At 65.8% G+C, this 55794-nt stretch carries 57 protein-coding genes (2 of these 57 only partly in view); 29 read left to right on the top strand and 28 right to left on the bottom strand.

Translation table 11 applies throughout. The annotated features are described in order from the left end of the window. A protein-coding gene (locus FR728_RS16520) for a LysR family transcriptional regulator (RefSeq protein ID WP_149893841.1) crosses the window boundary here: on the bottom strand, positions 1–907 show its 5' portion. It extends 98 nt beyond the left edge of the window; 907 of the gene's 1005 nt are visible here — the first part of the coding sequence; it begins with the start codon at positions 905–907; the stop codon falls past the left edge of the window. Between the two features lie 238 nt (positions 908–1145). Here FR728_RS16520 and chvE point away from each other — a divergent pair, with 238 nt between their 5' ends. The 9 genes from chvE (at position 1146) to FR728_RS16475 (ending at position 11497) form a co-directional block, all read left to right on the top strand. After that, positions 1146–2207, top strand: a complete 1062-nt coding sequence (gene chvE, locus FR728_RS16515; RefSeq protein WP_149893840.1) for a multiple monosaccharide ABC transporter substrate-binding protein — start codon at positions 1146–1148, stop codon at positions 2205–2207. Positions 2208–2426: 219 nt separating this feature from the next. Beyond that, on the top strand, positions 2427–3944 hold the full coding sequence (gene mmsA, locus FR728_RS16510) for a multiple monosaccharide ABC transporter ATP-binding protein (RefSeq protein ID WP_149893839.1): 1518 nt from the start codon (positions 2427–2429) through the stop codon (positions 3942–3944). Positions 3945–3955: 11 nt separating this feature from the next. Beyond that, the gene (gene mmsB, locus FR728_RS16505) at positions 3956–5200 is read left to right on the top strand and encodes a multiple monosaccharide ABC transporter permease (protein ID WP_149893838.1); all 1245 of its coding nucleotides are present in this window, start codon (positions 3956–3958) and stop codon (positions 5198–5200) included. Positions 5201–5225: 25 nt separating this feature from the next. Continuing rightward, positions 5226–6227: an AraD1 family protein gene (araD1, locus tag FR728_RS16500; protein ID WP_149893837.1), complete on the top strand. Its 1002-nt coding sequence runs from the start codon at positions 5226–5228 to the stop codon at positions 6225–6227. A 53-nt stretch (positions 6228–6280) separates the two neighbouring features. Then, positions 6281–8023 carry an L-arabinonate dehydratase gene (gene araD, locus FR728_RS16495; RefSeq protein WP_149893836.1) on the top strand — a complete coding sequence of 581 codons (1743 nt, stop codon included), beginning with the start codon at positions 6281–6283 and terminating at the stop codon, positions 8021–8023. 73 nt (positions 8024–8096) lie between these two features. Further along, entirely contained in the window at positions 8097–9035 is a 939-nt protein-coding gene (locus tag FR728_RS16490) for a Gfo/Idh/MocA family protein (RefSeq protein WP_149893835.1), read from the top strand. Positions 9036–9048: 13 nt separating this feature from the next. Continuing rightward, positions 9049–10017 carry a 2-dehydro-3-deoxygalactonokinase gene (locus FR728_RS16485; protein WP_244304693.1) on the top strand — a complete coding sequence of 323 codons (969 nt, stop codon included), beginning with the start codon at positions 9049–9051 and terminating at the stop codon, positions 10015–10017. Beyond that, on the top strand, positions 10002–10607 hold the full coding sequence (locus tag FR728_RS16480) for a 2-dehydro-3-deoxy-6-phosphogalactonate aldolase (RefSeq protein ID WP_149893834.1): 606 nt from the start codon (positions 10002–10004) through the stop codon (positions 10605–10607). Before FR728_RS16485 ends, FR728_RS16480 begins: the two co-directional genes overlap by 16 nt. A gap of 29 nt (positions 10608–10636) precedes the next feature. Next, complete coding sequence (locus FR728_RS16475; protein WP_149893833.1) at positions 10637–11497, top strand: SMP-30/gluconolactonase/LRE family protein; 861 nt, start codon at positions 10637–10639, stop codon at positions 11495–11497. Positions 11498–11528: 31 nt separating this feature from the next. Here FR728_RS16475 and FR728_RS16470 read toward each other — a convergent pair whose 3' ends face one another. After that, a complete protein-coding gene (locus FR728_RS16470) occupies positions 11529–12095 on the bottom strand; it encodes a tautomerase family protein (protein WP_149893832.1) in 567 nt (188 codons plus the stop codon). A gap of 89 nt (positions 12096–12184) precedes the next feature. Between FR728_RS16470 and FR728_RS16465 the strand changes: the two genes are divergently transcribed. The 13 genes from FR728_RS16465 (at position 12185) to FR728_RS16405 (ending at position 26228) form a co-directional block, all read left to right on the top strand. Then, positions 12185–13030: a GntR family transcriptional regulator gene (locus FR728_RS16465; RefSeq protein ID WP_149893831.1), complete on the top strand. Its 846-nt coding sequence runs from the start codon at positions 12185–12187 to the stop codon at positions 13028–13030. Between the two features lie 64 nt (positions 13031–13094). Continuing rightward, positions 13095–14330, top strand: a complete 1236-nt coding sequence (locus tag FR728_RS16460) for an ABC transporter substrate-binding protein (RefSeq protein ID WP_149893830.1) — start codon at positions 13095–13097, stop codon at positions 14328–14330. 73 nt (positions 14331–14403) lie between these two features. Then, positions 14404–15276, top strand: coding sequence for a branched-chain amino acid ABC transporter permease (locus FR728_RS16455; protein ID WP_149893829.1), 873 nt, complete (start codon positions 14404–14406; stop codon positions 15274–15276). 4 nt (positions 15277–15280) lie between these two features. Then, a complete protein-coding gene (locus FR728_RS16450; RefSeq protein ID WP_149893828.1) occupies positions 15281–16261 on the top strand; it encodes a branched-chain amino acid ABC transporter permease in 981 nt (326 codons plus the stop codon). Continuing rightward, positions 16258–17031, top strand: coding sequence for an ABC transporter ATP-binding protein (locus tag FR728_RS16445; protein WP_149893827.1), 774 nt, complete (start codon positions 16258–16260; stop codon positions 17029–17031). Before FR728_RS16450 ends, FR728_RS16445 begins: the two co-directional genes overlap by 4 nt. Beyond that, complete coding sequence (locus FR728_RS16440; RefSeq protein WP_149893826.1) at positions 17024–17728, top strand: ABC transporter ATP-binding protein; 705 nt, start codon at positions 17024–17026, stop codon at positions 17726–17728. The genes FR728_RS16445 and FR728_RS16440 overlap by 8 nt, the downstream gene beginning before the upstream one ends. Positions 17729–17732: 4 nt before the next feature. Next, a complete protein-coding gene (locus FR728_RS16435; protein ID WP_149893825.1) occupies positions 17733–19022 on the top strand; it encodes a 3-isopropylmalate dehydratase large subunit in 1290 nt (429 codons plus the stop codon). Further along, a complete protein-coding gene (locus FR728_RS16430) occupies positions 19019–19531 on the top strand; it encodes a LeuD/DmdB family oxidoreductase small subunit (RefSeq protein ID WP_149893824.1) in 513 nt (170 codons plus the stop codon). The genes FR728_RS16435 and FR728_RS16430 overlap by 4 nt, the downstream gene beginning before the upstream one ends. Beyond that, positions 19522–20388, top strand: coding sequence for an isocitrate lyase/PEP mutase family protein (locus FR728_RS16425; RefSeq protein ID WP_149893823.1), 867 nt, complete (start codon positions 19522–19524; stop codon positions 20386–20388). Before FR728_RS16430 ends, FR728_RS16425 begins: the two co-directional genes overlap by 10 nt. After that, a complete protein-coding gene (locus tag FR728_RS16420) occupies positions 20385–22124 on the top strand; it encodes a hydantoinase B/oxoprolinase family protein (RefSeq protein WP_208998879.1) in 1740 nt (579 codons plus the stop codon). Before FR728_RS16425 ends, FR728_RS16420 begins: the two co-directional genes overlap by 4 nt. Continuing rightward, entirely contained in the window at positions 22121–24172 is a 2052-nt protein-coding gene (locus tag FR728_RS16415) for a hydantoinase/oxoprolinase family protein (protein WP_149893821.1), read from the top strand. Before FR728_RS16420 ends, FR728_RS16415 begins: the two co-directional genes overlap by 4 nt. A gap of 3 nt (positions 24173–24175) precedes the next feature. Further along, the gene (locus FR728_RS16410) at positions 24176–24790 is read left to right on the top strand and encodes a cysteine hydrolase family protein (protein WP_149893820.1); all 615 of its coding nucleotides are present in this window, start codon (positions 24176–24178) and stop codon (positions 24788–24790) included. Between the two features lie 4 nt (positions 24791–24794). Continuing rightward, positions 24795–26228, top strand: coding sequence for an FAD-dependent oxidoreductase (locus FR728_RS16405; protein ID WP_149893819.1), 1434 nt, complete (start codon positions 24795–24797; stop codon positions 26226–26228). Between the two features lie 80 nt (positions 26229–26308). Here FR728_RS16405 and FR728_RS16400 read toward each other — a convergent pair whose 3' ends face one another. The 5 genes from FR728_RS16400 to FR728_RS16380 all read right to left on the bottom strand — a co-directional run bounded on the left by FR728_RS16400 (position 26309) and on the right by FR728_RS16380 (position 30976). Next, entirely contained in the window at positions 26309–27097 is a 789-nt protein-coding gene (locus FR728_RS16400; protein ID WP_149893818.1) for a response regulator transcription factor, read from the bottom strand. 359 nt (positions 27098–27456) lie between these two features. Next, positions 27457–28785, bottom strand: coding sequence for a FliI/YscN family ATPase (locus tag FR728_RS16395; RefSeq protein ID WP_149893817.1), 1329 nt, complete (start codon positions 28783–28785; stop codon positions 27457–27459). Further along, positions 28782–29462 carry a hypothetical protein gene (locus tag FR728_RS16390; RefSeq protein WP_149893816.1) on the bottom strand — a complete coding sequence of 227 codons (681 nt, stop codon included), beginning with the start codon at positions 29460–29462 and terminating at the stop codon, positions 28782–28784. Before FR728_RS16390 ends, FR728_RS16395 begins: the two co-directional genes overlap by 4 nt. Next, a complete protein-coding gene (gene flgF / locus FR728_RS16385; protein WP_149893815.1) occupies positions 29459–30184 on the bottom strand; it encodes a flagellar basal-body rod protein FlgF in 726 nt (241 codons plus the stop codon). Before flgF ends, FR728_RS16390 begins: the two co-directional genes overlap by 4 nt. Positions 30185–30187: 3 nt before the next feature. Further along, positions 30188–30976: a DUF1217 domain-containing protein gene (locus FR728_RS16380; protein WP_149893814.1), complete on the bottom strand. Its 789-nt coding sequence runs from the start codon at positions 30974–30976 to the stop codon at positions 30188–30190. A gap of 164 nt (positions 30977–31140) precedes the next feature. On the opposite strand from FR728_RS16380, the gene motA reads away from it, so the two are divergent. The 7 genes from motA to FR728_RS16345 all read left to right on the top strand — a co-directional run bounded on the left by motA (position 31141) and on the right by FR728_RS16345 (position 36711). Then, positions 31141–32040 carry a flagellar motor stator protein MotA gene (motA, locus tag FR728_RS16375; RefSeq protein WP_149893813.1) on the top strand — a complete coding sequence of 300 codons (900 nt, stop codon included), beginning with the start codon at positions 31141–31143 and terminating at the stop codon, positions 32038–32040. 4 nt (positions 32041–32044) lie between these two features. Beyond that, positions 32045–33001: a flagellar motor switch protein FliM gene (locus FR728_RS16370; RefSeq protein WP_149893812.1), complete on the top strand. Its 957-nt coding sequence runs from the start codon at positions 32045–32047 to the stop codon at positions 32999–33001. Continuing rightward, positions 32982–33554, top strand: coding sequence for a hypothetical protein (locus tag FR728_RS16365; protein WP_149893811.1), 573 nt, complete (start codon positions 32982–32984; stop codon positions 33552–33554). Before FR728_RS16370 ends, FR728_RS16365 begins: the two co-directional genes overlap by 20 nt. Further along, positions 33554–33982, top strand: a complete 429-nt coding sequence (gene fliN, locus FR728_RS16360) for a flagellar motor switch protein FliN (RefSeq protein ID WP_149893810.1) — start codon at positions 33554–33556, stop codon at positions 33980–33982. The genes FR728_RS16365 and fliN overlap by 1 nt, the downstream gene beginning before the upstream one ends. A gap of 34 nt (positions 33983–34016) precedes the next feature. Next, entirely contained in the window at positions 34017–35051 is a 1035-nt protein-coding gene (locus FR728_RS16355; RefSeq protein ID WP_149893809.1) for a flagellar motor switch protein FliG, read from the top strand. A 68-nt stretch (positions 35052–35119) separates the two neighbouring features. Then, positions 35120–36196: a flagellar biosynthesis protein FlhB gene (flhB, locus tag FR728_RS16350; protein WP_149893808.1), complete on the top strand. Its 1077-nt coding sequence runs from the start codon at positions 35120–35122 to the stop codon at positions 36194–36196. Positions 36197–36222: 26 nt separating this feature from the next. Further along, a complete protein-coding gene (locus FR728_RS16345; protein WP_149893807.1) occupies positions 36223–36711 on the top strand; it encodes a hypothetical protein in 489 nt (162 codons plus the stop codon). Between the two features lie 233 nt (positions 36712–36944). Here the strand turns inward: FR728_RS16345 and FR728_RS16340 are convergent, their stop codons facing one another. The 21 genes from FR728_RS16340 to fliP form a co-directional block, all read right to left on the bottom strand. Then, positions 36945–37415 carry a hypothetical protein gene (locus tag FR728_RS16340; protein WP_149893806.1) on the bottom strand — a complete coding sequence of 157 codons (471 nt, stop codon included), beginning with the start codon at positions 37413–37415 and terminating at the stop codon, positions 36945–36947. Beyond that, the gene (locus FR728_RS16335; RefSeq protein ID WP_149893805.1) at positions 37408–37866 is read right to left on the bottom strand and encodes a hypothetical protein; all 459 of its coding nucleotides are present in this window, start codon (positions 37864–37866) and stop codon (positions 37408–37410) included. The genes FR728_RS16340 and FR728_RS16335 overlap by 8 nt, the downstream gene beginning before the upstream one ends. Next, positions 37863–38342, bottom strand: coding sequence for a rod-binding protein (locus FR728_RS16330; protein ID WP_149893804.1), 480 nt, complete (start codon positions 38340–38342; stop codon positions 37863–37865). The genes FR728_RS16335 and FR728_RS16330 overlap by 4 nt, the downstream gene beginning before the upstream one ends. A 65-nt stretch (positions 38343–38407) precedes the next feature. Continuing rightward, entirely contained in the window at positions 38408–38824 is a 417-nt protein-coding gene (locus tag FR728_RS16325; protein ID WP_149893803.1) for a flagellar biosynthesis protein R, read from the bottom strand. Positions 38825–38827: 3 nt separating this feature from the next. Beyond that, positions 38828–39604, bottom strand: a complete 777-nt coding sequence (gene fliR, locus FR728_RS16320) for a flagellar biosynthesis protein FliR (protein ID WP_149893802.1) — start codon at positions 39602–39604, stop codon at positions 38828–38830. After that, a complete protein-coding gene (gene flhA, locus FR728_RS16315; protein WP_149893801.1) occupies positions 39601–41691 on the bottom strand; it encodes a flagellar biosynthesis protein FlhA in 2091 nt (696 codons plus the stop codon). Before flhA ends, fliR begins: the two co-directional genes overlap by 4 nt. Before the next feature lie 119 nt (positions 41692–41810). Then, on the bottom strand, positions 41811–42077 hold the full coding sequence (gene fliQ, locus FR728_RS16310) for a flagellar biosynthesis protein FliQ (RefSeq protein ID WP_149893800.1): 267 nt from the start codon (positions 42075–42077) through the stop codon (positions 41811–41813). Positions 42078–42094: 17 nt separating this feature from the next. After that, positions 42095–42493: a flagellar hook assembly protein FlgD gene (gene flgD, locus FR728_RS16305; protein ID WP_149893799.1), complete on the bottom strand. Its 399-nt coding sequence runs from the start codon at positions 42491–42493 to the stop codon at positions 42095–42097. A 13-nt stretch (positions 42494–42506) separates the two neighbouring features. Further along, positions 42507–42983 carry a flagellar biosynthesis repressor FlbT gene (locus FR728_RS16300; RefSeq protein WP_149893798.1) on the bottom strand — a complete coding sequence of 159 codons (477 nt, stop codon included), beginning with the start codon at positions 42981–42983 and terminating at the stop codon, positions 42507–42509. After that, on the bottom strand, positions 42980–43339 hold the full coding sequence (flaF, locus tag FR728_RS16295) for a flagellar biosynthesis regulator FlaF (RefSeq protein ID WP_149893797.1): 360 nt from the start codon (positions 43337–43339) through the stop codon (positions 42980–42982). The genes FR728_RS16300 and flaF overlap by 4 nt, the downstream gene beginning before the upstream one ends. 61 nt (positions 43340–43400) lie before the next feature. Continuing rightward, on the bottom strand, positions 43401–44447 hold the full coding sequence (locus tag FR728_RS16290; protein WP_149893796.1) for a flagellar hook-associated family protein: 1047 nt from the start codon (positions 44445–44447) through the stop codon (positions 43401–43403). A 6-nt stretch (positions 44448–44453) separates the two neighbouring features. Next, positions 44454–45941: a flagellar hook-associated protein FlgK gene (gene flgK / locus FR728_RS16285; RefSeq protein ID WP_149893795.1), complete on the bottom strand. Its 1488-nt coding sequence runs from the start codon at positions 45939–45941 to the stop codon at positions 44454–44456. 34 nt (positions 45942–45975) lie between these two features. Beyond that, entirely contained in the window at positions 45976–47253 is a 1278-nt protein-coding gene (locus FR728_RS16280; RefSeq protein WP_149893794.1) for a flagellar hook protein FlgE, read from the bottom strand. A gap of 153 nt (positions 47254–47406) precedes the next feature. Then, a complete protein-coding gene (locus FR728_RS16275) occupies positions 47407–47973 on the bottom strand; it encodes a transglycosylase SLT domain-containing protein (protein WP_208998873.1) in 567 nt (188 codons plus the stop codon). After that, a complete protein-coding gene (locus FR728_RS16270) occupies positions 47930–49288 on the bottom strand; it encodes a flagellar hook-length control protein FliK (RefSeq protein ID WP_149893793.1) in 1359 nt (452 codons plus the stop codon). Before FR728_RS16270 ends, FR728_RS16275 begins: the two co-directional genes overlap by 44 nt. Before the next feature lie 2 nt (positions 49289–49290). Beyond that, positions 49291–50475, bottom strand: a complete 1185-nt coding sequence (locus FR728_RS16265; RefSeq protein WP_149893792.1) for a chemotaxis protein — start codon at positions 50473–50475, stop codon at positions 49291–49293. Further along, entirely contained in the window at positions 50475–51935 is a 1461-nt protein-coding gene (locus tag FR728_RS16260) for a MotB family protein (RefSeq protein ID WP_208998872.1), read from the bottom strand. The genes FR728_RS16265 and FR728_RS16260 overlap by 1 nt, the downstream gene beginning before the upstream one ends. Then, complete coding sequence (locus FR728_RS16255; RefSeq protein WP_149893791.1) at positions 51932–52558, bottom strand: SPX domain-containing protein; 627 nt, start codon at positions 52556–52558, stop codon at positions 51932–51934. Before FR728_RS16255 ends, FR728_RS16260 begins: the two co-directional genes overlap by 4 nt. Further along, complete coding sequence (fliF, locus tag FR728_RS16250; protein ID WP_149893790.1) at positions 52555–54207, bottom strand: flagellar basal-body MS-ring/collar protein FliF; 1653 nt, start codon at positions 54205–54207, stop codon at positions 52555–52557. The genes FR728_RS16255 and fliF overlap by 4 nt, the downstream gene beginning before the upstream one ends. Before the next feature lie 180 nt (positions 54208–54387). Then, positions 54388–55296: a flagellin N-terminal helical domain-containing protein gene (locus FR728_RS16245; protein WP_149893789.1), complete on the bottom strand. Its 909-nt coding sequence runs from the start codon at positions 55294–55296 to the stop codon at positions 54388–54390. Between the two features lie 169 nt (positions 55297–55465). After that, positions 55466–55794, bottom strand: partial view of a flagellar type III secretion system pore protein FliP gene (gene fliP / locus FR728_RS16240; RefSeq protein WP_188318934.1) — the final stretch only. It continues 427 nt past the right edge of the window; the window shows 329 of its 756 coding nt (coding positions 428–756); the start codon falls outside the window, past its right edge — the gene reads right to left on this strand; its stop codon occupies positions 55466–55468.

The raw sequence follows: 55794 nt of genomic DNA, 5'->3' as shown, positions 1-55794 counted from the left end.
CCACCGAATAGGGTGCGAGCGCGATCTCGTGCTCCACCTTCAGCGGCACCAGTGCGCCGCCCGGGCCCGAGCGCGCAGCCCCGGCAAGGGCGGGGTTCGCAACGAGGAATTCAGCCACGGGCCGCGCCACCGCCGTCACCGCATTGCTCTGGCTCACCGCTACCAGCATCAGCAGCACCGAGCTGGTGCTGAGCACCTTGGCCGGATAGGCAATGCCCCTGCGGCGCATGTACCCCTCCACCGCGACCCGCAGCATCGACCCTTCCGGCTGCATCACCCAGTCGAAGGCTGTGCAATCCTCCAGGGTCACGCTGTCGCGGCGGGTCAGCGGATGCTCCGCCCTCGCCACCAGCGCAATGGGCTCCTCATCCAGATACTCCGCATCATAGGCCCTCGGGTTCACGGTGTCGGGCACACGCCCGATGAAGAAGTCGATGCGCCCCGCATCGAGCGCCTGCGTCAGCTGGTCGCTCGTGTTGACCTCCACATGCACCTGAACGCCCGGATGGGTCACCCGTGTCTGCCGGATCGCGGGCAGCACGTATTCCAGGGCAGCCCCCGTCACCGCCCCCACCGCGACACTGCCCGTAAGGCCGGTCTTGAGGTTCTCGATCTCCCGCGCGGCCTCGTCCAGCTCACGCAGCACCATCTGCGCGCGATCGGCCAGGCTCTCCCCGAAGAGGGTCAGCATCATGCCGCGACCGGACCGTTCCGCCAGTTTCACGCCCGTGATCTGTTCCGCCTCCGACAGGAGACGGGAGGCGGCGGGCTGCGATGTCGCCAGAATGTCGGCGGCGCGGCTCAGGGAACCGCTCTGCCGCAGCACCTGCAACAGGCGCAGATGATTGAGCCGGAGGCCCCGCTTCAGATAGCGGCCCTCGATTTCCCGTTCCCAGCTGGCCGGCATGTCCCCTCCCGGAATCTGAACAAGATCTGAAGATCATATCATTTGCGATATCCAATGATCCATAAATAGAATTTGTTTGGTATGTAAAATTTTCCTAGCGTCGGCCCGTTCCTGACGTTGCTGTCTCTGCACCCGATGCTGAGGCGCCTGAACCGGGCCCGAGGAGGACACGGGGCAGCGCATGGGAGCACGAGGGAAGCGATCCTTGACGGTCGCCCCTGTCCAATGGGAGGAAATCATGAAGTTTCTCAAGGCGGCCGCTGCCGCTCTCGCTCTTTCTGTGTCTTTCGCAGGCGTCTCTGCCTATGCTGACGGCCTCGTCGGCATCTCCATGCCCACCAAGTCGTCTGCCCGCTGGATCTCCGACGGCAACTCCATGGTCGAGCAGTTCAAGGCCGCTGGCTATGAAACCGACCTGCAGTATGCCGAAGACGACATCCCGAACCAGCTCGCCCAGATCGAGAACATGATCACCAAGGGCGTGGACGTTCTGGTGATCGCCGCCATCGACGGCACCACCCTGTCCAACGCGCTGGAAAACGCCGCAGCAGCCGGCATCAAGGTCATCGCCTATGACCGCCTGATCCGTGACAGCGGCGACGTCGACTATTACGCCACCTTCGACAACTTCAAGGTCGGCGTGCAGCAGGCCTCGTCCCTGGTGGCCGGTCTGGAAGAGCGCTTCCCCGACGTGTCCCCCTGGAACGTGGAACTCTTCGGCGGCTCCCCGGACGACAACAACGCCTACTTCTTCTACAACGGCGCCATGTCCGTCCTTCAGCCGCTGATCGATTCCGGCAAGGTTGCCGTCGTTTCCGGCCAGATGGGCATGGACAAGGTCGGCACCCTGCGCTGGGACGGTGCCGTCGCCCAGGCCCGCATGGACAACCTTCTGTCCGCCAACTACACCGACAAGCAGGTCCACGGCGTTCTGTCGCCCTATGACGGCCTGTCCATCGGCATCCTGTCCTCCCTCAAGGGCGTGGGCTACGGCTCCGGCGACATGAAGATGCCGATCGTCTCCGGTCAGGACGCCGAAGTTCCGTCCGTCAAGTCCATCCTGGCGGGCGAGCAATACTCCACCGTCTTCAAGGACACCCGCGAACTGGCCCGCGTCACCGTGGGCATGGTTGACGCCGTTCTCGGCGGCGGCGAGCCGGAAATCAACGACACCACCACCTACGACAATGGCGTGAAGGTCGTTCCGTCCTACCTGCTGGAGCCCGTCTCCGTTGACGCCTCCAACTGGGAAAAGATCCTCGTCGGCAGCGGTTACTACACCGCCGATCAGGTCAAGTAAGGCTTTTCTCCCAAGCCTCGGCGGGGGATCTCCCGGGTCTCCCGCCTCTTTTCTTCATGCAGCCGACTGACGCGAGCCCTCTCCGCAAGACGCAAGAGAGGCTCGCGTCCCTTCCCGACCGCAGATGCCCCGGACACGACACGGGCGCCTTTCGGCAGGTCGGGACCAGACGGGTCCGCGCAGGGCTTGGCCCGCGCCAGGAAGCGAAGACCACATATCATGACCCCGATTTTGGAAATGCGCCGCATCACCAAGACCTTCCCGGGCGTGAAGGCGCTCGACACCGTCAATCTGACGGTGAACGAAGGCGAAATCCACGCAATCTGCGGCGAGAACGGTGCGGGCAAGTCGACCCTCATGAAGGTGCTGTCCGGGGTCTATCCCTTCGGCACCTATGACGGCGACATCGTCTATCAAGGCGAGACCGCTCAGTTCCGCAACATCCGCGACACGGAAGAGCGCGGCATCATCATCATTCACCAGGAGCTGGCCCTCGTGCCGCAGCTCTCCATTGCCGAGAACATCTTCCTTGGCAACGAGCGCGCCCGCAACGGGGTGATCGACTGGCGCGAGACCAACCGGCGCACGGAAGAGCTGCTGGCCAAGGTCGGCCTGTCCGAGCCGCCCACCACCAAGGTGGACAGCATCGGCGTCGGCAAGCAGCAGCTCGTCGAGATCGCCAAGGCCCTGTCGAAGAACGTCAAGCTGCTGATCCTCGACGAGCCCACCGCCGCCCTTCAGGAAAACGACAGCCGCAAGCTGCTGGACCTGATGCTGGAGCTGAAGGCGCAAGGGGTCACCTGCATCATCATCTCCCACAAGCTGAACGAGGTGCGCTACGTCGCCGACCGGGTCACCGTGATCCGCGACGGCATGACCGTGCACAGCATGGACGCAAAAGAGGGCCTCAGCGAGGACGAGATCGTGCGCCACATGGTGGGCCGCGACATGACCCACCGCTACCCCGAACATGCCCGCACGCCCGGCGACATGCTGCTCGAGGTCCGCGACTGGAATGTCTGGCACCCGGAGCACACCGACCGGCAGGTCATCCGCGATGCGGCCATGAATGTGCGCGCCGGCGAGGTTGTCGGCATCGCGGGCCTCATGGGCTCGGGCCGCACCGAACTGGCCATGTCCATCTTCGGCCGCTCCTACGGCCGCAACATCTCGGGCCAGGTCTCCCTGCGCGGCCAGCCCATCGACGTCAGCACGGTCGACCGGGCCATCGGCTCGGGGCTCGCCTATGTCACCGAGGATCGCAAGACCCTCGGGCTGATCCTGGAGGAAACGATCCGTTTCAACACCACGCTCGCCAATCTCGAGGGTGTGTCGAAGGGCGGCGTTCTGAAGCGCAACGAGGAAACCCGCGTGGCGGAGCGCTACCGCGAGGCGCTGGCCATCCGCACCCCGTCCGTCTTCCAGAAGGCGATGAACCTGTCCGGCGGCAACCAGCAGAAGGTGGTCCTGGCCAAGTGGCTCTTCACCGAGCCGGACGTGCTGATCCTGGACGAGCCGACCCGCGGCATCGACGTGGGCGCCAAATACGAAATCTACACGATCATCAACGAGCTGGCGGCAGAAGGAAAGGGCGTGATCATGATCTCGTCCGAGATGCCCGAGCTGCTCGGCATGTGCGATCGCATCTATGTCATGAACGAAGGGGAGCTGGTCGGCGAGCTGAGTGCGGCCGAGGCGAACCAGGAGCGCATCATGTCGCTCATCGTGAACGAATGAGAGAGTGAACCATGAACTCCGCAACCAGTGAAGCCTCCGGCCACACGACCACCAAGGGCCGCTCCCTCGGAGCTTATCTGTCCTCCCACCTGCGGGAATACGGACTGCTTCTCGCCCTCATCGTGGTGATGGTCTTCTTCCAGGTGGTGACCGACGGAACCCTGCTGAAGGCCGTCAACATCACCAACCTGCTGCTGCAGAACTCCTACATCATCATCATGGCGCTCGGTATGCTGATCGTCATCGTCTCGGGCAACATCGACCTCTCGGTCGGCTCGGTCATGGGCTTCATCGGCGCCCTCGCCGCCGTGATGACCGTCGATCTCGGCCAGTCCACCGGCGTGACGATCCTGACTTGTCTCATCATCGGCGGCATCATCGGCGCGGCCCAGGGCTACTGGGTCGCCTACTGGAAGATCCCGTCCTTCATCGTGACGCTGGCCGGCATGCTCGTCTTCCGCGGCCTGTCGCTCTGGCTGCTCGAAGGCCAGTCCGTCGGCCCCTTCCCCAAGGAATTCCAGCTGATCGCCAACGGCTTCGTGCCGGACGTGCTGCCCGCCGGCATCGGCGCCTTCTTCGCAGAGCTCTTCGACGTCCGCAAGATCAACGGCCTGAGCCTCCTGGCCGGTGTCGTGGCCGCCGCCCTGGTGATCTGGGTCAGCAAGCGCCAGCGTGACCAGAACCGGGCCTATGGCATCGAGGGAGATCCGGCTGCCCTCTTCTGGGGCCGCACCCTGGTCATCGCCGCCGCCCTCATCTTCATCATGTTCAAGCTGGCCCAGTTCCGCGGCCTGCCGAACGTGCTGATCACCATGGGCGTGCTCACCCTGATCTATGCCTTCATCACCGAAAGCACCACGGTCGGCCGCCGCATCTATGCGCTCGGCGGCAACCAGAAGGCCGCCAAGCTGTCGGGCATCAAGACCGAGCGGCTCACTTTCCTGGCCTTCACCAACATGGGCGTTCTGGCCGCAGCTGCCGGCCTCGTCTTCGCCGCCCGCCTCAACACCGCAACTCCCAAGGCCGGCTTCGGCCTGGAGCTGGACGTGATTGCCGCCGTCTTCATCGGTGGCGCCTCCACCGCCGGCGGCGTGGGCACCATCATCGGCGCCGTGGTCGGCGCCTTCCTGATGGGCGTGCTCAACAACGGCATGTCGATCATGGGCATCGGCATCGACTACCAGCAGATGATCAAAGGCCTGGTGCTTCTCGCCGCCGTGATCTTCGACGTCTACAACAAGAACAAGTCCGCCTGATCCGCGGTCTCACGAGGAAACGAACATGCTTCTCTCCCAGATCAAGCGTGCGGACGGGACGACGGCCGTCGTCACCCGAGAAGGCACCGAGGCCTATGTGGTCAACGGCGTCGCGTCGGTCTACGACCTGGCTCTCGACTGCATCCGTTCGGGCAAGTCCATTGCCGCCCGCATCGGCGAGCTCGGGGTCGGCGAGGCCGTGGACCTTGCCGCAGCGGCCGAGGAAGGCCGCCTTCTGCTGCCGATCATGCCGCCGGATCCGGCGCACCTGCACCTCACCGGCACCGGTCTCACCCATCTCGGCTCCGCCTCCACCCGCAACTCCATGCATGTGAAGTCGAAGGACGCCGAGGCCGAGATCACCGACAGCATGCGCATGTTCCAGATCGGCCTGGAAGGCGGCAAGGCCGAGAACGGCAAGGCCGGGGCCCAGCCGGAATGGTTCTACAAGGGCAACGGCCATTGCGCCGTGCCGACGGGTGCGGCCCTCGTCTCCCCCACCTTCGCCAAGGATGGCGGCGAGGAACCGGAAATCGCCGGGATCTACGTGATCGGCGACGATGGCACCCCCTACCGGATCGGCTTTGCCCTGGCGAACGAGTTCTCCGACCACGTGACGGAAAAGGTGAACTACCTCTATCTCGCCCATTCCAAGCTGCGCCCGGCCGCCTTCGGCCCGGAGATCCTGGTGGGCGACCTGCCGCAGAACATCGAGGGCACCTCGCGAATCCTGCGCGACGGCCAGACCCTCTGGGAAAAGCCCTTCGTCTCGGGCGAGGCGAACATGTCCTATTCCCTCAACAATCTGGAACACCATCACTTCAAGTATGACGTGTTCCGCAAGGCTGGCGACGTCCACGTGCACATGTTCGGCACGGCGACCCTCTCCTTCGCCGACAAGATCCAGACCCGGGACGGCGACATCTTCGAGATCTCCGCAGATCCCTTCGGCCTGCCCCTGAAGAACACCCTCAGCTTCCGCCCGAAGGAGGGCCCGGAAGACCTGACCACGGTGAAGACCCTCTGACACGTGCGGCAGGCGGAGCCATGCCTCCGCCGCCCTCTCTCCGGAAGAGATCCATGACCCACAAGAAAGCTCAATGGCCGCGCCGTCTGCGCTCGCAGGAATGGTTCGAAGGCACCGAGAAGGACCAGATCTATCACCGGTCCTGGATGCGCAATCAGGGCCTGCCGGCAGACCTGTTCGATGGCCGCCCCGTCATCGGCATCTGCAACACCTGGTCCGAGCTGACCCCCTGCAACGCCCATCTGCGCGATCTGGCCCAGCGGGTGAAGCACGGCATTTACGAAGCCGGCGGCCTGCCGGTCGAGTTTCCGGTGTTCTCGCCCGGTGAAAGCTCGCTCCGCCCCACGGCGATGATGTTCCGCAACCTCTGCGCCATGGGCGTGGAAGAGGCCCTGCGCGGCAACCCCATCGACGGGGTCGTGCTCATGGTCGGCTGCGACAAGACCACCCCGGCCCTGCTCATGGGCGCCGCCTCCGTCGACATTCCCGCCATCGCCGTCACCGGCGGCCCGATGCTCAACGGCAAGTGGCGCGGTCAGGACATCGGCTCCGGCACCGCGCTCTGGCAGTTCTCCGAGATGGTGAAGTCCGGCGAGCTGACCACCGACGACTTCCTGGAGGCAGAGCAGGCCATGTCCCGCTCGCCCGGCTCCTGCAACACCATGGGCACCGCCTCCTCCATGGCCTGCATGGCCGAAGCCCTCGGCATGGCGCTCTCCGGCAACGCGGCCATCCCGGCCGTCGACAGCCGCCGCCGGGTGATGGCCCATCTCACCGGCCGCCGCATCGTCGACATGGTCAAGGAGGATCTCAAGCCCTCCGACATCATGACCCGGCAGGCCTTCGAGAATGCCATCCGCACCAATGCGGCCATCGGCGGGTCCACCAACGCGGTGGTGCATCTGCTGGCCATGGCCAACCGCGCCGGCGTGGACCTGACCCTCGACGACTGGGACCGGCTCGGCCGCGACATCCCGACGATCGTCAACCTCATGCCCTCGGGCAAGTATCTGATGGAAGAGTTCTTCTATGCCGGCGGCCTGCCCGTGGTGCTGAAGAACCTGCTGGATGCCGGCCATCTCCATGGCGATGCGGTCACCGTTTCGGGCAAGTCCATCGCGGAAGAAGTGGCCCCGGCCCGCAACTGGAACGAGGACGTCATCCTGCCGGCCGACAAGGCCCTGACCTCCTCCGGCGGCATCGCGGTTCTGCGCGGCAACCTGGCCCCCAAGGGCGCGGTGCTCAAGCCCTCGGCCGCCTCGGCCCACCTGATGCAGCACAAGGGCCGCGCCGTGGTCTTCGAGGACATCGACGACTACAAGGCCCGCATCAACGACGAGGCTCTCGACATTGACGAGACCTGCATCATGGTCATGAAGAACTGCGGCCCGCGCGGCTATCCGGGAATGGCCGAAGTCGGCAACATGGGCCTTCCCCCGAAGGTCCTGCGCAAGGGCATCAAGGACATGATCCGCATTTCCGATGCGCGCATGTCCGGCACCGCCTATGGCACGGTCATCCTGCACACGGCCCCGGAAGCCGCCGTCGGCGGTCCTCTGGCCGTGGTGAAGTCCGGCGACATGATCGAGGTCGACGTGGCCAACCGCCGCCTGCATCTCGACATCCCGCAGGAAGAACTCGACCGGCGTCTGGCCGAATGGCAGCCGACCATCGAGCGGCCGACCTCCGGCTATGCCAGCCTCTATTATGACCACGTGCTGGGGGCCGACGAAGGCGCCGATTTCGACTTCCTGCGCGGAGGTCGCGGCAATGCGGTTGCCCGCGAAGCCCATTGAAGCTAGCACCTAGTCCCTGATGCTCCCCTCCCCCACCCGGGGGAGGGGTCAACCATTCCGGATCCTGAGACCCATGACCGCCACGAAGATCGCGATCGTCGGCCTTGGCAAGATCGCCAAGGACCAGCACCTGCCCTCCATCGCCCGCAGCGACGCCTTCACCCTTGCCGCCGTTGCCAGCCGCAGCGCGTCCGGCCTGGACGTCCCGACCTACGAGGATCTGGAAGATCTGCTGAAAGCCCAGCCGGATATCACGGCCGTCGCGCTCTGCGTTCCGCCGCAGGTGCGCTACGAGCTTGCCCGTCTGGCGCTGGACTACAAGAAGGACGTGCTTCTCGAAAAGCCGCCCGGAGCAACGCTGGCCGAAGTGCACGACCTGATGCGCCTGGCCGAGGCAAACGGCTGCGTGCTCTATGCCACCTGGCACTCGCGCCATGCCAAGGGCGTGGCCGGCGTCAAGGACTGGCTCTCCACCCGCACGCCGGTTTCCGGCCGCATCACCTGGCGCGAGGACGTGAAGCACTGGCATCCCGGTCAGGCCTGGATCTGGCAGGCCGGCGGCGTCGGCGTCTTCGATCCGGGTATCAACGCCCTGTCGATCCTGACCGAGATCATGCCCGTCGACCTGCATGTCACGGCCGCCGAACTCACCTTCCCGGAAAACTGCGAGACGCCGATTGCCGCCGACATCGACTTCAGGGGTCCGGATGGCTTCACCCTGAAGGCCGACTTCGACTGGCGCCAGACCGGCAAGCAGACCTGGGACATCGAGATCGTCACCAAGGACGGAACGGTCGTCCTGCAGGACGGTGGTGCGACAGTTCTGATCGACGGCAAGTCGGTTTCGGCCGATGAAGCCCTTGCGTCGGAATACGACGGCATCTACGCCCATTTCGCAGAGCTGCTTGCCACGCGCGGCAGCGATGTCGACCTCTCCCCCCTGGTCCACGTGGCCGATGCATTCATGCTCGGCAAGCGGGTGACCACCGAAGCCTTTCATGATGAGCAGTGATCCGACACAAGCCTTGACCCGGAGCGCTCCCGCCGGGAGCGCCGTCATTCCAGGTGCCATCAGCTGGATCGCGGTCGACTGGGGAACCAGTCGCCTGCGTGTCTTTGCCATGGACGCAAACGACCGTCCGATCGCCAGCGCCTCCTCCGACAAGGGCATGGGCCAGCTCTCCCGCGACGCCTTCGAAGAGGCACTCGCCGAGCTGGTCTCCGGCTGGCTCGCCGATGGCCCCAGACCCATGATCGCCTGCGGCATGGTCGGGGCCCGTCAGGGGTGGATCGAGGCAGCTTACGGCCCGGTTCCGGGTCCGGCGCTTTCTGAGACCGGTCTGGTGCGCGCGCCTGCCACCGACCCGGCCCTTGCCCTGCGCATCCTTCCCGGTCTGGCCCAGCAGGAACCGGCAGATGTCATGCGCGGCGAGGAAACCCAGATCGCCGGCTTCCTGTCCGCACACCCCGGCTTCGACGGTCTGCTCTGCCTGCCCGGCACCCATTCCAAATGGGCGCGACTGAAGGACGATCAGGTCCTGTCCTTCCGCACCTACATGACCGGCGAGATGTTCGCCCTTCTCTCCGGCCATTCGGTGCTGCGCCACTCGCTCGCGGCCGCCGCCGACATGTCCGAGACCTCCGGCTCCCGATTCGTCGAAGGGCTGGACAGGGCGCGCGCCCTTCGCGGCAATCTCTCCGCCGATCTCTTCTCCATCCGTGCCCGGGGGCTCCTGCAGGGGTTCACCCCCGTCGAGGCCTTCGACTATCTCTCGGGCCTGTTGCTGGGCGCCGAACTCACCGCCGCTGCCGAGACCGATGCAGACCTGCCCGTCGCACTGATCGGCTCCGGTCCGCTCGGCGCGCGCTACCGTCAGGCACTCGGCCATTTCGGCAGGGATGCTGCGATGATGGACACCACCGACGCCACCCTGGCCGGCCTCACCGCCGCCTGTCACACCCTGAAGGAGGCCGGTGAATGGCCCGCAATCTGATCGCCATCCTGCGGGGCCTGACCCCGGAGCAGTCCCTCGACGTCGCCGACATTCTCGTCGAGGCCGGCTTCTCCCTCATCGAGGTGCCACTCAACTCGCCCGATCCCCTCGTCAGCATCGGCCGGATCGCCGCGAAATACGGCGCGCAAGCCACCATCGGCGCAGGCACGGTTCTGACCACCGCCCAGGTCCAGTCGGTCAAGGACGCCGGCGGCACGCTGGTCGTCTCGCCCGATGCCAATGTGGAGGTGATCCGTGCCACCAAGGCCGCCGGCATGCTCTCCTATCCCGGCATCATGACGCCGACCGAAGCCTTCGCCGCCCTTCATGCGGGCGCGGACGGGCTGAAGCTCTTCCCCTCCTCCGTCCTCGGCCTCGGCGGCTTCAAGGCGCTCAGCGCCGTCCTGCCCGCAGGCACCCGCTGCTATGCGGTCGGCGGCATCAGCCCGGACAACATGAAGGAGTGGCTGGACGCAGGCATCAGGGGCTTCGGCATCGGCTCGGACCTGTTCAAGCCCGGCTACAGCCTGGACGACATCAAGGCCCGCGCAACCAGTCTGGTCGCCGCCTATGACAAGGCCGTCGGCTAGGCGATAGACGGCCACCGGGGAGGAATGACATGACCGCAGAGATCTTCGACGACCGCGCCTGCTTTCTGGGAGAGGGGCCGCTCTGGCACCCGGGGCGGCAGCAGCTCTTCTGGTTTGACATCATCAACCGGAAGCTCCTGAGCCGAAAAGGCGACACGGCCCTGGAATGGGACATGGGCGAACACGCCTCCGCCGCGGCCATCGTCGATGAGCGGCGCCTGCTGATCGCCTCGGAGAGCGGCCTGTCCCTTTTCGATGCGGACACGGGGGCCCGCGAGGCCTACATGCCACTCGAAGCCGACAATCCGGTCACCCGCTCCAATGACAGCCGGGTCGACCCCCACGGCGGCTTCTGGATCGGCACCATGGGCAAGTCCGCCGAGAGCGGCGCTGGCAGCTACTGGCGGCTCTACAAGGGCGAGTTGCGCCAGCTCTGCGGCGGCATCACCATTCCCAATGCCACCTGCTTCCTGCCCGACGGCTCCGAAGCCTTCTTCTCGGATACCGCCCTGGGGCTCGTCTGGCGGCAGAAGCTCGATGGCGACGGCTGGCCGGTGGCGGAGCGCGAGATCTATCTCGATCTCAAGGCCGAAGGGCTGAACCCGGACGGCGCGGTGATCGACGCCGAAGGTCTGTTCTGGAACGCCCAGTGGGGGGCCTCCCGTCTGGCAGCCTATGACAGGGACGGCAAGTTCGTGCGCACCCTGGACCTGCCGGCGGCCCATGTCACCTGCCCGGCCTTCGGCGGTGCGGATCTCACCGATCTCTATTGCACCTCCGCACAGGAAGGCCTGAGCGCCGAGGATCTCGCCGCCCAGCCCCATGCAGGCAAGACCTTCGTGCTGCGCGAGGGCATTCGCGGTCTGGCGGAAACCCCCGTCAGGCTCTGAAGCCGCAACACTCTGATGCCGCTGCGCGCCCTCACGCGGGGGCGCGCGCCTCTCCCAGATCGTTCCAGACCTCTTGGCCGGAGATCAGGCCCTCGGCCGTCAACTCGAAGCGGTCGGTGAAGCGGATGCCGGAAAAGGGCGTGCCGTCGGTCCACACGCCCGAGAGGGTTCCCCGGCACGACACCACAGGCCCCGCCGCTCCCATCGAGACATCGAACCCCTCGAAGCTCTTGTCGATTTGCGCATAGCGGGTCGCCCCCCAGGCGACCATGTCCGCCAGCGCGGTGAACCGCCGGCCGCCGGGAAACACCATTTCGGCCCCGGGGGCGAGACAGGCCTGCGCTCCGGCCAGATCCCGCGCGCTCATCAGCCCCAGGAACGTCTGCACCGCCTCCACCGGATCGGCCACCGCCCGGCCGGGCTGACGGGTCTCGCCGCCGCGCATGTAATTCTCCGGCGCAACCTCTTCTGTGGCCACGATCACCGCATCCTTTGGCGCATCGATCACCAGGCGCACCGCATCCGTCAGGGCCTGCCCCAACCGGCGCCGCACCTGCGCCCCATATCCCTCGATCAGCAGAACCCGAACCACCGGCATGACGTCCCTCCGTTTTTTCCGGAACCATCGGAATTGACATAATGGCATACTGTTATACCATTTGAACATCCAAGGGGAGAGTGCCGCCGATGACGAACGGAAATCAGGCTGACATCACTGGGGGAGCCAAGGCTCCTGCGGCGCGCCTGAATCCGACCGGGCCCGTTCCGCTCTACCACCAGATCTTCCTCATCCTGCGCAACCAGATCTATGGCGGGGATCTCGCTGCCGGCCAGCTCGTGCCAAGCGAACAGGATCTCTCCATCGAATTCGGCGTCTCGCGCATCACCGCCAAGCGTGCCCTCAACGAACTTGCGGATGCCGGACTGGTGATCCGCGAGCGCGGCCGGGGAACCCGGGTTCTGCAGCGCCCGCCGTCTCCGGCCGTTACCTCCTCCATCGAGGGCTGGCTGGAGAATGTCTCGCTGATGGGTCTGTCCACCGAGGCGACGGTGCTCGAGTTCACCTATCTGCCCGCCAGCGAGGACATCGCCCACGCCCTCGACCTTGCCACCGGCGACGAGGTGCAGCGCGCGGTGCGCGTACGTCGCCTCAACGGCGAGCCCATGTCCTATCTGGTCACCTATGTTCCCGCCGATATCGGCCGCGACTACGACCACGAGGACCTCAACCGCATCCCGCTGCTGCACCTTCTCGAGCGCGCGGGCGTCGAGGTCGAATCCGCCCGTCAGACCATCACCGCAACGCTGGCCGACACCGATGTCGCCGCAGCCCTGGAGACCCACCCGGGAAATCCGCTGATCGAGGTGCGCCGCGTCGTGCGCGACCGCCACGAGCGTCCGGTCGAATACATCCGCGCCCTCTACCGGCCGGATCTCTACCATTTCGAATTGTCCATGCGTCGCATCACCGAAGACGGCGATGCCCGCTGGACGACAACAAGCTCCGCCCCCATCCCGGCAGGGGGCGGATAACAGCTACCAGGGGAACCGGGTCAATCCGACGCTGCCGCGGCAGCCAGATCGGGAGGTATTTGAGATGACAGGAATTTCGAAGAACGGAGGCCTTGGCCGCCGTCAGTTTCTCGCCACCACCGGGGCAGCTGCCCTCGGTCTCGGTGTCACCGGTTTTCCCGCAGTGCTGCGGGCCCAGGCCGCTCCGGTCAAGATCGGCCTGATTCACCCGGTGTCCGGCTTCATCGCCTTCTCCGGCACCCAGTGCCGTGAAGGCGCCCTGATGGCCATCGCCGACATCAACGCCGCCGGCGGCATCAAGTCGATGGGCGGCGCCATGGTCGAAGCCGTTCTGGCCGACAGCCAGGGCAAGCCGGAAATCGGCGCGGCCGAAGTCACCAAGATGGTCGACGCAGGCGTCGCCGGCATCGTCGCCGGCTACTCTTCCGCAATCTCGCTGGCGACCTCCCAGGAAGCCGCCAAGTCCAACACCCCGCACGTGGTGGACGTCGGTGTGGCCGACAACATCGTCAACCGCGGCCTGAAGAACACGTTCCGCTTCAGCCCGGGCTACGGCGCCTGCGCAGCGTCTGCCGTCGATGGCCTGAACGCCATCAACCAGGCCTCCGCCTCCCCCGCCAAGACGGCCATGATCATCCATGAGGAATCCGTCTTCGGCACCGGCACCGCAAACCTGCTGGCCGAGCGTCTGCCGCTCATCGGCATCGAGGTTCAGGACGTCATCAAGCACGCGAACCCGACCCGCGACTTCACCAACATCGTGCTGCAGATCAAGTCCAACAAGCCGGACCTGATCATCCCGGCCAACTACTACAATGAGTATGTGCTGCTCGCCCGCACCATGCGCCAGCAGCGCATCGAGGCCAAGGGCATCTACTCCGTGCTTGGCGGCGCAGCGTCGAACTACAAGTTCGTCAACGAGTTCCCGGAAGCTGCGGACCTCATCATGGATTGCAACCACTGGTTCAACCCGAAGTCCGAAGTGGCCCTGCAGCGCAAGGCCGCAGCCGAAGCCAAGGGCCTCGTCTACACCTACGAAGTCTTCCTGGCCTACAACGCGGTCCTCGGCCTCGTCGACGCCATCGAGCGCGCCGGGTCCACGGACAAGGAAGCCGTCAACGACGCGCTGGCCAACTCCACCCTGGACATGTCCTTCATGCCCTACAACGAGACCATGATGGTCGACGGCCAGAACACCGGCGCGGCCCCCGTGATCACGCAGGTTCAGAAGGGCGACATCGCGGTGATCTCGCCGGCCGACTTCGCCTCCGCCGAGCCGGTCTTCCCGATCAGCGGCTGATTTCGCGCACAAGACAAATGACCGCCGGGGCATCGTACCCCGGCGGCACCCTCTTCCAGATAGCGACAAGACCATGCCAGATCTCGCGATCGTCCTGCCGTCCGTGCTGAACGGACTGACGACGGGTGCGCTCTATGCCCTGGTCGCCCTCGGGCTGACCCTCATCTACGGCGTATTGCACATCATCAACTTTGCCCACGGCGCGCTGCTGATGCTGGCGCTCTATGCGGTATTCTTCCTCAATGTCAGCTTCGGGGTCGATCCCTATCTGGCGCTCTTCATCGTGCCGCCGCTGATGTTCGCCCTCGGCTATGGTCTGCAGCGTCTGGTCATCACCAAGGCCAGCCACGGCCGCGACGAGAACATCCTGCTCGTCACCCTGGGCCTGTCGATCATCATCGAAAACCTCGCCCTGATGGTCTTCAAGTCCGACACGCGGATCATCGACACCCCCTATTCCTTCGAGGTGTTCGAGATCTTCGGCACCTTCTTGCCCCAGCCGAAGGTCTATGCCTTCATCGGCGCCATAGTCACGGCCGCCGCCTTCTGGCTGGTGATCAGCAAGACCGACCTCGGCCGCGCCATCCGCGCGCTCGCCAAGGAGCCCAAGGGCGCCCGCCTGGTCGGCATCAACGTCAATCACGTCTTCGCCATGAGCTACGGTCTGGGCATCGCCTGCCTGGGCGTCGCCGCCTGCCTGCTCCTGCCGAGCTACTACGTCAGCCCCCACGTGGGTCAGGGCTTCGTGCTCGTCGCCTTCACCATCGTGGTGCTGGGTGGCATGGGTTCCTTCGTCGGTGCGCTCATCGGCGGTCTGATCATCGGTGTGGTCGAAGCTCTCGGCGGCCTCTTCCTCGGCGAGAGCCTCGGCCAGATCGGCATCTTCCTGATCTTCATCGTCGTGCTGATCTTCCGCCCGACCGGCCTGCTCGGACACAAGGTGTAAGACCATGAAGCAGCTTGTCCTCCTCCTCGTCCTCTTCGCCGCACTCGCCCTCGTACCCGCCTTCGTCGGATCCGACTTCTGGATGAACCTGATCATCATGGTCATCTATGCCGCCCTGCTCGGTCAGGCCTGGAACATCCTCGGCGGTTATGGCGGCCAGTTCTCCTTCGGCCATGCGGCCTTCTTCGGAACCGGCGCCTACACGATCGCGGTGCTTCAGGTGCAATACGGCATCAACCCGTGGGTCGGCCTCGTCGCCGGCGGCCTTCTGGCCGCAGCCGTGGCCGGTTTCATCGGCTTCGCCACCTTCCGCTATGGCCTGAAGGGCTCCTATTTCGCCCTCATCACCCTGGCCTTTGCCGAGGTGCTGCGCATCCTGTCCAACTCCGTGCCCTTCACCGGCGCCGGTGTCGGCCTGCTGATCGACCTGGATCCTTCGGCTGCCAACCTTCAGTTCGCCACCAAGGCCGGCTATTTCTGGCTTCTGCTGACCATAACCTTCGCCGCCTTCCTGACGGCCTGGTGGCTCGGCAACTCCCGCTTCGGCGCCCAGCTCATGGCCGTGCGCGACAACGAGGATGCGGCCCGTGCCCTCGGCGTGGATCCGTTCCGGGTTAAGATGTCGGCCTTCCTGATGTCCGGCATGTTCTCCGGGCTCGCCGGCACCTTCTATGCCCAGTACTTCCTCTATCTCGACCCGTCGATCGCCTATGGCTCCGCGGTGTCCGTCGAAAGCCTTCTGGTCCCCATCGTCGGCGGCCTGGGCACACTCTTCGGTCCGCTCTTCGGCGCCGTCGCCCTGCACACCCTGTCGGAAGTCACCCGCGAGCTCATCGGCGACCTGCCGGGCGCGAGCCTGGTGCTCTACGGCGTGCTGCTGGTGCTGGTGATCCTGTTCTCTCCCCGCGGTCTCGCCGGACTGGTGACCGCCCTCGGCCTGCGCCGCGCCGCCGCGCGCGCCGGCAAGAAGGAGACCCGCGCATGACCGACGCCCCCATGCTCCAGGTCAAGGGCATCAGCAAGAGCTTCGGCGGGCTGAAGGCCTCCAACAACGTCCACATGAGCGTTCCCAAGGGCAAGATCACCTCGCTGATCGGTCCCAACGGCGCCGGCAAGACGACCCTCTTCGCGCTGATCACCGGCTTCCACAAGCCGGACAGCGGAACGGTCTCCTTCCTGGGCGAGACCATCACCGGCCTGGCGCCCCAGAAGATCGCCCAGCGGGGCATGATCCGGACCTTCCAGATCGTGCAGCCCTTCCGCGGCCAGACCGTGCGCGAGAACATCGCCGTCGGCGCCCACCTGAAGATCCGCTCCCGCTCGCAGGCCCTTGCCAAGGCAGAAGCGGTTGCCACCCGGGTCGGCCTCGGCGATCGGCTGGACCAGGACGCCGCCTCCCTGACCGTTGCCGGCCGAAAGCGGCTGGAAGTGGCCCGGGCGCTCGCGACCGATCCGACCATGATCCTCTTCGACGAGGTGCTCGCCGGTCTCAATCCCTCGGAGATCCGCGACATCATCCCCGTGATCCGCTCCCTCAAGGACGACGGCATCACCATCCTTCTGATCGAGCATGTCATGCAGGCCGTCATGAGCCTTTCCGAATACACCTGGGTCCTGAACCAAGGCACGCTGATCGCGGAAGGCATCCCGGCCGACGTGGTCCGCGATCCGGAAGTGATCGAGGCCTATCTCGGCAAGGGCATGGCTGAACGCATGGCCGCCCAGTCCGCAGCCTCGGAGACTTCCCATGCTTGAGATCCGCAACCTGCGCGGCGGCTATGGCACCGTCGAGGTGCTGCGCGGCGTCTCCCTCGACATTCAGGCGGGCGAGATCGTCGCCCTGCTCGGCTCCAACGGCGTCGGCAAGACCACCGTGTCCTCCCTTCTCTCCGGGCTGATGAAACCCTGGGGCGGCGAGATCCTCTTCCAGGGCGAGACCATCTCCGGCCTGAGTTCTGAGGCCATCGTCGACCGGGGCCTCATCCACGTGCCGGAAGGCCGCCACATCTTCCCGAACCTCTCCATCCGGGAAAACCTCGAGCTCGGCGCCTACCGCCGCGCCCGCAAGAACCGCTCCGCCAACCTGGAGAAGGTGACAACCACCTTCCCCCGCCTGAAGGAGCGTTTCGACCAGAAGGCCGGCACCCTGTCCGGCGGTGAACAGCAGATGCTCGCCATCGGACGCGGGATGATGGCCGAGCCCGAGCTGCTGATCCTCGACGAACCCTCCATCGGCCTTTCCCCTCTGCTGGTGGAAGAGATGTTCACCCTGATCGGCGCGCTGAACGCCGGCGGGTTGCCGGTCCTTCTGGTGGAACAGAACGTGCTGCAATCCATGGAAATCGCCTCGCGCGCCTTCGTCATGGAAAACGGCCTGATCTCCCTCTCCGGCCCCACGGCCGACCTGATGAACGATCCGGAGCTCAAGCGCTCCTATCTCGGACTGTCGTGACCCCATGACCACGCCCACAACACTTGCCCAGAAGATCCTGGCCCGCGCCAGCGGTCGCAGCCATGTTGCGCCCGGCGAGGTGGTGACCTGCGCCGTGGATCTCGCCATGATCCACGACAGCGGCGGCCCCCGCCGTGTCGAACCCATCCTCCAAGACCTTGGCGTCGGTCTCTTCGACCGCAACAAGGTCGTGCTCATCTCCGACCATTTCGTCCCCGGCGACACGGACGAGGGTGCCCGCATCCTCGAACTCACCCGCGCGTGGGCGAAGGAGCGTCAGGTCGCCTTCCATGACGGCGAAGGCATCTGCCATGTGGTCCTGCCCGAAAAGGGCCACCTGAAGCCCGGCATGCTGGTGGTCGGCGGCGACAGCCATTCGCCCACCGGCGGCGCCTTCGGGGCCTACATGTTCGGGGTCGGGGCCACGGAAATGGCCGGCGTTCTCGCCACCGGCGAGATCTGGCTCAAGGTGCCCCAGACCATTCTCATCGAATGGCAGAACCGCCTGAGCGACGGCGTCACCGCCAAGGACATCATGCTGGCCCTGTGCGGCAAACTCGGCATGGACGGCGGCCAGTATCAGGCGGTCGAATACACCGGCGAGGCCATCCGCGCCCTGTCCATGCAGGAACGCATGACGCTCTCCAACATGGCGGCCGAACTCGGCGGTCAGGCAGGCCTCATCGCCCCCGACGAGACGACGATCGCTTTCCTGGAAAAGGCCGGAGCCGATCTCGGCAGTCTTGACTGGGCGTCGCTCAAGACCGACGCGGACGCCCCCGTGCTCAGCCATCATGTCTTTGATGCGGCAAGCCTCGTGCCCCAGGTCGCAGCGCCCCATTCACCGGCCAACTCCGGACCGGTGACCGATGCCCCCGGCACGCCGATCCAGGTGGCCTATCTCGGCGCCTGCACCGGCGCGAAATACGAGGATCTGAAGAACGCCGCAGCGATCCTGAAGGGCAAGACGGTGGCCAGCGGCGTGGAGCTTCTGGTCGCCCCCTCCTCCGCACAGGATCAGTCGCGTGCGGCCCGCGACGGCATTCTCGGCACCCTCGAGGAGGCCGGTGCCAAGCTGCTGCCCAACGCCTGCGGCATCTGCGCCGGCTATGGCGCCCACCGGCTGGGAGAGGATGTCACCTGCATCTCCTCCACCGCCCGCAACTTCAAGGGCCGCATGGGGGCCAATTCCTCGAAGGTCTGGCTCGGCTCACCCTTCACGGTGGCAGCCTCCGCGGTAACCGGCCGGATCTCCGACCCCCGTCCGTTCCTGAGCGAGGGAGCCGCTCGATGAGTGCCCGCCTCTTCCTTTTCGGCGACGACATCGACACCGACCAACTGGCCCCGGGCCAGTACATGAAGGGCGGCATCGACGAACTCACGGCCCATTGCCTGGAGGGCGTGCGTCCCGACTTCGCAGGCTCTGTCCGGTCGGGCGACATCCTCGTCGCCGGCAAGAACTTCGGCATGGGCTCCTCGCGCGAACAGGCCGCGGAAGCCCTGAAGAAACTCGGACTGGCCGCGGTCATCGCCCGGTCCTTCGCAGGCATCTTCTATCGCAATGCCATCAATCTGGGTCTGCCGGTGCTCATCGCCCCGAACCTGCCCGACCTTGAGGACGGCGCCTCCGCCGCCCTCGATCTTGACGCGGGAACCCTGACGCTTGTCGACAGCGGCCAGGTCATCTCCCTCGAACCCCTTCCGGAAAACTTGAAGGCCCTGCTCGCCGATGGCGGGCTGGTGCCTCACCTGAAAAAGCGCTTCTCCAGGGAGCGCCACAAGGAGCACGGACAATGTGCCTGAAAAAACGACTGGGAGACGACGCCATCCTGCTGGCGCCCGGCATCTATGATCCCCTCACGGGTCTGATTGCCGAGCAGTCCGGCGCGGAAGCCGTCTATCTCTCCGGCGCCTCCATCGCCTACACCCGCTTCGGCAGCCCCGACATCGGGCTGGTCTCCATGGCGGAAGTGGCCGACACCATCGCCGCCGTCCGCGACCGCATCTCCCTGCCCATCGTGGTGGATGCGGACAACGGCTTCGGCAACGCGCTGAATGTTCAGCGCACGGTGCGCACCTTCGAGCGCATGGGCGCGAACGCCCTGCAGCTGGAAGACCAGACCATGCCCAAGCGCTGCGGCCATCTGGACGGCAAGTCCCTGGTCAGCCTCGAGGAAATGGCAGGCAAGATCCGCGCTGCCGTGGATGCCCGCGCCAGCGAGGAGACGCTGATCATCGGTCGCACCGACGCGATTGCCGTCGAAGGCTTCGCGGCCGCCGTCGAGCGCGCCGAAGCCTATGTGGAGGCTGGCGCCGACATGCTCTTCATCGAGGCGCCCCAGACCCTCGAGCAGATGCAGGACATCGTCGCCCGCTTCGCCGGTCGCGTGCCGCTGATGGCCAACATGGTCGAGGGCGGCAAGACCCCGATCGTCAACGCCGGCGAACTGGAAGCCCTCGGCTTCTCCTTCGTGATCTTCCCCGGCGGAGTGGTGCGCGCCCTCGCGGCCACCGCCCGCGCCTATTACGCCAACCTGCTGGCCAATGGCTCGAACGAAGCCTTCCGTGACCGGATGCTCGACTTCGCCGGCCTCAACGACCTCATCGGCACGCCTGCCCTGCTGGAGCACGGCCGCCAGTACGACAAGGGAGCCGACTGATGGCTATCGATCCCGTAACGCTCGCCATTCTCAAGGGCCGGCTGGAACAGATCGCCGACGAGATGGACGCGACGCTTTTCCGCTCCGCCTTCAACCCGATCATCGCCGAAGCGCACGACGCCTCCCACGGCATCTATGACGCGCTCACCGGCGACACCCTCGTCCAGGGCAAGTCGGGCCTGCCGATCTTCGTCGGCGTCATGGCCTTTGCCGTGAAGGCAGTCATCGACAAGGCCGCCACCCAGGGCGGTCTGAACGAAGGCGATGTCTGGATCTTCAACGATCCTTATGTCGGTGGCACGCATCTCTCCGACTTCCGCCTGGTGAAGCCGATCTTCCGCGATGGCAAGCTCTTCTGCTTCCTCGCCTCCGTCGGCCACTGGCACGACGTGGGCGGCAACGTGCCGGGCAACTACAACCCGGCGGCGACCGAATGCTTCCAGGAAGGCATGCTCATCCCGCCGGTCAAGCTCTTCTCCAAGGGCGAATTCCGTCAGGACGTGGTGGACATCCTCTCCGCCAACACCCGCCTGCCCCTGTCCCTCTATGGTGACCTCAACGGCCAGATCAACGCGCTGGACCTTGGCGAGAAGCGCATGCAGGCGCTGCTCGACGAAGTGGGCGATGCGACGCTGGCCGAGACGCTGGCCGAGCTGAAGACCCGCGCCGCCGACATGATGCGCGCCCAGATCCGCGAGCTTCCCGAGGGCACCGTTTCGGCGGAAGACTTCCTCGACAATGACGGCATCAAGGACCAGCCGCTGAAGATCGCCCTCGACCTGACGATCCGCGACGGTCGCATGGTGATGGACTTCTCGCGCTCGTCCGCCGCCTGCGCCGGTCCGGTGAACATCTCGCGGGCCACCACCATTTCCGCCTGCTACGTGGCGCTCAAGCATGTCTTCGGCGACGTGCCGGCCAACGCGGGTGTTCTGGAGCCGGTCGACTTCGTCATCGACGACGACAGCCTCCTGTCGGTCAAGGCGCCCAAGCCCGTCGGCGGCTACACGGAAACCATCATGCGTCTCATCGACGTGGTGTTCCAGGCCATCGCCCAACTTGCCCCTGAAGATGCCATGGCGCCTGCCTATGGCACCATCAACGCCCTGTCTCTGGCCGGCCACCGCGCCGACGGCAAGCGCTGGGTCATGTTCTCCTTCTTCGGCGGCGGCCACGGGGCCCATGCCGGCGGCGACGGTCTCAACCACGGCAACGCGCCGATTTCCACGGCGACCATTCCGCCGCTGGAAATCCTCGAGAGTGCCTATCCGGTCCGCTTCACCCAGTGGGCCCTGCGCCCCGACAGTGGCGGCCCCGGCACCACCCGTGGCGGCCTGGGCGCCACCTACGAGATCGAGCTGCTGGAACAGGAAGCCGACGTCTTCCTCTTCGGCGAACGCGGCCGCTATGCACCGAAGGGCATTCTCGGCGGCGGCAACGCGGCCCTGAACAGCTTCACCTACGAGCAGACCGACGGCGACCACACCCCGCCCATGGCCTCCAAGATGCTGGGCATCCACATCAATCGCGGCCAGCGCCTGAAGCTGGAAACGCCGGGTGGCGGCGGTTACGGCAGCCCGCTCGCCCGTGATCCGGAAGCCGTCGCCCGCGATCTGGCCCTCGGCTACATCACGGCGGAAGCCGCCGTGCGCGACTACGGCGTCGTCCTTGCCGCCGATGGCACCATCGATCTTTCCCGCACTGAAGAAATGCGCCGCCAGGAGGCAGCAGAATGAAAAAACCGGCTTATGTCATCGGCGTCGACGTTGGCGGAACCTTCACCGACGTGTTCATTCTGGACGAGGCCAACGGCACTGTAACCACCACCAAGGTCCCCTCCACCCGTGGCGACCAGTCCAAGGGCTTCATCGAGGGCATCTCCCGCAAGGTGGACGATTTCTCCGAAATCTCCACCGTGGTTCACGGCACCACTGTCGGCACCAACGCACTTCTTGAGCGCAAGGGGGCCCGCACCGGCATCATCACCACGGAAGGCTTCAAGGACGTGCTGGAGATGCGCCGCCGCGACCGGCCGACCACCTGGGGCCTGAAGGGCAGCTTCACCCCCGTGGTCGACCGCCCCGACCGGGTGGAAGTCTCCGAGCGCGTGCTGGCGGACGGGTCCGTCCTGCGCGTTGTGGACGAGGAAGAAGTCAAGGCCCAGGCCCGGGCTCTGGCCGACAGCGGCTGCGATGCGGTCTGCGTCTTCTTCATCAACGGCTATGCCAACAACGACAACGAGCGCCGCGCGGTGGAAGCCGTCCGCTCGGTCTGGCCCAATGCCTATGTGACCGCCGCTACGGAAATCCTGCCGGAGATCCGCGAGTTCGAGCGTCTGTCCACGGCAACGCTCAATGCCTATCTCCAGCCCGCCGTCGCCTCCTATCTCGACCGGCTGGAAAACGGCCTGAAGGCGCAGGGCTTCCTCGGTGACATCCTGATCGTGCAGTCGAATGGCGGCGTCATGTCCATCGATACCGCCAAGCGCTATCCGGTCCGCACGGCGCTTTCCGGCCCGGCAGCGGGCGTGATCGCGGCGACCGCCATCGCGGAGGCTGCCGGCTTCCCGAACATCATCACCTGCGACATGGGCGGCACCTCCTTCGACGTGTCCCTGGTGGCCGGTGGCGAAGCAGCCCTTGCCGCCCAGACCGCCATCGACTTCGGAATGGTCGTCCGCACGCCCATGATCGAGATCACCACGATCGGCGCCGGCGGCGGCTCCATCGCCGGCCTCGACAAGTCCGGCCTGCTGCAGGTGGGCCCGGAGTCTGCGGGGTCCGATCCCGGCCCGGTCTGCTACGGCCTCGGCAACACGCGCCCCACGGTCACCGACGCCAATCTGGTGCTCGGCCGCATCAACCCGGACCGCCCCATCGGCGGCAAGCTCGACCGTCTGGACATCGAGGCTTCGCGCCGCGCCATCGACGAGCACATCGCCACCCCGCTGGGCCTGTCCATCGAGGATGCCGCAGAGGCGATCCTCAAGATGGCCAACGCCAAGATGGCCGGGGCCATCCGCCTCGTCTCCATCGAGAAGGGTCACGACCCGGCGCAGTTCGCGGCCATGCCCTTCGGCGGCGGCGGCTCCCTGCACACCGGCGCCCTGATCAAGGAAGTCGGCCTTGGCTCCGCCCTGGTCCCGCGCTTCCCCGGTGTCACGTCCGCCCTGGGGTGTGTGGTCGCCGACATGCGCCACGACAAGGTGCAGACGGTCAACAAGCTGCTCGATCAGCTGAACGCCGCCGCTCTCGGCATGGAAATGGAAGCGGTTGCCGCAGAGACCGAAGAGCTGCTCGGCACCGCCGGCGTCTCCTTCGCCGGTGTCGACCGGGTCTATGAGCTGGACATGCTCTATCTCGGCCAGACCCACACGGTCACCGTCGCCCTCGACATGCCGAAGGACGGCCTGACCACGGACGCGATCCGCTCCGCCTTCGAGACGGCCTATTCCGCCCAGTTCGGCCGCCTGCTCGACGGCATCCCGATGCGCGTGATGAACTACCGCATCGCCGTCATCGGCCGCCGCCCCGGTCTGGACATGGCGCTGTTTGCCCCCACCGACGGCAAGCCCGCCGATCAGTGCAAGACCGGCTCGCGCACCGTCTATGTGGACGGCCAGTCCTACGAGGCCACCGTCTACGAGCGGCTGTCTCTGGAGATCGGCGCCCGCGTCGACGGCCCGGCCATCCTGGAACAGGCGGACACGACCATCTTCGTCGATCCGGGCCTCTACGGCGAGGTCGACCGTTTCGGCAACCTGATCATCAAGCCGGTGAAGTAAGCCATGGATCTCAGCGCCATCGATCCGGCCCGCACGGGTCTCCTCATCGTCGACCTGCAGAACGACTTTCTCGATCCGAAGGGTGCCTATGGACGCGGCGGTCAGAAGAGCGACGACATCGCGGCCCTCCCCGCGCGGGTTCTGCCCGTGGCCGAGGCGCTGCGCGAAAAGGGCGGCTGGGTGATTTCCACCCAGTTCACCCTGGTTCCGGGCAAGGGGGGAGAGCCTTTCATCTCTCCCCACCTCAAGGAGCTTCGCCCCTTCCTGGCCAAGGGCGACTTCTGCCCCGGCGCCTGGGGTCACCAGCTGGTCGACCTGCTGCAACCGGCCGACCTGACCGTGGAGAAGGTGGCCTATTCCGCCTTCTTCATGACGCGCCTGGAATGGGTGCTGAAGAAGGCCGGCATCGACACGCTGCTGGTCTGCGGCATCGTCACCAACGGCGGCGTCGCCTCCACCGTGCGTGACGCTCATGTGCGCGACTTCAAGACCGTCGTCCTCTCCGACGGTTGCGCCGCCTTCAGCCGCGAGACCCACGAAAGGTCCATCGGCGATCTCTCCACCGTGTCGAAAACCATGACCTGCGCCGAGGCACAGGCCTGGATCGAAGGACTCTAGACAGATGCAGCAGCCATTGGACGCCCGTGTGGTGGAAGGACGGCCAGACCACGTGGATCTGGAAACCGATGTGCTGATCTTAGGTGCGGGTGCCTGCGGCCTGGTCGCAGCCCTCAAGGCGGCAGCCGCCGGCGCAGAGACGATCGTGCTCGAACGCGATCCCGTGCCGGCCGGCTCCACCGCCATGTCCTCGGGGTTCATTCCAGCTCCGGGGACCCGTTTCCAGGAAGCCATCGGCGTCACCGACGACACGCCGGCCCGCTTCCTTGACGATATCCAGGAGAAGGCAAAGCGCCGGTCCCAGCCGGTGATTGCCGATCTCGCCACCCGGACCATCGCGCCCGCCCTCGAATGGCTGGCCGATGAGGCCGGGCTGGAGTGGATCGTCCTCGACGACTTCCTCTATCCGGGTCACACCCGCCATCGCATGCATGCGGTGCCAGAAAAGACCGGAGAGGCCCTCATGGGCCGCCTGCAACAGGCCGTGGAAGCTGCCGGCATTCCCGTCGTCACCGATGCCTTCTGCGACACGCTCTACCGGGATGCACCCGGTCACATCGACGCGGTGGCCCTCCTGCGCCCCGACGGATCGCGGGAGATCATCCGCGCGAAAGCCGTGGTGCTGGCCTGCAATGGCTATGGCGGCAACCCGGATCTCGTCGCCCGGCACATCCCGGAGATGGCCGACGGTCTCTATTATGGCCACGAGGGCAACACCGGCAGTGCCCTGCTCTGGGGCGAGGAGATGCAGGCGCAGACCGCCCATCTCACCGCCTATCAGGGGCACGGGTCGCTGGCCCATCCTCACGGCATCCTGATTTCGTGGGCGCTGATGATGGAAGGCGGCATTCAGGTCAATCTGGCGGGCCAGCGCTTCTCCAACGAGCATGGCGGTTATTCGGAACAGGCGGTCAACGTGCTCGCCCAGCCCGATGGCGTCGCCTGGAACGTCTATGACCAGCGCCTGCACGACTTCGCCATGAGCTTCCCCGATTACCAGCAGGCCTTCCAGGCCGGTGCGGTAAGGGTGGCGCAGGATGTCAGCAGTCTGGCGGCCACACTTCAGGTGCCAGAGGCGGCCCTGAGCGAAACGCTGGCGGAGGTGGAACGGCTGTCGAAGGCGGAGACGAAGGAAGACGCGACAGACCGGTTCGGTCGGTCGTTTGCCGGTCACAAGGGCTTTTCGACACCCTTCCATGCGGTGAAGGTCACCGGTGCCCTGTTCCATACGCAGGGTGGACTGCTCGTCGACGACACCGCGCGCGTCCTGCAGGCTGATGGTGAGCCCTTCACCAACCTGCTGGCGGGCGGCGGCGCCGCGTGCGGCGTCTCCGGGCCGGAAGTCTCCGGCTATCTGTCAGGCAACGGACTGCTGACGGCGGTCTCTCTCGGCTTCGTCGCCGGCACCACCGCGGCCCGTCTGGCCGGGGCAAGCTAGCCCCCGGACCTTGCCCTCACTCTCGGTCGATCCGGCGTTCAGCGCCGGGTCCGTCCTCAGGGCGGTCCTAAGTGCACTTCTCAGGCGCTGACCACCGCGAGATCGCGGAGCATGGCGTTGCGCGACGAACGCTCCACCGGCGCGGAGGCCTGAACGGTGCCACGCTCGCGCGCCACAACCTTCAGCTTCACCGGCAGGTCGGACTTGAGCATGTAGCCGATGTAGCGCGTGCTCTCGATGGCATCATAGCCGAGCCGGTTCCGCAGCTTCTTGCGCAGTTTCGACACGTGGCTTTCGACCACGCATTCGTCCACCGCATCATTGGTCACCCCATAGACCGCATTGAACAGCTGCGCCTTGGTGACCCGGCGGCCCATGTTGCGGGCGAAATACTCCAGGATGCGGCGCTCGCGGCGCGGCAGGACCATCACCTCGCCCCCGATGATCGGGTCGCGGCCATCAAAAAACACCTCGATGGCTCCGGTGCTGACATTCTCCGTCTCGGCCATCATGCGGCGGCGGATCGCTCCGACACGCGCCAGGATCTCCTTGACGTGCACCGGCTTGCGCAGCACGTCGTCGGCTCCCGCCGAAAACAGCTCCAGGGTGCTGTCGAGTTGCGTCCGCTCCTCCAGATAGAGGACGGGAGCGTCCTTGCACTGGCGGCGGATCACTTCGGGAAACCGCAGGCGATCCTCGCCCTCACCGAGGAGAAATCCCTCGACGGCTTCCAGATCGGCCTCGGCCGCCACACTCAGCCAGTCCTCGAGCTCACCGGCCTGAAGCTCCAGGCTGGCGAACCCCTCTCGTTCAAAGGCGGATGCGTAACCTGCGGTCACGATCGGCCGGTCATCAACAATCACAAACACTAGCCCACTCCAGCAATCGTAAGAAACATCCGGAGATTTAGAGCTACGATGAAAATGGAGACGGATCAACGAGATGGAAGATTTTCAGGTGTCTTTTCCGGCTTTTGGTGAAAGGACTTGTAAGGTGTAAGTAAGTCATTTTCAGAAAAGCTGACAATATATTTTCAACTCTTCAAATATAAATTCAATTCAAATTTTACTAGATTTATGAATACGTTATAATATTGACTTATGACAATGTTCAATACTGAAATCAAGCCCCTTCGGACACTCTTTTCCGGCAAAGGAAATTCACCCCTTCGCCCCGCATCCTGACGCCGGGACACCAACCCCGTCAGCCAGAACAGGAGCAGGCTGGGTCAGCCCCCGTCGGAGAGGGAACGCGCCAGATCGGCAAAGGGGTCGCCGCGGTCCGAACTTGCCGCCGTCTGCCGCATGGCCTCGTAGAGCCGGGGCACCAGATGGCAGGCCTTGTCGAGGGCCGCATTGCCGCCGGCCTGATAGCCGCCCAGCATCCGCAGGTCCTTCGTCTCCTCATACTCGGAGATCAGCCCGCGCAGCCGCAGGATCAGTTCCCGCTGCTCAGGCGTCCAGGCCCGGTGCGAGAGACGGGAGGTGGAGCGCAGGATATCGACCGGCGGATAGCGCCCGGCCTCGGCGATCTTGCGATCCAGAACGAGATGCCCGTCGAGCTGACCGCGCATGGCATCCGCCACCGGGTCGTTGTGGTCATCCCCGTCCACCAGAACCGAGAAGATCGCCGTGATTGCGCCCTCCCCCTTCATCCCCGGCCCGGCCCGTTCCAGAAGCTGGGCCAGTTCGCTGAAGACGCTGGGCGTATAGCCGCGCGACACGGGCGGCTCACCGGCGGCCATCGCCACCTCGCGAGTGGCATGGGCAAAGCGGGTCGCGCTATCGACGATCAACAGCACCGACTGGCCGAGCGCCCGGAAATATTCAGCCACGCTCATGGCGGTCTTGGGCGCCAGCTTGCGCATCATGGCGCTCTCGTCGCCGGTCGCGGTCACGACCACCGACCGGTCGAGTGCGGGCCCCAGGGTCTCGTCGATGAATTCGCGCACCTCCCGGCCGCGTTCGCCAACCAGGCAGACAACCACCGTATCGAAGGCCCCGAACCCCGCGAGCATGCCGAGCAGGGTCGACTTGCCCACGCCGGATCCGGCGAAGATGCCGATGCGCTGTCCGACGCAAAGCGGCGTGAAGAGATCGATCACCCGCACGCCCGTGCGCACGCCCTGCTCCACCCGGTTGCGATCCATCGCCCGTGGCGGGGTCTTGTCGAGCAGGCAGGCATCCGGCCCGAAGACGAGCGGACCCCGGTCATCCACCGGCCGGCCGAGCGCATTGATCACCCGCCCCCTCCAGCTCTCGTGCGGATGGATGGTCAGCCCGCCGGTACGGTGGGCCCGGCAGCCGATGACGATGTCGCCCGTCCGCTCGAAGGGTTTGATCACCACATCGTCCTCGTCGAGCACGATCACCTCGCCGCGCCGCGCGCCGCGTGCGCCCTCCAGCGTCACCAGATCGCCGAGACAGGCAAAGCGGGAAAGACCGGAAACCCGCACCGAATCCGCCGAGACATGGGTCACCCGGCCGCTGATCCGCACCGGACCGATCTCCTTGCGCGCCGCATTCAGCGCCGCGGCCATGGATTTCAGACGGTTCATGACCCGGCCCCTTGCAGATGCCGGGCCTGAAGCGCCGCCAGCACGTCGAGGGGAAGGATATTGGCGCCATGGCGGCCAAGGCTTTCCACCGCCGCCTGCGGGTCAACCCGGGCTTCAGGCGCTTCATCTGCCGATACGTCACGAACAGGAGGCAGGGGCGCGCCCGCGCGGGCCACATCCAGACCGAGGAACGGCCCGGACGGCGACCTCAAAGCGCTCACGTCCTGCGGACGCGCGGTCGGTGTCGGCGGCGTGTCGCCCCAGGGCAGGTCCGCCGACGAACTCTGCGAGGGGATCGGCTCGGCTCCCGCGGCCTCACTGGCCTGAGACGTCTCGGAACCACCGCCTTGCGGAGCGGCAGTTGCCAGCCGGCCGTCCATCGCCTCTTCCGCGATGGTGACGCCGGTCATGACCACCATGCCGAGGGGACCGCCAAGCAGGCCGTAGAGCATGTTGCCGCCTGCCCGGGCACCGGACGAAATCTCGTCGCCGGTTAGCGCCCGATAGACATGGGAGACGCCGGGAATATGTTGCAGCGGATTGATCACGTCGAGAAACTCGGAAAAGCCGCTCGCCTTGGCCCCCGAAGCGGGTTGCTGCATCGACACCGTAGCGGTCGCGGTCGTGCCCGCAGGCCCCTCGCCGGAGCCGATCCCGCCCAGCGCGGTCAGGCTCATGAGTTTGCTCCAAGCTCGCGGATGGCGGTCTGCTGCGCCTCGCCGCTGGCATCGATCATCTTGGTCACGCCCTCGAAGGCGCGGGTGATCATGATGAGCTTGGTCATTTCCCGAATCGGGTTGACGTTGGCCCCTTCCACGTAGCCCTGACGGATCGCCGTCCGGGTAAACTCCTGCACTGGGGTTGCCGGCAGGTCCGGCACCACGCCGGAATTCTCCTGACGCACGAGCTTCGTTGCCGGATCGATCTCGAAGACCCCGATCGCCGCCACCTGGTCTTCGCCCTGACGCACTTCGCCCGACTGGGAGACGAGCGGCGGACCGGCTTCCGGATCAAGCTGGATCGGCAACCCGCCCGCATCGAGGATCGGATGACCGTTGACGCTGCGCAGCGTTCCCTCCGCATCCATGCGCAAGCGGCCGTCGCGGGTGTAGACCACCCCCTGCGGCGTCCGCAGGGCAAACCACGCCTCGCCATCAATGGCCAGATCGAGGGGATTGTCGGTCTGCTCGATGGCGCCCCCCTGACGCGAAATATATTCGGTGCCGGCGGAGGCAAAGCTGACCGGATCCTGAGCGGCCTTGGAGACCAGCTCGGAGAACTTGATCTCGTCGGCGCGATAGCCGGCGGTGTTCATGTTGGCCACGTTGCGCGACACGGTCTCGAGCCGGTTGGACAGGGCGACCTGCGCGGACAGGGCAACATAGAGCGCGGATTCCATGGGTCATGACCCTCCGAATTTCAGCTTCTGGATGGAGGCGAGCAGGTTCTCGCCGATGGTGACGGTCTGCTGACCCGAGGTGAGGATGGTCAGGGCCGGAGACGTCGCAGCGGCGGTGCCGTTCTCCAGGTCGTAGAGCGTGCTGAACCGTTGCAGCAGATCGTCCAGATACTCGGGGTCCTTCAGCTTCTCGAAGTCGATCCGCTCGCTGATATAGGCCGCCTGCTTGTCCAGATCGGCCATGGCAAAGGACTCCGGCAAGCCCAGCGCGGTATAGATCGTCTGGGCCAGGGCCCGGTCGGCCAGGATGTCATAGGCGCTGTCGATCCCCTCCGCCTTGCGGGCGAAATAGAGCGCCAGGCGCACACCCTCGTTCGACGCTCCCTCGCTCTCCTCCAGCGTCTGGCGCTTGTAGGCCTCCACGACCCCTTCCTGCGCGCGGGAGAAGACGGTGGCCGTCTCGCCGTATCGGGCGAAGTTGAAGGTGGTCACGAAGTCCTTGTAGCGGGTGTCCGCCAGCTTGTTGGCGAAGGAGTTGCGATCGTCGATCCCCTCCTCCAGCGCCTTGCGCATGAAGGCCTTGGCATAGGTCATGTCGCCGAGGCCGGACGCCTTCATGGCATAGGCATAGACCCGGTCGTCGGCGAGGAACTCGTCGATGCTGTCGATGTCGCCAATGCGCGAGAGATAATATTCGGTCTCCCGCTCGACCATCGGCTGCTGGGCGACCAGATCGATGGAGCGGGTCATGTCCCGGGTCACGAGCTGGTATTGAAGCAGGGTACTGATCATCGTCCGCCTCATGCAGGATCAGGTGAAACTCGAGGCCCAGAGTAGGGCCGCCAAGCTTGCGCGGACCTGTCGCCCGCCTCCCCTTCAACTGGCCAGCTTCAGGCAAGTCTCGTCTCCCATGCTCCCCGTCATCAACCGTGACACCAAGCGTCGGGAGCTCAAAGGTGACCATTCTCCTCGGCCTGATCATTGCAGGCGTCTCACTGATCGGTGGCTTCGCCGCCCTGGGCGGCAAGGTGGCCGTTCTCTGGCAACCCTGGGAAGTCGTGATCATCGTCGGCGTGGCGCTCGGCACCTTCGTCGTCGCCAACCCGTTCAAGGCCATCGTCGACACAGGCGCCGCCTGCAGCGAAGCCCTGCGCAATGCAGTGCCCGTCAAGCGCGACTATCTCGATGTGCTCGCCCTTCTCTATGGCCTGATGCGCGAATTGCGCGCCAAGGGCCGCAACGAGGTGGAGCCCCATATCGAGGATCCGCACGGCTCGGCGATCTTCCAGAACTTCCCGTCTGTCCTGCGGGACAAGCGCCTGACCACCTTCATCTGCGACTATTTCCGCCTGCTCATCGTCGGCAATGCCCGGGCGCACGAGATCGAGGCCCTCATCGACGAGGAGCTGCACACGATCCACCGCGACCAGATGAAGCCCTATGCGGCCCTCACCTCCCTGGCAGAAGCCTTCCCGGCCATCGGCATCGTCGCCGCCGTACTCGGGGTGATCAAGGCCATGGGCGCCATCGACCAGTCGCCCCAGCTGCTCGGCGCCCTCATCGGCGCGGCCCTCGTCGGCACCTTCCTCGGCATCTTCCTGTCCTATGCACTGGTCGGCCCCATCGCCCACAAGGTGAAGACCGTCCGCGACGCCCGCCTGCGCCCCTACATCGTGGTCAAGCAGAGCCTGCTTGCCTTCATCAATGGAGCAGCGCCCCAGATCGCCCTGGAGCATGGCCGCAAGACCATCTCCTCCTATGACCGCCCGACCATCGACGAGGTGGAGCAGGAGACCATGAGCGTCTCTGCCGCGGCCGAGAATGTCTCCGACATCCGCCAGAAGGGAGCCGCGTGATCCCATGCTGACCACCGCCACCGCCAATTCGGCCGCCCACGCCTCCGACCGGGCCGCGATCACCGACCGGCTTCTCGATGCCGCAGGCATCTCCGTCGACCGGCTGCCCATGCTGCCCGTGGTCTTCGACCGCATGGCCCGTGTCATGGCCGATGCCCTGCGCCAGAAGTCGGCCTCGCCGTCCTACATCTCGGTGAGCTGCATCGAGAACGACCGCATCGGCGACATCCTCGACGAGTTCGAATCCAATGCCCTGGTCGCCGTGCTCTATTCGGCCGAATGGGACGCCCGCGTGCTGGTCGGTTTCGACCGCGACTTCATCTTCACCCTCGCCGAGGTGCTCTTCGGCGGCGACGGCACCGAACCGCCCATCGACGAGGAGCGCAACTTCTCCAACATCGAGACCCGGCTCGCCCGCACCGTCTTCGATGTGGCCGCCCGGGCGCTGGAGGAATCCTTCGAGCCCATCGCCCGCACCTCGCTGAAGCTGGAACGCATCGAGAGCCGCATGGACTTCGCCATCGTCGGCCGGCGCAACAATCCGGCGGTCGTCGCCCGCCTGCTGCTTCAGGCGATCGGTCGTGGCGGCGAGGTCTTCGTGATCATGCCGCACTCGACCCTCAACCCCCTGCGCCAGCGCCTGTCCCAGGTGCTCGCCGGCGAGATGTCGACCCGCGACAAGCAGTGGACCCAGCACTTCCACAACGAGATCCAGCGCACCGAAGTGAGGCTGGAGGCCATCCTCGAGGAACGGGAAATGACCCTGGCGGACATCGCCAGCCTTCAGGTCGGCCAGATGATCGAACTGCAGGCGACCGTCCGCAGTCCGGTGACCCTGTCCTGCAACCAACAGCCGATCTTCACCTGCCAGCTGGGCCAGCTCAACGGCTCCTACACGCTGCAGATCGAGGACCTGATTAATGACGAAAAGGATCTGATCGATGATCTCCGCAATCGTTGACGGCGTGCTCCTGCTGGCCCTGCTGGCCACCACCTTGCGCATGCTGACCATGCACCGGGAGCTCAAGCGCCTGGGCTCCTATCACGCCGATTACCAGCGCATCTTCGACCAGACGGCCCTGGCGCTGGACGGGATCGAGGTTTCCATCGAGGAGTTCAACGTCAAGGGCACCCAGGTGCTCAACGCCCTCGGCTCCCGCATGAACGATGCCCGCGACCTGATCGCCGAGATCGACGGCCTGACCCGGGAGGCCAAGCGCCAGCAATCGGTGCTGAAGGCCGAGCTGAAGGAGCTCTCCCGCCTGACCGCCCGCGAGGCAAGCCCGGCCAGCTTCGACACGCCCCAGGCCGCCCGCGAGGCGGAAGCCGCCCAGGGCGACGGCAAGCGCCGCAACCGCTTCCTCAAGACCGAGACCATCGCGGAAACGGGCGTTCCCGAGACCGAGACCTCTGCTGCCGCCCCCGCCCCCAAGGCGCCGCGCGTCCACCGCATCGAGGAAGGCGCGGCCAGCCCCTTCCGCTCCATTTCCCTGTCCCAGAAGGATGATCTGTGATGAACACCACCATCGACCATGACGACAACGCCCCCAAGGGCGAAGGCGCCCACCGCATCCAGTCCGCCGATCTGAACGCCACCTTCGCCAAGGTGGAAGAGCCGGGCCAGGGCTCAGCCCAGCGCGGCAACGGCCTGGGCGAAGGGGATCATCTGGGCGACGAGCGCAACCTCGACACGATCCTCGGCATTCCGGTCAATATCCAGGTCGTGCTCGGCTCGGCCACCATGCTGGTCTCCAACCTGCTCAAGCTCGGGCGCGGTGCGGTCATTCCGCTCAACCACCGGGTCGGCGAACCCATCGACATCGTTGTCAACGGCCGGGTGATCGCCCGCGGCGAAGTGGTCGTCGTGGAGGATGACAATTCCCGCTTCGGCGTCTCCCTGACGGAAATCATCAGCGCCCAGTCCGGAGCCATCGAGGCCTGAGCCGGCGCATTAGCGACAAGGACCGTCTGACCCCATGAATGCCATCGCCCCCATCACCACGAACCTTCCGGCGAAGCCCCTCAGCGGGGTGGAGCGGGTCGCTGCCCTGCTCCTGTCGCTGGGCAAGGCGAACTCCTCCCGGCTGCTGCAGCATTTCGACCAGGAGGAGATCCGCCGGATCACCGTGGCCGCCGCCCAGCTGCGCAACATTCCGCCTGCGGAGATCGAGCAGCTGGCGGAGGACTTCATCGCCCAGTTCGCCAATGGCGTGACCCTCTACGGGTCGCCCAACGAGGTGGAGAAGATGCTGGAGGGCGTGCTGCCCGAGGATCAGCTGGCGGACATCATGTCGGACGTGCTCGGCAACTCCAACCGCTCCATCTGGGACCGGCTGGCGACCGTCTCCGAGAGCGTCTTCGCCAATTACCTGCTCAAGGAACATCCGCAGACGGCGGCCCTGATGCTGACCAAGATCAAACCCTCGACCGCCGCCAAGGTGCTCACCCAGATCAACGCTCCGTTGCGCAACCAGCTCGTGCGGCGGATGCTGTCGATCAAGGCCGTGGTGCCGGAAATCATGCGGGACATCGAGAAGACCATGCACGAGGACTTCATGTCCAACCTCTCGGGCACCCTGGAGGCGGACTCCTACGCCCGCATGGCCGACATCCTGAACAAGATGGACCGCGACCACATGGAGGATGCGCTGGAGAGCCTGAACGAGGTGCGGCCGAAGACGGCGGAGATGCTGAAGGGCCTGCTCTTCACCTTCGACGACATCATCAAGCTCAACGCGCGCACCCGCATGGCGATCTTCGACCAGATCCCGACCGACCGCATCGTCATTGCCCTCAAGGGCACGGATGGCGGGTTCCGGGAGGTCATCCTGTCGTCGCTCACCTCGCGCAGCCGGCGCATCGTGGAACACGAACTGGCCGGCGGCGAGCCCGCGGCCCAGCGCGACGTTCTGGAAGCACGCAGCACCATCACCAACCTGGCCCTGGAAATGGCAAGCCGCGGCGAGATCGAACTCAACCCCAAGCAGGACGACGGCGCCTTCCTGAAATGAACCCGGCCGGACCGGGCGCGCCGGAGAGGAGCCGGCCGCGCCGGGAACGGCCCGCCTGAGGAGCCCCGATGGCAGAAGACGTCGACAAGGACAGCAAGACAGAGGAGCCCACGGAGAAGAAGATCCAGGACGCACTCGAGAAGGGCAACACCCCTGTCTCGCGCGAGGTTCCGGTCTTTGCCTCCTTCGTGGCGGTGCTTCTGATCGGCAGTTTCATCCTCACGTCGAGCACCGTGACCCTGGTGTCCACCCTGAGGCAACTGCTTGCGAACTCTGGAGGATACGGACTTGGAAATGGCGCTGACGCATTGTTGCTGTCCCACGCGGTCTCGCTCGAGATCGGCCGGTTTCTCGCGCCCATCGTCCTGGCGCTGGCAGGAGCAGGCCTTGCGGCCTCGTTCCTGCAGAACCAGCCCCGCCTCGTCCCCCACCGCATCAAGCCGGATCTCTCCAAGCTCTCGCTTGCGCAAGGATGGCAGCGCATCTTCGGGGTTCAGGGCCTTGTCGAGTTTCTCAAGGCCCTCTTCAAGTTCACGACGGTCAGCACCGTCGCCTTCTACCAGTTTCGTGGCCAGCAAGCGGGGTTGATCAACGTCATGTTTTCCGATCCCAGCACCCTGCCCGAAGTGATCCTGCAGATCAGCATGAAGCTGGTCTCCGGCGTCTGCATCGTCACCATCCTGCTCGTCAGCGCGGACATTCTCTGGTCCCGCAGCCACTGGCGGGCCAAGCTGCGCATGAGCAAGCAGGAGATCAAGGACGAGTTCAAGCAGATGGAGGGCGACCCCATCGTCAAGGCCCGCCAGCGCTCGCTGGCCCGCGACCGGGCGCGCAACCGGATGATGTCCGCCGTGCCCCAGGCCACCATGGTGATCGCCAACCCGACCCACTTCGCCGTCGCCCTGCGCTACGATCCCGACACGGCACCGGCGCCCATCGTCGTGGCCAAGGGTCAGGACCTCATCGCCCTGAAGATCAGGCAGATCGCCGAGGAAAACGAGATCCCGGTCATCGAGGACCGCGCCCTTGCCCGATCTCTCTATGCCGCGACCGAACTGGAGCAGGTGATCCCTCCGCAATTCTATCGGGTGGTCGCCGAAATTATTTGTTATGTGTACTCGCGTAGTAAGTCAGTCGCTGTATAATTTGGCGCATCCGAAAGCGAGACGCGATGCACGACAAACTCGAGACAACTGCTGTAGAAACCGTGACAAAGAGCGTGGAAGAGATCCGCAAACAGGCGATCGTCGATGCGCTGGGAGGCTTCATCGAGGAGCTGAAGCTCGTCGATGTTCTCGACTTCCTCGCCTATGTCCGCATGGACAAGCACGACAACATCGCCGATCTCGTCAGCTCTGCGGCAGAGCTCTCGTTCCGCGAAGGCACCCTGCGCTACGCCATGTCCGCCAGCGCCAGCGTCGACTGGGACAGGGCTCCGGAAATCTCGCTCAATCTCGAGTTCTTCAACGACGGTCTCTGGCTCTATTTCACCTTGGTCCTCGGCGCGCCCGACAACCGGGTGCTCGTCGACTATATCGAGACCTCCCCGCGTGAGGAGGGCGATACGCCCCCCGCTCCCGGCGCCCTTGCCGGCCTTGCCACAGACAGCCTGACCCGCCGCCTGCTCGACGCCCTGCGCGACGCCCGCATCAGCCGCTGAACCTGTCCCCCCCATTCGCCGCAGCTCTCTTCCCGGCTCCTGCCAGCCGGCAAAGGCTCGCGGACCTGTCCGGTTGCCTGAAAATTCGCACTCCTGACACCCGCACCCGCACGCCTGCCACCCGCGTGGCCGATCCCTCGCCCATGAAAAAGACCCGCATCCTGAGGGGGCAGGATACGGGTCGAGGGAGGAAGGCGCCTGGCGCCCTCCGGGGCAACTGACCGGCGCACCGGTCAATGGGAAATCACATCGTCCTTGTCGAAGTAGTTGAGCTCCTCGACCAGCACGTCGCGCACCACCTCCTTGCCGAGGCGGGCATTGGCCGCCCCCTTCAGATGCTCGGACAGCTTGGCCAGGTCGTAGCGGCGCAGGTCGTGGAAATCGAGCCGCTCATCCGCATAGAGAAAGCGGAAGGCCTCATCGACCAGGAAGGGATGCGGCGGCACGGAGAGGCTGCGCAGCACGTCCCCGTCCGCCGTGAACACCAGCTTGGCGACCACATAGCCCTGCAGGGCCCCATCGGCGATGATCGGCACATTGACCGGCGGAACGCTCTCGTAGTCGAGACCGCCCATCGCCGCCTCGTGACCGCCGCCGCCCCCGATCACCCCCGGCGGCTGGGTCGCCAGCCAGGACACGGTGGCATAGCTGGCGCCCAGCGTCGCCACGGGCATCCAGACGCCGACGAGCAGGAGCCTAAGCATCACTGCGCCCCGTGCTTGCCGGCAGGCTCGCCTTCACGCCGGCGGGCAGAGCCGCGCGCACACCCTGGGGCGCATAGGTGCCGTCGCTGTCGGCCGCCAGCAGCGTGCGGGCCAGAAGATCGGTGATCTCCTGCACCGCCTGCATGTGCCGGTCGAGCAGGGTCATGTTCTCGCTCAGCGCCCTGCGCAGATCGCGCAGGCGCTCCTCCACCAGCCCATCCTTTCGGCCGCGCGGCAGGGACGCATGCAGGCGCGACAGATCCAGCAGGACCTGGCTCTTGCGGTGCTCGAAACTCTTGAGATCCCGGTGCCGGCCGGCGCGCAGGCAGGCGGTTTCCGCCTCCACCGCATCGGTTGCCCGGCGCAGCGCAACCGAGAAGGCCGCCAGATGGGCGATCTCCGAGGCCGCATCGGCGGTCCCGCCCGCCGTTGTCACCATCTGTGTGCTCATGCCTTCTTCTGCTCCTTCAGACTGTCGGTAATGAAGCTGGCCAGACCCACGCCGCCACTGGCGGCAATCTGGTTGCCGAGCTGCTCGGCCAGCATGGATTTCCAGATCTCGCCGGTGCTGCCCTCGCCGAAGACCTCTTCGGCATCATCGGGCAGCATCACCTCGACGAACTGTTGCAGGACCATGGCCTCGAACTTCCGCGCCGGCGAAGAGGCATCGCTTTCGCCCGCCCGGCCGACGGCCTCGAACCCCTGATCGATGCGCCGCCCGACGATGGAGGTCTGCACCCCGCCCGACGACGAGAACAAGGCCCCGAACCCGTTGTCCGAGACCCCTTTCAGCGTGTCGGCAAAGGCAAGTTGCGCGCTGCCCGGGGGCGCCAGGCGCGCCAGCTTGCGGACGGCCTGACCGTGCTGGACGGGATCCGCCGCCTTCAGCACGTCGACCACGAGGTCGGACGGAGGGGAAATGGCCATCGGAGTCTCCTGCAAGGCAATGGGGCAAAGAGGACCGGCCCCAGCGGACCGGATTGCCGCCGATGCTAAAGCCCGTGCCTTGCGGCGGGCTTGCGTCCCGGGCGGCCGAACATCTGGTCCACCAGCTCGTCGAGAAGCTGCTCGTCCTCCTTGCGGGCGAGCGCCACCATCATGCCGGTCAGCCTGTCCTTCATGGCCTGCTGCATCTGGCGCTGGCGGGCATATTCCTGGGCCACCTTCGCCTGGGCGCGCGCCAGCTTCTCCCGCTCCTCGGCAATCGACTTGAGACGGCGGGAGGCGTTGGCGATGAACCGGTCATGGCCGACGAGATCTCCACCGGCCAGCACCTCGAGGATGCGCTGCTCGCGCACCATCAGGTCGAGGTCCTGCACCTCCAGCTTCTGCAGCATCCATTCGGAAAGCTGACAGACCTGAGCCATGTGTTTCAGGATGCGGTTGACTTCCGCTTTCGTCTTTTTCATGGATCACCCCGTCTTGAGCCAGGTGGCATAGCCATCGAGAAACAGCAGGATGCCTTCCGCACCGAGGAGGAACAGGAGGTACATGCCTCCCGCGATGACGAAGGGCATGGCAATGAAATAGACCGGGATCTGCGGCGTCAGCTTGTTGACGAGACCGACCGCCAGATTGACCACCACCGTGTAGACCACGAAGGGACTGGTCACCCGCAGCGCCAGAACGAAGGCCGCCGTGAGCTGATCCGTCAGCCGCGCAAGTCCCGCCGCCGCCTCCAGCCCCTCGCCCGGCGGCAGGGTGGAATAGGAGACGGCGAGCGCGCGAACGAGCTCCAGATGCTGGTCGGTGATGAAGATCATCGCGGTCGCGCTCAAGGTGATGAGATTGGCCAGAGACGGCAGCGCCTCTCCCCCTTCCACCGGAACGCCGGGCATGTTGGACAGGCCGATGGCCATGGAGACGAAGGTCGCCAGCGTTTCCAGCGCCGCCAGCAGCACCCGCCCCAGCAGGCCAATGAAGAACCCCACCAGAAGCTCGGCAAGGATCAGCCGCGCGAGGGTCGCAAGCTCCAGATCCGGCAACACCGCACGCACCTGCGGCACGAGCGACGGCGAAAGCGCCAGCGTCACGGCGATCGCCACGAACAGGCGGATCTGCATGGCAATGCGCGCGCTTGCAAAGCCCGGAATGATCATCAGGCAGGTGCCGACCCGGCAGAAGACGAGAAAGGTGGCGATCAGCACCTCCGGTCCGAACTGGGCCGTGATGAACCCCGCCCCTGTCACGACACGCTGCCGATCTGGCGGATATCGACACCCCGGGCGATTTCCAGATGGGAAAGCACCGGAAGGGTCGGGAACATGCGTTCCACGATCATGCGCACATAGGGCCGGGCTTCCGGGGCCGCGACAATGGCAAAGCGCATGCCGTCGCGCATGTGGGTCTTCACCGCCCGGCTGAGATCGGCGCCGAAGTCTTCCACCTGCTGGGGCTCGATGTCGAACTCGATCACGTCGCCCTTGTTGTCGCGCTTCAGGCTCTGGTGGAAGGCGAGATCCCAGCGGTTGCCGAGGCGCAGCACGTTGAGCGGCCCGCCCTCTGCCAGATCGCCGCAGATCTGCTGGGCGATGCGCATGCGCACATGCTCCACCACCTGCTCGGAGCGCCGCACATGGGGCACGATCTCGGCCACCGCCTCCAGGATCAGATGCAGGTTGCGGATCGACACCCGCTCCGCCAGCAGCAGCTTCAGCACCGCCTGCAGACCGGAATAGGACGTGTGCGCCGGGCAGATGTCGTCCAGCAGCTTGCGGTATTCCGGCTCCAGCCGGTCGAAGAGGTTGCGCATGTCCTTGTAGGACAGGAGTTGCGGCAGGTTGTTGCGGATGACCTCCGACAGATGTGTCAGGATCACCGTGTTGTTGTCCGCCGGCTGCATGTTGCGCCGGACCAGCTCGTCCTTGTAGGCCGACGGCACCCAGTAGGCCGGCATGCCGAAGGCGGGTTCGCGGGTCTCGTCGCCGGGCACCGGCAGGCTCTGGCCCTGGTCGGTCAGCACCAGAAGCTCGCCTACCTTCACCTCCTGCGCCGCCACGATCGTGCCATGCACCTTGATCTGATAGCTCTTGGGCGCCAGCGTCAGACTGTCCGTCACCCGGATGTCCGGCACCACGAAGCCATATTGCTCGGCGAACTTGCGGCGCATCTTGCCCACCCGGCGCGACAGTTCGCCGTGATTGGTCATCATCTGGCTGGCGAGCTGCTTGCCGAGCACCAGCTCGATCTCCGCCGTCTTGAGGGACTCCTTGACCGAGTCCCGCTGCTCCGCCTTGCGCGCCTCTTCCTTGGCGCTCGCGGTGGCCTCTTCGGCCCGCTTCAGCGCCGCCAGCTTGCGCGGAATGGCATAGCCGGTGAAGCCCATGATCCCGCCCAGCAGCGCGAAGGGCAGGAAGGGAAGGCCCGGCATCAGGGCAAAGACCCCCATCAGGATCGAGGCCACGAAAAGCGCGCGGGGGTAGTTGCCGAGCTGACCCAGAACCGCCTTGTCGGCCGAGCCGCGGGTGCCGCCCTTGGAGACCAGAAGACCGGCCGCCAGCGACACCACCAGCGCCGGGATCTGGGACACCAGACCGTCGCCCACGGACAGCTTGGTGAAGACATCCGCCGCGTCCGCTGGCGTCATGCCGTGGCGGGTGACGCCGATGATCATGCCCCCGAGCACGTTGACGGCTGTGATGATCAGGCCGGCAATCGCGTCGCCACGCACGAATTTCGACGCCCCGTCCATGGCGCCGAAGAAGGAACTCTCCTCCTCCAGCTCGCTGCGGCGGCGCTGCGCTTCCTTGTCGTTGATGAGGCCCGCGTTCAGGTCCGCGTCAATCGCCATCTGCTTGCCGGGAATGGCATCCAGCGTGAAGCGGGCCCCCACTTCGGCGATACGGGTCGCGCCCTTGGTGATGACGAGGAAGTTCACCGTGACGAGGATCGCGAAGACGATCAGGCCGATGACGAAATCGCCGCTCATCACGAAGTTGGAGAAGCCGTTGATGATGTAGCCCGCCGCATCCAGTCCCTCGTGCCCATTGGCCAGGATCACGCGCGTGGTCGCGATGTTGAGCGACAGGCGCAGCATGGTGGCGATCAGCAGGACCGTCGGGAAGGACGAGAATTCCAGCGGCTTGTGGATCCACAGGGCCACCATCAGGATCAGCACCGAAAGCGCGATGGACAGGGCCAGGCCGATGTCGATCAGGAAGGTCGGGATCGGCAGGAAGAGAACCGCCAGGATCAGCACGATGCCGATGGCGAAGCCGACGTCGCGACGGCTTTCCGTCGGCGAGGCGGCACCCGGGGCGAGAGTGGTTTCGGTCATGTCGGATCCCTGCTCGGGTCGCGTGGAGGACCGGCTCGGCGCCGGTCCGCGATGAAGGTCCGCTCACGCTAGGGGCCGAAGCTTGCGCCGGGATGGTGTGGCCTCCGGCCCGGCCGGACCTAGAACCCGTTTTCCACCCGGCTGTAGACCAGCAGGGTCAGGGCATGGATCTGCCCTCCGATGAAGGGACCGGCGATGACGATCATCAGCAGGATCGCCACGATCTTCGGAATGAAGGTCAGGGTGATTTCCTGCACCTGGGTAAGGGCCTGCAACAGGGCGATGACCAGCCCGACCACCATCGCGGGAAGGATGGCCGGGGCCGATCCCACGATGATGGTCCAGATGGCGCTGCGCACCAGATCAAGGGCGTCGACTTCATTCATGGTGTCACCGGCGCGGCTCAGGAGATCTTCACGCCGGAGCCGAGCAGGATGCCCTTGCCGTTGTCGAGGCCCAGAAGCGTGCCGTCGTCATAGACCTCCACCGAGGTGACGATGCCCGTGGTACCGCTGGCATCGGTCGCCGTGCGCCCGATCAGATCGTCCACCTGGCCGAAGGACATGTTCGCCAGCATCGTCTCCAGCTTCTTGTTGGTCTCGATCGACTGCTCGACATTCGAGAAGCTGGCGAGCTGGGCGAGCTGCTCGGTGGAATCCACCGGATCGGTGGGGTCCTGGTGCTTCATCTGCTCCATCATCAGGGTCAGGAAGGCGTTGTAGTCGAGGGTCAGCTGCTGCTGCGCCGCCGAGCTGACGGAGGTGCCGCTTTCAGTCACGGCGGAAACTGCGGATACGCTCATGGCTCGGGCTCCTTCAGACCGCTTCCAGATAGATCGGGGGCTGCGGCGCACTGCGCGTCCCGCGTCGGCTGTCGCTGCGCGGCGCCTTCGCTGCGCAACGGGTCACGTCGGCGGGAAAGGGCTCCGCCTCCTCGTGGGCGTAATGGGTGCGCACCAGCTTCATCGCCTCGAACCAGCGCCCGCCCTCGATCAGCCCCTCGATCTCGTCAAGCCCGGCCCGCAGGGCGGCCGAGCCGGTCTGGTCGCGCAGCACGCCGACCATGGCGCAGGCAAAGTCCTGCATCATTCCGGCAGAGGCCGGATCCATGACCATGGATTGCAGCAGGAAATAGATCTGGCGCAGCGGTGTCGTCGCCTGCTCCCGCTGCATGACATGGGCTTCCAGCAGGAACACCGCGTCATTGAGCAACTCGATGGAGGTCTTCCGGTCGACCCGGATCACCGCTCCGTTGAGAAACAGCCGTTCGCCGGCCTTCAGTCCGATCTTCATGCTTCGGCTCCCCGTAGACTGTCGCGGATGATGGTGTTGATCTCGATGAGCGCCGCGAAGCTGGTGACCTCGCCCTGACGCACGCGCTCGGCCTCCTGCAGCACCCAGATCCCGATGGAAATCAGGTTGGCCCGCAGCTCCTTGGGCAGCTCGTTGGCATTGTCGCCCAGGCTTTCGAGGAAATAGGCCCAGAGCCGGCGCAGGTTGAACAGGGCCTCCACGGCCTCTCGCGACTGGGTCCCCCGGGCTTCGGCGCGCATCAGCATGGCAAGCACCAGCTCCACGGCTTCCGCCTCGTTGGTTCGCTCGTCCAGGCAGATCTCGTCCATGGTTTCGGCGTAGGAGTGACTGTACATGGCACCTCACTTGACTTTGACAGGCAGTCGCAGGCAGGGCCCGCCGGCGCGGGCCGGCCGATCAGATGTAGTTCAGGATGCTGAGCTGCTGGATCCGCGCACTGATGGCGTAGGTGGTTTCCAGCTGGGTCAGGGCGGTGTTCAGCCGCACGGAGGTTTCCTCCAGATTGACCAGCTCCAGCGCGTTGATGCGTTCATTCAGGATGTCGGTCTGGATCGACAGGCGTTCGCTGGCCAGCGTCACCCGCTCCTGCGCGGTGCCCAGACTCCCCATCTCGCTCACCACCCCGGCAATCGCCGAGCCCAGCAGCGCGATGGCCTTGTCGACCACCACCTTCTGGGTCTCCTTGTTGAGGGCCGTGTTCCCGAGGTCCGACATCATCGTGTAGACCTGCGCCAGCTCCCGGAACGGATCCTCGTTGGCACTGACGGAGCTGTTCAGGGTCTCGCTGGTGGAGATGCGGCTGACCGTCGTCTCGTCGGTGGCGCTGGACCAGGTCGTGCCCCAGGCGGGATCGGCAAAGAGCGCCGCGAAAGGCCCGTCCAGATAGGTCTGCATCGCCGCCGCCGAAATGCCAGACACGCCAGCATTGGTCTGGTCGAAGCCGAAGGCACCGAGGAAGGCCGCATCGGCGGCGATCTTGTTCGGCTGGGCCGGGTCGGAATAATCCGCCACCGGTGCCACGTCGCTGTTGAGACCGGCGAACAGATAGCTGCCGTTGAGCTGGGTATTGAGCCGCGACGTCAGCAGGTCGAGCCCGCCGATGGCCTCGGACCGGGCCAGCGCCGCACTGCCGTCGCTGTCGCGCACCGCGATCAGCGTGGCGAGGAAATCCTGCGCATTGGCGAGCATGTCTCCCAGCGCCGCCTGCGACACGTCGAGGCGCGACGCCGTCAGGGCATTGGTGTCGGAAATCGCGTTGAGGAACGAGAACTCGGCGCGCAGCGTCACCGCTTCTCCGGTCCGGCTGCCCAGGTCCAACCCCACATCCGCCTTGCGGCCGGAGGAGAGCTCCACCTGCAGCCGGTCCACGAGAGCGGTCTGGCGCATCATCTGGCTGCGGGCCGTATCGGCCAGCGACAGGGTCGAGACAAAGGTGGTCTTCATGGCTGGTTACCTCGCGGCTGAAAGAAGGTCGTCGAGCATGTTGTCGACGGCGGAAATGAGTTTGGCGGCGGCCGCATAGGCGCGCTCGAGCTCCAGGAGACGGGTCATTTCCTCGTCGATGTTGACGCCCGTCTCGTTGCCGAGGCTTTCAGCCGTCCGGGCCACGATCACCGACTGCACCTCGAGATTGTCCGTCACGGTCTGGCGCCGGGCCTCCATCCAGCTGACGGAGGAAGCGGAGAAGCCGGAGAGACTGTCGGTCGGGTCGAGTTCCACCGTGCTGTCGAAGACCATCGGCGCTTCCAGCTTTTCCAGAAGCTCCTGCAGGCGGGCGGAAAAGCCCGCGTTATCGGCCGGGTTGTAGTCGTAGTTGGGGTCGAGCGGATCCGAGATGCCGCCGTCGCGCAGCAGGTCCAGATCACCGCCCTGATCCGGATCCGCATTGGCGTTGATCCGGATGTCGCTGGCCAGCCCGACCGAAAGGGTCGCCGTTGCCGGCACCGCCGGTCCGCCGCTCCAGGTGAAGAGACCTGCCTGATCTGGATTGACCGCCGTCTGGTCCGCTTCCGCGAAGGCTTCGATCAGCCCGCGGGCGATCTCGTCGAGCTGGCTTTGATAGGTCGGAGCGGCCTCGTCCCGGAGCATGGCCAGCCCGGAAAGGCGGCCCGAGGAAATCGGCATGACCGCATTGTCACCGATGACCGGAACCCCGTCGATATAGACCGCCGCTCCCACCGTGGAGGCGGTGAAGGTGTTGGTGGCAGCAAAGGTCACGGGCCGGGCCGTGGTCTCGAACAGGGTCACCCCGCTGTCCGTGTAGACCGCGACACCGCCGTCCCCCTGGGAGAGCGTCGTGATGCCGATCTCCTCCGACAGGGACAGAAGCACCTGATCCCGGCTGTCCAGCGCATCGGTCACGTCGGCCCCGCTCTGGGTGCCGCGTACGATCACCGAGTTCAGCGCCTCCAGCTGGCCCAGCAGCTTGTTGATCTGGTCGACGCTGTCGGCAATGGCCGCATCCGCATCCGCCCGCACACCCTGCACGGTCTCGCTCGCCTGGTTCAGGCTCAGCGCCATGTCCCTGGCCGCGGACAAAAGGTCCTGGGCGAGGATCGTGTCATTGGGATCGGAGGCCGCCGTCTGCAGCGCCGTCTTCAACACGCCGAGCTGGGCGGCCGGCGACAGCTCCAGCTCCGTGTCGCCCACCGTGGTCGCCATCGTGGTCAGCCCGTCGAGCAGCGCCTGCTGGGCGGTGCCGACGGAGGTGGAGCGCAGCAGCGTGGCATAGAGCCCCGCGTCCGTCGTGCGGGAGATCCCGTCCACCCGCACCCCGCCCGGCTGACCGCTGGAGCTGGTGACCGTGGACAGCATGACGGACTTGCGCGTGTAGCCCGCGTCCTGGGCTCCCGCCACATTGCGCGACACGGTGGCCATCTGGGTTTGGCGCGCGCTCAGGGCCGATTGGGCAACCTGCAGGGCAACAGACAGAGACATCGCTTCTACTCGTCATTCAGGAGGGCAAGGGTCCTCAGCGGACCAGGTTCACCAGTTCTTCCAGCAGGTCGGAGCCCGCCTTGAAGACCTTCGAATTCGCGCTGTAGCCACGCTGGGATTCGATCATGTTCGTGAGTTCGGAGGCGAGATCGACGTTGGATCCCTCCAGCGCACCCACCACCAGATCGCCAAGGCCGCCCTCGCCGGGGAAGCCCACCCGCACGTCGCCGGAGTCGTTCGACATGCGATAGAGATTGCCCGAGAGCGGGGTCAGCTTGTCGGGGCTGGGCACATCCGCCAGCGGGATCTGGTAGATCGCGCGCCGATCGCCATTGGCGTAGAGCGCATAGAGCGTGCCGTCGTCGCCGAACTCCACCGTTTCCACCGCGCTCGGCGCGTTGCCGTTGGCGTCCACCTCGGTGACGGTGAAATCCGCCGCCAGATAGGTCGCGCCGCTCAGATCGATGTCGAAGGTCTGGCCATTGGGCACCGTCAGGGTGATGTCCGTCGGGCTGGCCGCTGTAAGGTCGCCGGTGGTCACGTCGAAGGTCAGGGTCTGGGTCGAGAGCGCCGGCGTCGAATAGGAGAACCCGCCGCCCGCCGCCGCATCGGCCGCGTTGTAGATCGTGACTTCCCAGTCGCTGTCGGCGGCCGTCTCCGTCATCTTGGAGTAGTAGATGTCCAGGGTCAGCTCATTGCCGAGATTGTCGTAGACAACCATGGAGGTCTTGGCCGTGTAGCTGGCCGTCGGCGAGTTGGTCGACGGCAGATCCGCAGCGGGCACCAGCGCCGCCCCTTCGGGCACGTTCGCCCAGAGCTTGCCGGAACTCGTCGGCACCGCCTCAAGCTGGCTCTGGGAGATGTTGACCGCTTCCATCCCGCCCAGACCGTTGGCGACCGGCGCGGGCGCGGCCCCGTTGGTCACCGGATAGCCTTGCAGGTAGTAACCGGCGGAATTGACCAGGAAGCCTTCCCCGTCCGGCACGAAGGCGCCGGCACGCGTCAGGGCCGGGTTCAGACCCTCCTTGTTCGCGACCACGAAGAACCCGTTTCCGTCGACAGCCAGATTGAGGCTGGACGTGGTGTAGCTCAGCGCCCCCTGCTCGGAGATGGCATAGAGGGTCTTGGCCTCCACCCCGCCGGAATTGTAGGTGCCGGCCCCCTGGGACAGGATCATGGAGGAGAATTCGGTCTGGGCGCGCTTGTAGCCCGTCGTACTCGAATTCGCGATGTTGTCCGCCACGGTGCCGAGCTTGCTCGACTGGGCATTCATGCCGGAAACGCCGGTCCGCATTACGCCATAGAGACCCATGGAATTTCTCCCGGATTAGGAAATCATCTGGGAGCCATCCAACAGGCAGAAACTTGCGCGAGGCTGTCGCCAGCCGAAAAAGCTGAATTATTTCAATTATTTGTTTTTACTAAAATTTTAACGATCGACCCCGCGAAGGACCATCGCCCCGCGTCAGCTGCAAAAGCGGCGCGAGGCGTCCGTCCACTTGCCGAAGCCGGTGGCCACCATGTTGGTGATCACCCGGCACACATAGCGCTTCTGCGCCGGATCGTTGTTCGGCCCCGCGTGATAGCGCGCGACCGCCATGGTCCAGGAGCCCTGGCTCACCCGCAACTCCTTCAGGAAGCGGGCGGCATAGCGAACGTTGGCCCGCGGGGTCAGCATCTCGCGCACAGAGTGGAACTTCTCGCCGTGATAATGCAGGTTGATCTGCATGCAGCCCACGTCGATCAGCTTGCGGCCGGAACGGCGGGCGCTCATCACGTCCTGCTCGGCAGCCCCCGCGCTCGGCGGAAACAACGGCTTGCCCTCGATGTTGAGGGCGTAAGGATAAAGCGAGGCGCGCCGGCCGGTCTCAGTCAGACCGACCGCATAAAGCACGCCGAGCGGCACCTCATAGAGCCTTGCGGCCTCCACCATCTCGCTCTCGCAGGCATTCTGGATCTCGGCCCGGGCGTTGCCGCCCGGCACGAGACTAGAGATAGAGGCCGCCAGCGCGGCGATCAGAACCGGTTTCATGACCCTGTCTCCCTGAGACTTCGTGAATGTCATCTGCGGCGCTCCCGTCCGGACTGCGGCTCCATGGCCCGTCCGCGCCCCCGTCCGCATCCTGGCGTCCGGCCTGCTCGCCGGAGTGACCGGCCGAGCCGCCGGCCCATTGCCCGCCCGTGTGACCCGAAAAGCCGTTCTGCTGGGCGGAGCCATCCGCGGCGCCGCCTTGCGCGGTGGCACTCGCCGCCGCACCGGTCATCCGGCTGTCGGCCACCTGAATGGTCACGCTGTCGGACTTGTAGCCCGTGGCCTTCAGCATCTGGTCCAGCAGCTTCTGGTCCTGGCGCAGCATCTCCGCCGTCGCCTCCCGGGCCGTCTGGATCACCACCTCGACCCGGTCCGCCACCATGCGCAGCTGCACCTTCACGCTGCCCAGTTCCACCGGCTGAAGCTGGATCTCCAGCGTCTTGAGGATCGGCCCCTCGGTACGGGTCGGCAGGTCGAAGGACCGCAGGAAGCTGGAGCCCTTGAGGCTGTCGATGATCTGCTCGCCGATCTGCTGCACCGGAGACAGGCGCAGCGTCGGCGCGAAATGGGTTTCCTGCCGCACGACCTTGATGGTGCCGGCGATCTGCCGCGACAGCTCTCCGTCCGGATCCGCAGCGCCGGGACGGCTCGCCGCCCTGACCTCTTCCGGTTCCACGGCGAAGGCGTCGAAGGGATTGGCCTTGCTCTCCTCCGCAGTCGTGCTTGTCTGGGGGCTGGAGGCTGCACCAGACTGCGGCGGCGTCTGCCCGGCGCCTTGCGCCTGGGGAGATGCCGTTCCTTGCGCTGCCGCACCCCCAGCCATCCGGCCTTCGCCCTTGGTGAAGGAGGCTGCACTGGCCGGGTCTGCAGCAGCAGGCGCCCCGGCCCCGGTCAGGGTCAGCACGTCGCCCGCATGGGCGGCGGTCATGCGGGCCTCGCCCCCATCCAGCGCACCTTCCAGCCTCCCGGCCAGCGTCCCGTCCAGCGTCCCGGCACTGCCCGGCAGCAGCCCTCCGGCCGATCCGGGGCCGGGGAGTCCTGCCGTCGCTGATCCGGCCGCCCCTGCCTGTCCGGCAAGGCTGGCCAGAAGAGACGCGAGACTGTCCGCGTCCTCGCTCACCGCCGCCTGGGTGGGTGCGGCCGGGGCATCAGCCTGAACCGCCGCCTCGCCATCGCCGCCTGTGAGGGATTTCAGCAGGCTGCGGAAGGGGGAGCGGGCGGGATCCTGATCGGCAGGATCCTCTCCCCGCGACCGGGGCGCGTCGCTGCGGACCGGTCGGGCCCCTTGCAGGAGTTCAACGGGAGATCCGGCCATTCCTATCCTCCGACCTTCTGAATCTGTGCGTTGGTCTTTTCGATGAGGTCTTCCACCTCGGTCATTCCGGGCCTCACCCAATCCGCCGACTTCGGCGCCAGAAGCGTCTCGTAGACATCCATCTCGCCGATCACGTGCCCCGGGGGCGTGGGGAAATGGCGCACCGAGTTGACCACCGCGAAGATGGCCCGCATCAGCTCCCGCTCCTCAGCGGTGAGGAGGTCCTTGTCGATGGACCACAGCATGTCGCGGGTGACCTTGATGTTCTCGATCTCGAGCAGGGAGCCCGCCCGGTAGAGCTTGAAGAGCATCTCCTCGTGGGAGCCGTCGATCGCCAGCTTCAGGCCCTCGGCGCTGGCCTTGTCCACCACCAGCCGCTCACCGTTGAGCAACCCGGTCCGCGCCAGCCGCAGATAGAGCTCGCGCCGTGTATCCGCGTCGAACTCCATCAGCAGCCCTTCGATCAGCGCGAATTTCTCCGCATTGCGTCCGAAGCCCAGCGCGTCGAGCGACAGGGCGAAGCGCCGCCGGAAATCACCGGCATAGATGGAGTCCCGGTAGCGCCGCAGATAACGGATCGCCAGCGACTGAAACCGCTCGATGTCGCCGACCTTGCCCGAGACGAAGATCTCCCGGCGCAGGGCCGCCTCTTCCACCAGGCTGCCCGGCATGAGCAGGCGCGCCAGGGTGAGAGCCTCCAGCGCGGCCTGCGGATCCTCCCGCAAGATGGCCGCCGCCTTGATCAGCGCCACATGGCCGCCGAGCGCCGGCGGCAGGGCGGCGATGTCGACACCCTCCAGGGCGACCACCACATCGCTCTCCCGGCCCTCCACATAGGCGAGCGCCGCCTGCAACAGGGCCGGTTCGACCGCAGGTGCCGGGGAAAGGCTCGTCAACCGCCGCAGCACGGCCGGATGACCGCCGCTCAGCACATGAATGATCGCCGCCCGGGCGTTGCGCGGGTCCTGCCAGGCTTCCGCCGGCAACCGGGTAAAGCGGGCGTCCATGTCCAGAAGCAGCACCCGCTGGGCCGCCACGGCCTGGCTGTTGCCTTCCGCCACCTGCCCCTGCAGCTCCTGCAGGGTGCGGACCATTTCATAGGGCTGGGTTTCGAACGACTGGGCACTGGCGCCGCCACAGACCAGCATGGCGAGCAGCATCAGCCCGCCCAAGACAGACCGGGTCATCAGTCTTCCTTCCGCAAGAGGATTTCCACCCGGCGGTTCACCGCCGCATAAGGGTCGGAGGCCAGCCGCAGGTCGCGATCCGCATAGCCCTCCACCCGTTCGAACCGGGCCGCCGGAATGCCGCCGCGCTCCAGCATGTAGAGCGCCATGCGGGCCCGCGCGCTGGAGAGCTGCCAGTTGTCGCCGGTCTTCGAGCGGTAGGGTCGCCCATCCGTGTGGCCCTTGATCACGATCGCCCCCGCATCGCTTTTCAGCACGCCCGCAATTTCCTGCAGCAGGCGCACCAGCTCCGGACGCGGCTCCGAGGAACCGATGGCAAACATGCCGAAGTCCTGGTCATCGGTCAGCGAGATCAGCACCCCATCCTCCACCTGGGCGACGGCAATGTGGCGGGCGGTTTCCTCCAGCGGCGTGCCTGAGAAGCGTTCCAGAACCCCGGCCACCTGTTCCTGCAGGGCCGCTGCCTCGGGTGCGTCAGCCACTTCGGCCGTCGCCGGGTCCACGAGAGCCTCAGCGGTGACCACCTGTGACGGCGGCGTGGCCGTCTCAGGCATGGCGTTCGGGGCAGTCGGAGGCGCAGCCGCCGCGATCTCCCGGTGCACCGGGAAGGCCGGATCGGCCAGATCCTCTGCCGCTTGTGTCGACGCTGCGACGGCCGGGCCGGATCCGGCCACATCGACCGCCGCCACCGAAGTCGACCCTTGTGACGGCGCGTCGCGTCCCTCCCCCTTCTGGGGCGGCAGCGGCACGGCAACGATCTCGGTGCGGGCCATCACGCCCTTGCCGTCCTCGGCCGTTTCGGCAGCACCGGCTGCGGCCTCGCTCTGCGCGCCGCGTTCCTCGAAGCCAAGCATCCGGTTTGGCAGGAACTGCCAGTACATGGGATCGAACGGATCCCGGAAGGCCTCGCCGCCCCGGGCGCCCGCCTCGCGGGACTGGCCCGCGCCGATGGCGGTCGGCAACTCCCCCTGACCGGGATCGAGCTGCACGGCGGACGCCAGGCTTTCCAGCACCGCATAGGGGTCGGCCAGCAGATCGGTCTCCGAGAAGGTCGCGGCAAAGGTGCCGGCCCGTCCCTGACCGGCGGCCGTCTCTCCGGACTTGGCCTCCGCACTGCCCGACGGGCCGGCCTCCGAAGACCGGGTGCCCGTTCCGGGCGCCTTGGCGCCGCTCGGCGCATTGGCCCCGTCGTCCTGGGTGTCGCCGGGCACGTTCGGATCGTTCAGCCCCTTCTGGTGCGGCGCCGTGGAGGCGAGGCGCACCGGGTTGAAATACTGGGCGACGCCGCGCCGCACGCTGTCGTCGGTCACGTTGATCAGCCACATCACGAGGAAGAAGGCCATCATCGCGGTCATGAAATCCGCATAGGCGATCTTCCAGACCCCGTGTCCGTGGGCCTCCTCGTCCCAGCCGCCGCGGCGGCGGACGATGACGATCTCGCCGGGTATCTCCTGGGTCATGCCCGTTCCCTTTCCTCGTCGAGCTGGGCCTTCCAGGCCGCGAACTGGGTTTCGATCACCGTCGAGCCGAGGCTGGCGCGCAGCTCGGTCTCGTGGCTGGGCTCAAAGGCGACGGTGGCCGCAAGGGGGCCGAGCCGGTCCCGCACCCGTGCAAGCATGGCCTCCGGCCCGCGCAGGGTGAGCGTGCGCGCCTGTGCATCGAGCAGCATGTGGCGAATGGCGCCCGCGAACCCGTCTAGCAGGGCGAGCAGCACCGACTGGCGCACGAAGGGCTCCAGAATGTCGGCAATCGCGTCGCCGAGCCGGGCTTCCAGCTCGACGAAGGCTTCCTCGAGCTGGGCCGCAAGCTGCTCGCCGGCGGTTTCATCAAGACGGCGCTTCAGGTTGGCGATGGTCTTCTCGTGATCCTCGATGAGCCGCTCCTTCTCGGCCTCGAACCGGTCGCGGAGCTTCAGCTCCCCGTCCACCTGTCCGCGCTCGAAGGCCTGGCGCACCTTGGCCTCCCAGGCCTCCCGCTCGCTTTCGCGCTCGCGCGGGACGATCACTTCCACCAGCAGGTCGCCGCCGTCGGCCTGGTCAGTCCCGGCAAAGACGGGAATATGTGCCGCAAGGGACCGGGTCATCCGACGCGCTCCTCTTCATAGAGCCAGCCCCGCAGGATGGCGGCGGACTGGTCCTCGTTATATTCGAGCAGCGCTTCCAGCTTCTTCAGCGGCGACTGGTTCATCTTGTTGGACATGTCTTCCAGCATGCCCGAATGGTCGGCCCGGCCCGGCAGACGCTGATCGCCATAGGCCCCGCCATAGCCTTCCGCACCGTCCATGCCGTCCTGCTCGACCATGTCCAGCATCGGCGCGATGTCGGCCTTGGGCTGGTGCACGAGGGAGGCCACGGCCGGACGCAGGCCGAACCAGATAACCATGCCCGCCACCGCCAGGATCGCGACCGCGTTGATGATGTTGCCGGACTGGCGCAGCAGATATTCGGTCACACTCAGCGGCGGGATCGGCTCCATGTCGCGGCCACCATTGAGGAAGTCGACCATGGAGACCTTCACGTGGTCGCCGCGGGTGGAATCCACCCCGGCGGAGGAAGAAGCCAGTTCCTGGATCTCGGTCAGCTGGGCATCGATCTGGGCCTGGGTCGGCTCACCGCCGAGGCTCTGCACCAGACGGGACCGGTCCACGAGCACGGCAATCGACAGGCGCTCCACCTTGTAGCCATCCTGGCTGGTCTCGATCCGGGTGGAGGAGATCTCGTAGTTGACGGTTTCCTCCCGGCGCTGGTTCTCCTCGCTGGAGCGTTCGCCGTTCTCGGCAGTGACCGTTTCCTCAGGCAGGTTCTGCTCAACCGTGGTGGGAGATTCGACGCTGGAATTCTGCGAGTTCTCGTTCTCGCGGATGCTGCGCACCGACCGCTCCACCCGGCTTTCCGGATCGAAGATCGTCTCGGCAATGTGCTTGCGGTCCATGTTGAGATCGGCCGCCACGCTCACCTCGAAACTGTCGAGCCCCAGATAGGGCGAGAGCGTGCGCCGGATGTTTTCCGAAATCCGGTTGCTGACGGCAGTCTCCAGCGACGCAAGCTGGCCGGCAGAGGCCTTGGCCGGGTCCTTGCCCGCCGCCAGGATGCCGCCGGTGGTGTCCAGCACCGTCACCTTGTCAGCCACCATGCCCGGCACGGAGGCCGCGACCATGTGGCGGATGGCGTCCGCCGTGCGGATGTCGTCGGGCAGGTCGGAGCGGATCACGACGGAGGCAGACGGCGGCTGCTGGTCACGCCGGAAGGAGCCCTTCTCGGGCATGACGATATGCACCCGCGCGGCCCGCACCCCCTGCATCAGCTGGATGGTCCGGGCCAGTTCGCCCTCCAGCGCCCGCACCCGCGTCACCTCCTGCATGAAGGATGTCAGGCCCAGGGAGCCGAGATCGTCGAAGAGCTCGTAACCGGCCTCCGCACCGCGCGGCAGGCCCTTTTCGGCCAGCAGCATGCGCGCCTTGGCCGTGTTGCCATGGCTGACCATGACGGAGGTTCCGTCCGAGCTGATGTCGTAGGAGATGCCGGCATCCTGGAGGGCGGCGCCGATGCGCGTCACATCCTCGCCTTCCAGCCCGGTGTAGAGCACGGCCTGTTCGGGCCGGCTGAGATAATAGGCGCCGAGGCCCACCGTGAGAATGGTGGTCAGGCCCACCAGAGCCAGCGCGATCAGGCGCTTGGCACCGAGTTCCTGCAGGTTCGCCAGAAGTCTTTCGGCATGTTCGCGGCCAGGCATTCCGCACCCCTTCGTCAGAGATCCTTGTTGCCCCGACTATCGGCGGACCAGCTTGCGTGAGGATTGCGTGGACGCCGCAGCCCCGGAATGAGACGCGCGCGCCAGCAACCGGGGCCGGAATGCAGAAAGGCCGCGCACCTGGCGCGGCCTTTCCCGATCCTGAATTCAGGAGAAAGGATCTTATCGGAACAGCGAGAGGATGTTCTGGCTGTTGGAGTTGGCGATCGACAGCGCCTGGATGCCGAGCTGCTGCTGAACCTGCAGAGCCTGGAGGCGGGTCGATTCCTGGTTCATGTCAGCGTCCACCAGCTGGCCGACACCGCGGTCGATGGCATCCGTCAGAGCCGTCACGAAGTCCTTCTGCAGGTCAACGCGCTTCTTAACGGAACCCAGCAGGGTTGCGGCATCGGTGATGTCCCCGAGCGCCTCGTCCACGTCGGCGATCATGCCCTCGAGCGAGGTCAGGTCGGCGGCGGAGTCGGTCAGAGCGGAGATGTCGATGGTGTCCACCGTGTTGCCGTTCGTCAGGGTCTTGTCGAGGATGCCGGACTGGTCGGCAGCATCGAACAGTTCGGTCGCGGTGATATCAACGGCAATCGTGTCGATCGAGATGGAGCCACCCGAACGGGTGAAGGAACCGACGATCGTCTTGGTTGCGTTGTAGGCCGCGTCGCTGGAGTCCACCGAGAGCCAGTTCTCGCCGTTGAAGACGGAAGAATCGGCGACGGTCTGCAGCTGACCCTGAAGTTCCGTGATGTCGGACTGGATCTTGGCACGATCGACACCCGGCTGACGGGCAGCGACCAGCTTGGCCTTGATCTCGTCCACCACGTCCACGGTGCTTTCCATGGCGGTGTACATCACGTCCACGGTGGCGGCACCCAGACCGAGAGCGTCTTCAACGGCGGACAGGGCCAGGTTGTCGGAACGCATCGTGGTTGCAATGGACCAGTAGGCGGCGTTGTCGGACGCCGTGGACACACGGTAACCAGTGGAGATGCGGTTCTGAACTTCAGCCATGTTCTTGTTGGTGGCGTTCAGGGTCTGCAATGCGGTCATCGCAGAGGCGTTGGTCATCAGGCTAGACATGATATGTCCCTTTCAAGGTTAGGATTTGACGGGGACATTCCGGACTTTCACCGGACCGGCGGGAGCGGCGTCATGCCTTTGGATCCGTCTCTGTGCTGGGATCCAACCCACCGTGGTCATCAGACTGGCATCCCTTGCTTGCGCGAGGCTTGCCAGCCCGAATTCGAATTCAGAAGAACGACCGCACCAGCGACCCGACCAGCAGGTTCCAGCCGTCGATCAGCACGAAGAACAGCGCCTTGAAGGGCAGCGAGATCACCGTCGGCGGCAGCATCATCATGCCCATGGACATGGTGATGGTCGCCACGATCATGTCGATCACCAGGAACGGCAGCGCGATCAGGAAGCCGATCTCGAAGCCGCGGCGCAGTTCCGAGACCATGAAGGCCGGGATCAGCACCCTGAGCTCCACCTCTTCCGGCGAGCCTGCCTCCGTCTCCGTCACCCGGCCCAGCGCCAGATCGTCGAAGAGCACCAGATCCTGCTCGCGCACCTGCG

The organism is Roseibium aestuarii (assembly GCF_008477545.1).
Taxonomy (GTDB): domain Bacteria; phylum Pseudomonadota; class Alphaproteobacteria; order Rhizobiales; family Stappiaceae; genus Roseibium; species Roseibium aestuarii.
This window is presented reverse-complemented; position numbering and strand designations above follow the sequence as displayed.

Bases quoted from the DNA above. Each gene is read 5' to 3' on its own strand.
- chvE (WP_149893840.1), top strand. From the start codon at position 1,146: ATGAAGTTTCTCAAGGCGGCCGCTGCCGCTCTCGCTCTTTCTGTGTCT.
- mmsA (WP_149893839.1), top strand. From the start codon at position 2,427: ATGACCCCGATTTTGGAAATGCGCCGCATCACCAAGACCTTCCCGGGC.
- mmsB (WP_149893838.1), top strand. From the start codon at position 3,956: ATGAACTCCGCAACCAGTGAAGCCTCCGGCCACACGACCACCAAGGGC.
- araD1 (WP_149893837.1), top strand. From the start codon at position 5,226: ATGCTTCTCTCCCAGATCAAGCGTGCGGACGGGACGACGGCCGTCGTC.
- araD (WP_149893836.1), top strand. From the start codon at position 6,281: ATGACCCACAAGAAAGCTCAATGGCCGCGCCGTCTGCGCTCGCAGGAA.
- FR728_RS16490 (WP_149893835.1), top strand. From the start codon at position 8,097: ATGACCGCCACGAAGATCGCGATCGTCGGCCTTGGCAAGATCGCCAAG.
- FR728_RS16480 (WP_149893834.1), top strand. From the start codon at position 10,002: ATGGCCCGCAATCTGATCGCCATCCTGCGGGGCCTGACCCCGGAGCAG.
- FR728_RS16475 (WP_149893833.1), top strand. From the start codon at position 10,637: ATGACCGCAGAGATCTTCGACGACCGCGCCTGCTTTCTGGGAGAGGGG.
- FR728_RS16470 (WP_149893832.1), bottom strand. From the start codon at position 12,095: ATGCCGGTGGTTCGGGTTCTGCTGATCGAGGGATATGGGGCGCAGGTG.
- FR728_RS16465 (WP_149893831.1), top strand. From the start codon at position 12,185: ATGACGAACGGAAATCAGGCTGACATCACTGGGGGAGCCAAGGCTCCT.
- FR728_RS16460 (WP_149893830.1), top strand. From the start codon at position 13,095: ATGACAGGAATTTCGAAGAACGGAGGCCTTGGCCGCCGTCAGTTTCTC.
- FR728_RS16455 (WP_149893829.1), top strand. From the start codon at position 14,404: ATGCCAGATCTCGCGATCGTCCTGCCGTCCGTGCTGAACGGACTGACG.
- FR728_RS16450 (WP_149893828.1), top strand. From the start codon at position 15,281: ATGAAGCAGCTTGTCCTCCTCCTCGTCCTCTTCGCCGCACTCGCCCTC.
- FR728_RS16445 (WP_149893827.1), top strand. From the start codon at position 16,258: ATGACCGACGCCCCCATGCTCCAGGTCAAGGGCATCAGCAAGAGCTTC.
- FR728_RS16440 (WP_149893826.1), top strand. From the start codon at position 17,024: ATGCTTGAGATCCGCAACCTGCGCGGCGGCTATGGCACCGTCGAGGTG.
- FR728_RS16435 (WP_149893825.1), top strand. From the start codon at position 17,733: ATGACCACGCCCACAACACTTGCCCAGAAGATCCTGGCCCGCGCCAGC.
- FR728_RS16430 (WP_149893824.1), top strand. From the start codon at position 19,019: ATGAGTGCCCGCCTCTTCCTTTTCGGCGACGACATCGACACCGACCAA.
- FR728_RS16425 (WP_149893823.1), top strand. From the start codon at position 19,522: ATGTGCCTGAAAAAACGACTGGGAGACGACGCCATCCTGCTGGCGCCC.
- FR728_RS16415 (WP_149893821.1), top strand. From the start codon at position 22,121: ATGAAAAAACCGGCTTATGTCATCGGCGTCGACGTTGGCGGAACCTTC.
- FR728_RS16410 (WP_149893820.1), top strand. From the start codon at position 24,176: ATGGATCTCAGCGCCATCGATCCGGCCCGCACGGGTCTCCTCATCGTC.
- FR728_RS16405 (WP_149893819.1), top strand. From the start codon at position 24,795: ATGCAGCAGCCATTGGACGCCCGTGTGGTGGAAGGACGGCCAGACCAC.
- FR728_RS16395 (WP_149893817.1), bottom strand. From the start codon at position 28,785: ATGAACCGTCTGAAATCCATGGCCGCGGCGCTGAATGCGGCGCGCAAG.
- FR728_RS16390 (WP_149893816.1), bottom strand. From the start codon at position 29,462: ATGAGCCTGACCGCGCTGGGCGGGATCGGCTCCGGCGAGGGGCCTGCG.
- flgF (WP_149893815.1), bottom strand. From the start codon at position 30,184: ATGGAATCCGCGCTCTATGTTGCCCTGTCCGCGCAGGTCGCCCTGTCC.
- FR728_RS16380 (WP_149893814.1), bottom strand. From the start codon at position 30,976: ATGATCAGTACCCTGCTTCAATACCAGCTCGTGACCCGGGACATGACC.
- FR728_RS16370 (WP_149893812.1), top strand. From the start codon at position 32,045: ATGCTGACCACCGCCACCGCCAATTCGGCCGCCCACGCCTCCGACCGG.
- FR728_RS16365 (WP_149893811.1), top strand. From the start codon at position 32,982: ATGATCTCCGCAATCGTTGACGGCGTGCTCCTGCTGGCCCTGCTGGCC.
- fliN (WP_149893810.1), top strand. From the start codon at position 33,554: ATGAACACCACCATCGACCATGACGACAACGCCCCCAAGGGCGAAGGC.
- FR728_RS16355 (WP_149893809.1), top strand. From the start codon at position 34,017: ATGAATGCCATCGCCCCCATCACCACGAACCTTCCGGCGAAGCCCCTC.
- flhB (WP_149893808.1), top strand. From the start codon at position 35,120: ATGGCAGAAGACGTCGACAAGGACAGCAAGACAGAGGAGCCCACGGAG.
- FR728_RS16345 (WP_149893807.1), top strand. From the start codon at position 36,223: ATGCACGACAAACTCGAGACAACTGCTGTAGAAACCGTGACAAAGAGC.
- FR728_RS16340 (WP_149893806.1), bottom strand. From the start codon at position 37,415: ATGCTTAGGCTCCTGCTCGTCGGCGTCTGGATGCCCGTGGCGACGCTG.
- FR728_RS16335 (WP_149893805.1), bottom strand. From the start codon at position 37,866: ATGAGCACACAGATGGTGACAACGGCGGGCGGGACCGCCGATGCGGCC.
- FR728_RS16330 (WP_149893804.1), bottom strand. From the start codon at position 38,342: ATGGCCATTTCCCCTCCGTCCGACCTCGTGGTCGACGTGCTGAAGGCG.
- FR728_RS16325 (WP_149893803.1), bottom strand. From the start codon at position 38,824: ATGAAAAAGACGAAAGCGGAAGTCAACCGCATCCTGAAACACATGGCT.
- flhA (WP_149893801.1), bottom strand. From the start codon at position 41,691: ATGACCGAAACCACTCTCGCCCCGGGTGCCGCCTCGCCGACGGAAAGC.
- fliQ (WP_149893800.1), bottom strand. From the start codon at position 42,077: ATGAATGAAGTCGACGCCCTTGATCTGGTGCGCAGCGCCATCTGGACC.
- flgD (WP_149893799.1), bottom strand. From the start codon at position 42,493: ATGAGCGTATCCGCAGTTTCCGCCGTGACTGAAAGCGGCACCTCCGTC.
- FR728_RS16300 (WP_149893798.1), bottom strand. From the start codon at position 42,983: ATGAAGATCGGACTGAAGGCCGGCGAACGGCTGTTTCTCAACGGAGCG.
- flaF (WP_149893797.1), bottom strand. From the start codon at position 43,339: ATGTACAGTCACTCCTACGCCGAAACCATGGACGAGATCTGCCTGGAC.
- FR728_RS16290 (WP_149893796.1), bottom strand. From the start codon at position 44,447: ATGAAGACCACCTTTGTCTCGACCCTGTCGCTGGCCGATACGGCCCGC.
- flgK (WP_149893795.1), bottom strand. From the start codon at position 45,941: ATGTCTCTGTCTGTTGCCCTGCAGGTTGCCCAATCGGCCCTGAGCGCG.
- FR728_RS16280 (WP_149893794.1), bottom strand. From the start codon at position 47,253: ATGGGTCTCTATGGCGTAATGCGGACCGGCGTTTCCGGCATGAATGCC.
- FR728_RS16275 (WP_208998873.1), bottom strand. From the start codon at position 47,973: ATGAAACCGGTTCTGATCGCCGCGCTGGCGGCCTCTATCTCTAGTCTC.
- FR728_RS16270 (WP_149893793.1), bottom strand. From the start codon at position 49,288: ATGGCCGGATCTCCCGTTGAACTCCTGCAAGGGGCCCGACCGGTCCGC.
- FR728_RS16265 (WP_149893792.1), bottom strand. From the start codon at position 50,475: ATGACCCGGTCTGTCTTGGGCGGGCTGATGCTGCTCGCCATGCTGGTC.
- FR728_RS16260 (WP_208998872.1), bottom strand. From the start codon at position 51,935: ATGACCCAGGAGATACCCGGCGAGATCGTCATCGTCCGCCGCCGCGGC.
- FR728_RS16255 (WP_149893791.1), bottom strand. From the start codon at position 52,558: ATGACCCGGTCCCTTGCGGCACATATTCCCGTCTTTGCCGGGACTGAC.
- fliF (WP_149893790.1), bottom strand. From the start codon at position 54,207: ATGCCTGGCCGCGAACATGCCGAAAGACTTCTGGCGAACCTGCAGGAA.
- FR728_RS16245 (WP_149893789.1), bottom strand. From the start codon at position 55,296: ATGTCTAGCCTGATGACCAACGCCTCTGCGATGACCGCATTGCAGACC.